Origin of the sequence: Pseudoalteromonas sp. '520P1 No. 423' (genome assembly GCF_001269985.1) — a bacterium.
Lineage (GTDB): Bacteria > Pseudomonadota > Gammaproteobacteria > Enterobacterales > Alteromonadaceae > Pseudoalteromonas.
Genome location: NZ_BBZB01000002.1, coordinates 1038085 through 1095755, shown reverse-complemented (window position 1 = coordinate 1095755; position 57671 = coordinate 1038085). Strand labels below are relative to the sequence as shown.

Below are 57671 nucleotides of genomic sequence, written 5' to 3'. Positions count from 1 at the left end.
CGATTTGAGAGCGATCAAAAGCAGACGCCCATATACATACATCATCCTCTAAAACAACATCATGCTTAGATCCTGTATTTCGTTTTCGAGCAAGCTCAAGTGTCCATATACCTTTATCCCAAGTACCTTTGGCTCTAATATCAGCTCGATCTCCTTCGAATCTATTTGAGCGATATAGCACTGAGGGCAACACAGAGCCATTTTTATAATTATCATCCTTGAGCTCATATGGTTTGCTTTCAAACCATGAAAGAATACTGGGTTTTAATGCGTGTGTGTTTTGGTTTATATATGATGGTGCAATCGGTAATCTTTTTGGTGTAATTGAATCACGTTGATACCATTGCCAGTTCATAACATATGCGCCACTTTCTTTACCATCGGGTGTATAACCCGCTGTATATCTACGCTCTCCCGTCCTCGCTGTTTTTGCTTGGCCAATGTAATTATCATCCATCAGGATCATTTTATTGGTTCTAACTGCTTTCCAATGCCATAAATCTCTTACTGTATGATCTGGACTAACGTGATAACCTTTTTTATGGAAGTTTTTTGGTTTCCCTTTTATCGGAGCAGGTCCAAGTTTTGCTGTGCCATCCGCGCCAAAATTACACGTTTTAGAAACCAGCACTGCAAATTTATCTTCATAGAATGTCTTTTCATCAAATTCATAAAAACCATCTTGTTTAATTGTCCATTTATTATTCTCTTTAACTAAGGGCAGATGCGATAAACTTTGAGTGGGGTCTTGCCATTTAAATAAAAAATAAATTTCTTGGGGGTTAGCGACTGATTTAATTGTTACTTCGGTACTACCATTTATAAAATTAGCCCCTCCTGAGGTAAATACCTTTACTGCTTTGGCTTTTGTCCAAAATGTTTCTTGCTCTTTGCCATCAATATCAATTAAATCTTGATAATCAATCGCGTTCACTGTCATTTGTTGATGTTTATTTTTATCTAAACCAATAAAAAGTATAAAAACCACAGCAATTACACTTGAAATAGCAGCTGTCAGCCTAATATTTTTAAATAAATCAATGGGGGCAATCGCTGAAATTATTTTAATACCAAATTGAATTATGTACACATAGCTATGTAACAAGATAAAACAAACGATTAATAAACATGCAGTAAAATGCGCATTGAAAATATACGTTTGGCTAGTCTGAAAATATTGTAACCAGCCAGAAATCACAGCAAAAATAATCACAATATAGCCAAATCGATTAACCCAAAGATGGTATCTACTTTGCTGCTTATTTGTGCCTTTCTTTTTTATAAAAATATAAACTATGCAGATACTCGTTATGATAATACCACTTATGAAATGCACATCATGAATATTCCCTTGAGGTAGTAAAGGAGATAACCAGCGTAATGTATCATCTGATAGTAATCTGATCCTTAGACCTGTTGCTAAGCTTACAAAAATTGTAACAATTACAGTTAAGTGAAAAATAAAAAAGTTATTTTTCGCTACTGTTAAGTTCATATTTCCCATATATTTCAGTTTCTTAATTTAGAGTTACTTTATTTTTATAACATCGAATATATATCTAATTCGTGTCAATTTAATTACAATTTTCAGGTACAAAAATATAAGGGGATTATGTTTTCACTACAATAACAAGGTTAACTAATTGTAAAAAATAGAGCTAAATAGATTTAAAAAAGAGACAAATAGAGTTTAGTTATTGGAACAGGTAAGTTGGAGTTATTTGAGGAACATATGAAACAATTAAATTTTTAATTTCACAATATATTTCACCTTTTTTTCACATTAAATAACTTATATTGAGGTTAATTAAGTTATTTTGGGATCTCAGTTATGTCAAACGCTATATCTTTATCCAATGTAGGCCACCACTTTAAAATGAATAAACAAAAAATTAGTTTATTCGATAATTTATCTATGAAGATAAGTGACAAACACTCATATGCGATTGTAGGACCTTCAGGTGTGGGAAAATCGAGTTTATTACTAATATTAGCAGGATTAGAAACTCCCACTTCAGGCTCTGTATCATTTGAATATAACGATAAGATTTTATCTAATTTAGAATTAAGACAAAAATCTGGATTTATATTTCAGCAATTTCATTTATTACCTGAGCTTGATGCACTTAATAATATTGCATTACCGCTAAAGCTAAAGGGCGATAAACTGGCTCTAGATAAAGCCTTGTTTTGGTTAAAGCAAGTTGGTCTTGAATATAGATCTAAACATAAACCCAATGAACTCAGTGGTGGCGAGCAACAAAGAGTCGCAATCGCAAGAGCATTTGTGACAGAACCTAGCTTTGTATTTGCTGACGAGCCAACGGGTAATTTAGATGAGCAAACTGCCATTGAAATAACAGAGTTAATGTTTTCATGCTGTAAGGTAAATAACACAGGCTTAATTGTTGTAACCCATAGCCAAGAGCTATCAAGCCGTGCAGATTATTGTTATCAAATGTCAAAAGGAAAAGTAGACCTTGTAAACAATAAATTTGATTCAGTGACAGGAGTTGCTGTATGAATGTCGCAATATTAAAGCTTGGCTGGGATCAGTTTTGCCAACATTATCATACTAGTGATAGCAGATTATTAAGATGGACACAGTTTTGTTTACTGTTTTTTTTATTAACTTTAAGCATGACAAGTTCATCTATTCGTCATTATTTAGATAATAACCTAAAGCAATTATTAGGTGCCGATCTTGTAATCACACAATATGAACCATTAACCACTGAACAAAACCAGTATCTAAAAAGTAATTCAAAACAAATATCTGCGAATCAGCAACTTATAATAACATTAACCAATAATGAACTTTGGCAAGAAGTACAACTTAAAGTAGTCGATGATAACTATCCCATTCAAGGAAAACTCAAAGTCTCGGATGTATTATCAGTAGAGTCTTATTCAGCTGAGCAAGGACCAATGCCAGGTCATATATGGGTTGGTTCTCGATTATTTACAACACTTAACCTTAAAATCAATCAAGAATTACTTGTAGGTGGGTCGCATTTAATCGTTAAAAAAATTCTTCATCACGAACCTGATAGGTTACTTGAAGGGCATAGTGTCGCGATGCGTGCAATGATCAACCATGGTGATTTATTAAGTCTAAAAAATAATAGTCATAACACTAATGACCGCACTAAATATCGTTATTTATTAAGTGCAAATAAGGCAAATGTTGATCAGTTATTAACTTGGGCAAAAGAAACCATTCCGGGAGCACAGTTGTTACATAAAAGTGGAAAACACCCATTAGCATTGTTTTGGCAAAGAGTTGAAAACTTTATTGGTTTAGGATCTGTATTACTATTTTTGATGTCGACAATTGCAATTGATCAAGCAGGTAGACGACAAATTATAAATCAAAAGCGCTTTATTGCCCTATGCATGAGTATGGGGTTAAGCCGCTGGGGTTGTATTACTATTAGCTTTGTTCAATGGCTTATCAGTTTTACAACATTATTATTACCTGCTTTTGTTATTGCTTATTTAGCACAAGTTTTGGCTATATCTCAAATGCAGACGCTTTTTATTGGCATGGAAGTGAACTGGGATTTTTTAACTGTTTTAAAAACAAGCTTCATTTTACTTTTACTTTTATTAACTTTCCAAATTCCACAATGGATTGAAATTTTTCAAGTATCAATTTCGCAATTATTTAAACCATCAAAAAATAATAAAAATGTCATTTATCGCGTGTTTTTTTCATTATTAAGTATTTCAATTCTCACTGTATATTACTCAGATAATGCTTTATTAACTGGTATGATTTTAGGCAGTTTAGCTGCCACAATCTTTTTATTAATGGCATTAACTTGGTTTGTTCTGACCTTAGCTGAAAAATTAACCAAAGGTAATATGGGTTTGATCCCCTTTAGTTTTTATATGATGAAACAAAGACTATTAAGTAAAACAATGCAGATTTTAGGTGTAGGTCTTTGTGCTACTTTATTACTGTTCACGTTAAGTTTATTAAAAGACTTTAGTTCGACTATGAATAATTATATGCGTCAACATGATGGCAACTTAATAATATCTAAAGCGCAAAAGCATCATATAGACGCTTTAACAATTTGGTCTGAGGAAACAGATAGTAAAATAAAACAACTTAAACCTTTCATGTTTAGTCAGTTAGTTAAAATAAATGGCAAAACATTAGCTGAACATTCAGATACACCAAGTGAAAGCATGGCAACGTTATTAAAGCCTGTACGAATGCACTGGACGCAAGATATACCAGATAACAATATGCTTGTTACTGGAAAATGGTGGAATAAAAGTGATAAAGATTGGAATAAGATATCTGTAGAAAGTGAAATCATGACGGATATGGGATTAAACCTCGGTGACAAACTAGTTTTTAATATTCAAACACAACAATATGAATTTACCTTAACTAGCAGCCATGAGTTTAAATCAGGTAATGGTTCTATGACATTTTGGTTTCAAGTACCTCCTAGTGCACGAGAGAATATTATAGCTACGAGTTTGTATATGGGTAGTATGGAATTACCAGAAAAAGCTTGGTCTAGTTTATCTAAACTGTGGTTACAACATCCCGCATTAAGGCTGACTTCTGTTAAAGAGATCGCAGATAGTTTTGATAAAACTTTAGGTGTTATTATTAAACTTGTCTCGATTTTTAGCTTTATGATTATTTTAATCGCATTACTTGTAATTTGCGCATGTGTTCAAGGATATGAAGCGGATGAAAAAATTAAAAATGGTTTACTATTAAGTTTTGGTCAAACAAAAAGTGCATGTTTAAAGCTCAGTATTTTTGAATGGCTAGTAACAGCACTCATTGCCAGCGGCGGTGCAATATTTGGAACTTGGATTGCAGGAAGTTTAATCTACAAATCTCAGTTTTCTTTAAATTATATACCAGACCCAGTTTGGATTATATCGACTTTATTTATTTCAATTTTGGTAGTATGTTTAGTCGGAATATTGAGTAATAAAAAGAACTTAAACGTTTCTATCAAAAATTTATTAGTATAAAAACCCGTTTAAGCTAAATAGGAAAAAGTATGAAAGCAAAGGGCTTAACAATTTTGCTAGTTGAAGATCAAACTGAACTGGCAAAAAATATCATCCAATATCTAGAATCAAGAGGCCATGTTGTTGATTACGCCAGTGATGGCAAGCAAGGTGTTGACTTAGCTTTATCACAACCGTTTGATGTGATTGTTTTAGATATTATGATGCCTAAAATGGATGGGTTACAGGTATGCGAACTTTTACGTAATGAATCTGTAAAACATTTACCCATTTTAATGCTAACAGCCAGAGATACTTTAGATGATAAAGTAAAAGGCTTTAGCGTCGGTGCAGATGATTATTTAACTAAACCCTTTGCTTTAGAAGAGCTAGAGATCCGTTGTATTGCTTTGTCTCGTAGGCACCTTTTGCAAACAGATAACAAAATCAATATAGGCTCTTTGATCATAGATAGACAAACTAAACAAGTTGAACGTGATGGTCAGACGGTTAATTTAAATGCTATGAACTTTAATATCTTACTGTTTTTAGCACAAGCTTATCCGCAAGTCGTAAGTCGTTCTGAGTTATGCCAGCACCTGTGGGGTGATGACCCTACAGAGTCTGATTCATTACGATCACATATATATCAATTACGACAAGCGATTGATAAACCTTTCTCAGAACCTGTGATTAAAACGGTTCATGGCGTTGGTTTTACTTTATTAGAACACCAAAAGAGCATTTAAATGAAAAAACCTTACACTTTAGCAAGACGGATCATCATTCAGTTTTGCATCTTTTCTATTATGCTTTCTCTTGTATTTAGCTTATATAATTTTATTTTTTTATATACCCTTGAAGACAGCTTTATTGGGAAGGGGATTAGAATTGAGGCAGAACAATTAAAGGATAATTTTGAAGTAACAGGTAAATGGGGGATACCCCAAAAAGAAAATTTAACGATTCATCATTCAATTGACACTTTTCCAAATTCGATAAAAGAAAAGTTTAGCAGGGAACCAAATTCACGTGAATTTTATGGTGATAATGGCTTGCATTATCATATGACACGTCTTGCGAAAGAGCCTGATGTTTATTTGATTGCAGAAGTAAGTAAAGATCTAGTCGTTAGACCAATTCGTGTATATATTATCAATTTTTTACTTATATCAACTGTAATAATGGCATTGATAGCATGCTTTATTGGTTATCGCTTATCCAAAAAGTTAATTCACCCTTTAACTAAATTAGTAGATTTAGTGCATGGTGTTTCACCACAAGACTTACCTAAAAGCTTTGCTAAAGATTTTCCAAATAATGAAATCGGCATACTTGCTTCAAATCTAGAAACGTCAATGGAAACAATTAACGACTATGTTAATAGGGAATTACATTTTACAAGAGATGCAAGCCATGAACTGCGTACGCCTATTGCAATTATCAAAAATGCCAGTGAATTATTGGCTGATGATAAATTAACTGAAGAAGAATCAACAACATTAGTTCAAAGAATCAATCGCGCAACATTACAAATGGAGCAGTCTGTAAATACTTTATTATCGTTAGCGAGAGAAGAAAATGCATCTTCAAAAGCACAGATGGTAAAACTGCTGCCTATTGTTGAAAAAGCAGTAATACAACACGCCTATATATTAACTAATAAACCTGTAGAAGTAGATGTTGAGATCGGTATGAATGACCAATTACTGAGCCAGCCTGGTATTTTGCAAATTTTGATTGCAAATTTAGTAAGTAACGCCTTTCAATATACGACTCATGGCACTGTGAAAATTAGCTTTTCAGATAATAAACTCAGTGTATTTAATACAAGTGAAGGGATTGAAGAAAAGATCAAAGACTCTGTTTTAGAGCCTTTAATAAAAGGGGAAAACAGCCAAGGGTATGGATTAGGTCTCTCGATTGTAAAACGCTTATGCGAACACCATAAACTTGGTTTGAATATAGAAAGCAAAACTGATGGTATTTGCATTGTTATAGGTTTTTAAGCTAGATAAAGAGTCATCTTCTAAATTATAGAAATAGGATACGATATTGAATATAGATAAGATTTTGCGTTGGGGAATTATAGGTTGTGGTGCCGTTACTGAAGTAAAAAGTGGTCCTGCATATCAAAAAACAGATGGTTTTGAATTAACTGCTGTAATGAGAAGAGATCAAACCCTTGGGCAAGATTATGCTAAAAGACATAATATTGACAAATATTATGCAGATGCAAAAGACCTCATTAATGATGATAATATCGATGCTGTTTATATCGCTACTCCGCCAGATACGCACAAATTGTTTGGCTTGCAAGTCGCTAAAGCAGGTAAGATATGCTGTATAGAAAAACCTTTAGCGCCAAGTTTTGAAGATTGTTTAGCGATCTCTGACGCATTCGATAAAGTAAACCTGCCACTATTTGTTGCATACTATCGTCGTTCGCTGCCACGGTTTTTAAAAGTAAAAGCACTCTTAGAACAAGGGCGAATTGGTAAAGTTAGGCACATTACTTGGCACTTAAGTAAAGCTGCCAACGAAATAGACTTATCGGGCAAATATAATTGGCGTACAGATAAAAATATTGCTGTTGGCGGATATTTTGATGATTTAGCCAGTCATGGATTAGATCTATTTTCTCATCTATTAGGCGAATATGAAGATGTGAAGGGCATAGGGGTTAATCAACAAAAACTTTACTCTTCCTTTGATTCCGTATCTGCATGTTGGTTACATAAAAATGGCATCACAGGGACGGGGAGTTGGAATTTTGGTGGTAGCGCAAGACAAGATAAAGTTGTTATTTATGGCAGTGAATGTGAAATGACATTCTCTGTTTTTGACGAATCACCAATTCAAATTGATTCGAACAATAACACGGAAACACTATTCATCGAAAACCCTGAAAATATCCAGCTTTTTCATGTGCAAAATATGAAAAACCAGCTTTTTTCTGGCACAAAACACCCATCCACTGGTGCCACGGCAACACATACAAGTTGGGTGATGGATCAAATTTTAAAAGCGGGTGTTCAGATTTAAAAAGATAAAGTATAAAAACCTAAAAAAAATTCAAAGTCAAAAATTAAATAACAAAAATTAAATGATTTGTTAGCATTTGATGTTACACACTCAAAAGTAAGATTTTACTTAATCTGACAGATTTAAATTCTGTCAGATTCTTAGGAAAAGGCAGCTCTTGAGATATTGCCGGTGTGATATTAAATTGTTCCCGAGGTCCTATAAATAACTGCGTTTAACTGCCTCATATAACGTCATATAAAGTCATTTCAAAATTACTAAGTAATGCATCTCTCTAATGTAACTTGCTATAAAGTGATTCATTAATTTACTGATATTGTGATAGCTATAATTGATATAAAAGGCTTTTATTTGCACCATGTTTAGAAATGAGTCAAAACATATATGTTTTGTTCTGTTTTAAGCGATAAAACACAGTTTATTAAAGGAAAGAATGCGGCCTACAGAGCCGACTTTTTAGGTACATGAATCAAAACATAGACGGTTTTGCATCACTTTGGGGTATTTTGTACGGTTCACTTTTATCACTTTGGAGACATTAGCCCGGATTATTAAATGGCGCGTATGGATTAGAATTTTTATTAAAAATTAACCATAGTCTCTTGTTAGCCTTACTTACTGTAAACAATGAATATTTCCTTACCTATATTAGCAATTGCTTTATTACGTAAGGCAAAAGAGGCATCGGTCTGAGTTAAATAAATACTTATAATTAGAGGTGAACGTTTATCAGACCAAACAACAGCAGTAATCCCCCTTGAACCATAACCTCCAGCTCCAGAACGGTCAGCAATAGACCAACCTTCAGGAAGTACTGAACGAAATAAACTGCCAGTCACTTTATTATCTATCATCCATTGTTTTAGTTGAACTTTTGAATCTTGGGATAATATGTCCCCAAATAATAAAGTATGTAAGCTTTTCACCATTGCAGTTGGTGTAGTTGTGTCTCTTTTATCACCATCAAGTGCTTCATTTAAATAAGGTTCAACTCTATCCAACCGAGTGACATCATCACCAATAGAACGCATAAAACGTGTCAGTTCCTTTGGTCCTTTAATACTAGCTAGAACAATGTTTGTAGCAGTATTATCACTCATAATCATAGCGGCGGAGCATGCCTGTTTTAAAGTGAACAGTTCACCAACATGCTTTTTAGTTACCGGTGACCATTTAACAAGCGAACTTTTAGTAATAACACTAGAGGTATTAAAAGATTGAAGCCCTTTTTCTACATCAACAAGTAATTTTGCACATGCTAACGTTTTAAAAGTGCTCATTAAAGGAAAGCGAGTGTCCCCGTTATAATCCCATAATTTATTGTCTGTGACATCATAAATAGATACACCAATACGAGCATCTAGCTGGCTTTCTATTTCTTCAATTTTTTTAGATATAGTATTAGCATGTACGCTAGAAACGAAAGAAAGGTTAGCCACTAAAACTAAAATCAGTGAGCTGTACTTAAAAAGGTAAGTTTTAAAATTAAACTTCATAACACATATCATTTCCATTTTTTAATTAGATTAGCAGCATCATAGTTAAACATGTAAGGCAACGGTTTGCTAAGCGGCAATAAAATAGCTGGCTAAAATTAGCGACGAAGGAGCAAAAGCCAGCTGTTTTTTTTGTCCGTTTAAGCAACTTGAGTACGCCTGGCATGGGCATTTACTAATGAGGTGAAAGTCTTCTGTAGGAAGATCACCGTTTACTAACATTCTGTTATTAAACGCTAACTACTAGCGAATGGCAAGGGCTAAATCGTGAGAGATAGTCCGGAGGAAGCCGCTAGCAAATCTGCGAGCTGATGAACAAAAATATCATATGAGGCGTAGGCTGGAGGCGAGTTGGCACAAGACAACGAAGCCAAGTGTTCTAATGGCTACCGTAAATGATGCAGCAGTGCAGAGAAAGTGAATGCAATTATCCGGGGAGATCTGTTTAACATGCAATTGATAAAGTAACCAGTGAGGCAACTGGTCGATCAAGCCTTGGCAATCAGTTTAGTTATCGAATTGGTTGAGCGAATATAAGATAACAAATCAATCGCGCTTATCTGAGTAATCTTATAAGTGATTAAACAGAAGTCAGCAGACGGCGTAGTAGCCAAATGCTCATCGTAATGGATGAGACACGGTGAAGGCCTGAACATCTTAACTCAAGGAGATACCATAATTGAACTTGAAACAACATAGATCACCGTGTTGTGATAGTGAAGACCAGCGTTCGACTGTGAATAATACCTTAAATGAATTTAACCAGAACCAACAAACATTAATGACACAGATGCTTAGCGACCTGAACATTGGCACAGCATGGCAACATGTAAAATCCAATAAAGGCGCACCGGGCATTGATAACATGAAAATCGATGAGTTTAACGCGTTTGCTGTGCAACACTGGCAAGGGATTAAATCTAAGATCCTAGATGAGACTTACCAACCTCTTCCGGTTAAACGGGTACGTATTCTCAAATCGGATGGTGGTGAGCGATTACTTGGGATCCCCTCTGTTATCGACAGAATGATCCAACAAGCCATTTCTCAAGTAATAACTCCGTACTTTGAACCACTATTTTCATCTCATAGTTATGGGTATCGCCCAGGTAAAAGAGCAAGTCAGGCAGTAAGTTATGTTCAATCTTGTGTTAAACAAGGTTTTAAGACTGCGGTTGATATTGATTTATCGAAGTTTTTCGATGAAGTAAATCATGACATGTTAATGAACCGCATTGGTCGTAAAATCAAAGATAAATCACTCATGCGACTGCTCGGTAAATATTTACGCGCAGGCATAGCAGAAGTTGAAACCGGTCTTTGGTTTGCATCGGATAAAGGCGTACCGCAAGGTGGGCCACTGTCTCCATTACTATCTAACATTTTATTAGATGAATTGGACAAGAAGCTATCTAATGAGCAACTCAAGTTTGCGCGTTATGCCGATGATATTATCATTTTAGTGAAAACTAAAAGTAAGGGTACTCAAGTCAAAAAGGATATCAGTCATTACATTACCAAACGTTTGAAATTGATTGTAAATGAATTTAAAAGTCGAGTAGGCCCAGTGTCAGGCTCGAAGTTTCTAGGTTTTACCTTTCGTTACGCACAGGTGAAAATACATGACAATGCTTTAAAGTTATTTAAAGAGAAAGTCAGGAAGCTCACCAATCGTAATTGGGGTATATCTATGACACTACAAATTCATAAACTCACACAATTTTTACGTGGTTGGGGGTATTACTTTTTGATAGCCAATGTTTATCAACTCGCGGTTGATCTTGATGCTTGGATACGACGTCGATTGCGTATGTGTTATTGGCGTCAATGGCGAAAGCCACGAACAAAGGTGAGAAGTTTAATTAAACTAGGAGTGAGTGAATATTTAGCTATTTCATGTGGCATCACAAGTACCAAAAGTAGGCGCTTTAGGCGAAGGACCTTGTAGAAGCTAAAAAACCAAAGGGATCAATATAGCGATCAACAATGATTTTTTGGCTAAACAAGGGCTAGTATCATTAAGAGATGTTTGGATAAAGATTCATTACGGGAGATGAACCGCCCATTACGGACCCGCATGATGGGTGGTGTGGGGGCTGGAGGTTAGAGACCTCCGGCTACCCGATTATGTTTATAGATACACAAAACCAAAAGTTCTTTCAAATGATAGTTTATGCATTTTTACCACAGCATTTTTTATATTTACGACCATTCCCACAAATACAAGGATCATTTCGACCAATTTTAGGTGTAGCTCTAGTTAATGGGCTTTGTGGAGGAGGACAACAACTTGTGTTAGTACAACTTGAACCCTCTGACTCCAATGATGTTTCCGATAAATTATTACTTCTTTCACTCATGTTAATTAAAAAACCCTAATTAAATTAAAACACAAAATTCGATTATAAACATAGACACAATGACTCCCCACAAGGTGCTAGCCTATGAATATGGGGTAGTTTTACAAACCAGAGCCATACTATATGCGTGAACAATAGATAACAGAGGCTAACATAACATACTTTTCATCGGTTTAGATACACATAAATCATTTACTGAAGTGGCGTATATTGAAGATCATCGTGGTGCTAAACCTATTCATTTAGGTAAAATCCTTACTAATAAAGCCGCCTTTAAAAAACTCGCTAGACAATTACAATCAAAATACCCTGACGCTACCCTCCATTTTGTCTATGAAGCTGGCCCTGTGGTTATTGGATTTACCGCTTACTGACCAGTCTTAATCATTGCTGTTATGTCATCGCTCCTTCTCTTATTCCCACAAAACCAAGTGATAAAGTTAAAACCGATAAACGTGATGCACTCAAACTTGCTAAATTACTCAAGTCCGAAGATTTAACACCTATATACGTCCCTGAGCCAAAAGATGAAGCCGTGCGAGATTTATCCCGTGACAAAAAAATTAGAGACAAAAAAATTAGACAGACAAAAAAATTAGACAGACAAAAAAATTAGACAGGCAAAAATATCTCATTGATATTAAAACCCCACTGAGAAATTAAAAGCTTACGCTGGTTACTATAAATATATTTAATTTGAGAGTTTGATGTTTTATTTCACGAAATACAATACAAATTATTGAGGTTTGATTAATTACGCACACAATCAATTAAATTGCTAGATAGCAACAATTGTTAAACTTAAATAAGGTTGAGCAACTACGCAGAACCTTTATACCAACTATGATTGTGACTATGTGCACACTTCATTAAAGAAGATTTTGAACCTGCGAAGTTAGCATAATGCCGCCTGAAGTGTTGAATGGTATTGAGCCATGAATCAACTTCAATATTTAAAACAGCTAAAATTTTTGGAGTCGTTTTTAAAACCGAACCTCGTTTATTTGGCACGATTAAACGACTACTAAAATCAGCTAACTCTAAATAATCAAAAAGCGTAAAAGGAATGGTATTTTTATCCATTGAGCAGCCAAATTCTAATAGTAATTTTGGTTGCTGTAAGACTGTAAATTCAGGTTTCTTATTAGATTTACTATTTTTAGATCTGTCTTGTTTTTTAAAAGATTGGTATTGCTTGATTCGTTCTTGAATTGAGGTGAAATCACTGCCTATAAGTGAGTCAACCATTTTTGCTCTAATAGGATTTAAATCAACATACATCATGCAACTTAAAATTGCAGATTCATCTAGCAAAGCCTGTGATTTGAAACGTCCTTCCCAAAATTTACCCGTGCAATTATCTTCTTTATTCGCTTTACGCGCTATAAACTCATTTAGGCTGCGCATAAACCAACTAATATCATATAGCCTTATGCGCCATTCATTAACTATTTCATTAATTCTAAACATGTATGCAGCATTGAGTTTTTCACCCGACCTATAACGGTCGACCAAAATACAACCATGATATAACTGATACCAACGCGCGATGACTTCATCATTTGATAGGTTTAAAGCGTCGTCTCTATTAACTTTTAAAACAAGATGATAGTGATTAGACATAATCGCATAAGCTGCAATATCAATTGAAAAAACAGTAGCAAGGAATTTTATTCTATCGACCAACCAAGTTCTTCTGTGGTCAAAGTTATTACCTGAATATTTATCATCGCCACATAAGTAACTTCTTCGGATACAGCGATTTATACAATGATAATAAGGGGTTGCATCTAAATCGATTAACGACTCTCTCGCCCTAGCCATAATAACCACCAATAACATTTCATCAGTGGTTAAAGTTTAGTCTAAAAAATGAGTTTTAGACTAGTTTTCAATAAGAAAAGTATGGCTGTCTTATTTTAAGGTATTATAATAACCACCAATAACATTTCATCAGTGGTTAAAGTTTAGTCTAAAAAATGAGTTTTAGACTAGTTTTCAATAAGAAAAGTATGGCTGTCTTATTTTAAGGTATTAGACTAGTTTTCAATAAGAAAAGTATGGCTGTCTTATTTTAAGGTATTTTTATTGAGGCACCTCTTAAATCACTTAACCTAGCTGGACTAAATTTATTTTAAGCGAAAATACCATAGGTTTATATTGCACTATTGGATCACAGGCATAAAAATCAAGCTCATCTTGTTGCCAAAAAATAGGCGCGACCGCATCATAGTTATGTGAAATAACAAGATGCTTTCCTCTTGCAAGACTTGGGAATTCAGATTTTACTTAATAACCTAATTTAAATAAAATAGCTTGTACAATATCAAGGTCTATACCGTGGTGCTCACCTCTTATCATATGTGGTGGACCTTCACTAGATGCAATAGCAAGTATTATATTTTTAGCAAAACAGGTATTTAAGTGTATGATAAGTAATAAGAGTATTACAAATTAATGCATGTTTGGTTTGTTTTAATTCAATCCTTTACATTAACAATAGACTAAGTGTTTTTTCTTTGAATTTTAAATAATTTTAATTTTTTACATATAATGAAAGTGGACATTACAATTTTGCTTTGTTTAAATGTAACTCACTTTAAATACATTTTTGTGATTAAATAGGTCATTGCTTGATTAATATAAATGCTAAAAAGCAAAATTTGCTAAAGCAGCTAACATTAATTTTTATGTTAATCATATTTGCCTGCCAACTAACTTCATCAACAAATAATAACGCAATACAATATCCTAGTGATAAACACCCAATGGGCATTGAAGTCAGCCATCATCACAGCCACGGGCATGAACATCATAAAAATAATAACAAACAGTTAACTCACAATATAGAATCAGATTTACAGCATCATGAACATGCAAACCATTCACATACAGTCTATTTTCCGCCAAGCAATCTCGCTTTAACCACAGCTTATTACCAATCTTTAAGTGTGATTGGCTTTAGTAAAGAATATAAAAATCTCATATACGCACCACCAATACCACCTCCAACTGTTTAATTTTACTTCCTTAAAATAATAATTAATCAAAGTTATGCCTTATCTATATCTTGGTAGTGGTGTCTTTGTAATTTCCTATAAAAAAATAGAAGTAACTATGAAAGAAATATTAATAAAACATAGGTGTGATATATGACTATCTCATCTAAAAATATAATGCATTTTATAATCATCCTGACAGCAGTATTGGCTTCATTTTCAATATTTTCCCATGGTGTAGATGAAAACACAAAACAGTTTTTGACAAGTAATCAAGGGGTTTCAATTATTCCTTTTATCTATATTGGTGCTAAACATATGGTGACAGGCTACGATCACCTTTTGTTTTTAGTTGGAGTTATATTCTTTTTATTTAAAACAAAAGATGTGGTGATATATGTCAGCTTATTTACAGTAGGGCATAGTATTACTTTACTATTGGGTGTTTTAAATAATGTTCAAATAAATGCTTATTTAATTGATGCTATTATCGGTTTATCAATCGTTTATAAAGGGTTTGATAATTTAGGTGGCTTTAAAAGGCTCTTTAACTATCAGCCCAATACCCAAGCAGCAGTGATGATTTTTGGTTTATTTCATGGATTTGGATTAGCAACTAAAATTCAAGAGTTCCAGTTACCACAAGATGGGCTTATAACAAATATTATTTCATTTAATATCGGCGTAGAAATTGGTCAATTTTTAGCTTTAGGTTTAGTACTCATATTGATGAACTTTTGGCGACAACACACCAGCTTTATGCAGTTTTCAACTGCAGCAAACACCCTATTAATGAGCGGTGGTTTGATGCTAGTAGGTTTTCAGTTAACAGGTTATTTCGTAAATATTTAAAGGATAAAGAAATATGAATACAATTAATGTACCAATCCATTCTACAAAAACCTTAATAAAGGCAAGTTTACTCGCTTCAGTTATTGCTAGTATGTTACTTATAACGTGTATTTTACCATCAGAGTATAATATTGACCCAACAGGGGTAGGTGAAGCTTTAGGCTTAACCAAATTATCTCAAACAGCTGGTATTCCTGAACCTTTAAGTACACCAAAAAGTAACATTGGAGTTGGTGTTAAACCTAAAAGTGATATAGTACAAATCGAGATCCCAGCAAATAAAGGTCTTGAGTACAAATTATTAATGGATAAACATGCGCACCTTGAATATAAATGGCAAACAGATGGCGCAGAGTTATTTTTTGATTTTCATGGAGAGCCCAAAGGTGATACAACGGGTTACTTTGAGAGTTTTTCTATTACAACCTCAAAAGACATGAAGGGTACCTTAACAACTCCGTTTGCAGGCTCTCATGGCTGGTATTGGAAAAATCCATCTGATGAGCCTGTTGTTGTGACATTATCTATTAAAGGGGTCTATACGATAAAAGGTTAATCTATGCTTAACCAGCCCTAAATATTTAGGGCTGTTTTTATGTATTAACTTTTATTATTTGCTAATTGTTCAGATAAAGTGGCGATTTGAGCCTGTAACGCTTTGATCTGACCTTTGCTAGCAGGCTTTGTATCTTCGTCTTGATGCTCAGCCGCAAAATCTGCACTTTCTTTGGTCATTACTTCAAGTACCACGCCAACCATCATATTTAAAAAGATAAAAGCTGTTAAGAAGATAAAGCTCAGATAATAAATCCAACTTAAAGGGTAAATTTCCATTGTTTCATACATAACATCAGTCCAATCCTCAAAGGTTGCAATTCTAAATAATGTTAGCATGGCAATCGATAAGTCTCGCCATAACGTTTCATTTATATTCGTAAAAAGCATACTGCCAATCGCTGCATAAATATAAAAAATAACAAACATGAGTAAAGCAATATAACCCATCCTTGGGATCGCTTTAAGTAAAGCATTAACCAACATTCGAAGCTCTGGGATAATAGATACTAAACGCAGCACTCTAAATACACGTAATAAACGTGCGATAAATATAGTGGAGCCAGCAACAGGAACTAAACTACCCACTACGATTATTACATCGAATATATTCCAGCCTTTAGAGAAGAACTTTTTAAAATCATTCAGTGCGATATACCTGATAATAATTTCAACTAAAAAGAAAACGGTAATACCTGTGTCTAAAATTATTAGCGCACGATCAAACCATGGAGGTAATTCATATGTATGTGCTCCAACACTTAATGCGGATACTACGATGACAAAAATAATGATTGATTGAAATAGCTTACTATTATCAAGACGTTCAAATAGTAATTTTAATGAAGATAACATGTTTGTTTCCATGAAAAAATAAGTAAATAACAAGAAGGAAATTAAGTGATATATGATTAACTTATTAAAAAATGACTCCTATTAAAATATTTTCGGTGAGTTTAAATAGTTCTTATATTCAAATCAAATATCAATTGTTACTAAGTTTGAAATATTCAAAATGGTAAATATATGCTTTTGTTTTTTAATTCAATTCCATTTAACTATTAACAATTAATAAATTACTCATATTACTATTTTTCTTCTCTAGCAGTTTATTTGCAGAAGTCATTCAAAAAGATAAACATGGTTTTAAAATCATAATTAAAAAAGCTGTAAATGTTAGCTCTAGTGCCACTTACAAACAGTTTTTAAATATTAGTCAGTGGTGGAATAAAGACCATACTTGGTTTGGTAAATAATAAAACCAACTACCAAATCTAACTTAGACACCATTTGATTCCTTTCTTATATTATTTAATATTTCAACAGTCCCTATTAGATAACATAGCCCGACAAAAAACCATACAATTGCAGCAATAAATTCCCACATATCAAAGCCAAACTGTATTATGTATGGAATGACAAACGCCCCCCTGATCAAACACATACTACTTATCACAACCAGCGCTGTTTTAAGTAAAGGCAGCTGCCTAATAATGTGAATAGCAGATAGTGCATATAAACTACAAATAAACATTAAAGTAGCAACAAATATAGTTCCTATTGGTGCAAGCCAAGTTCCTTGTTTTGCAGAATCTATAATTTCTTTTGGTGCTCTGGCAAATTCAAACCAAGATGGTCCACCGATAATACATAATAAATGCCAAATCGCTTTACAAAAGGCGATTGAAGCGCCTAAAAGTAATAATTTTGATTGCATGGCTAATTTCAAAAAAATATCTCCTCAAATTCAGTTTATTGTACCTTTAACGATTATATTTCAACAATACTATGTTATGCTCAGGTTTACTTTATGTAACAAGATGTTTAATACATATAACTAATTTACTTATTTAAAAGGAATTAAAATGAAAAAATATAAGAACTTATTACTCGCAGGTGCGACTTTTGCTCTATGTACCGGTTTTTTTGGTGGTGATGACTATAATTTTAAAAGCTCTAAATCAGAAGGGATAGGCTCTTTTAAGGTTAACTTACCATACGTAAAATATGAAAAATACTTTGGTTATGTTGATACTAATATAAAGCCAGATGGTGAATATAAAAATAAAGATGCATATTATTTATATTTATGGGTACCTGCTGCAATAGATGAGCTAGGTGTTTCTATGGTTTCTCCAGCGAAAGATAAACCTGGAAAAAAAGATTTTGTTCATTCAATATTCAAAAAAAGTATGAAAAAAGATAAAAAGGCATATTTTGATACTTACTTAGTTTTGGACAAACTAGACATATCGGATCCTAAAAAAATTAAAAATGGTGGTAAAGTTGTCAAAACACTAAAAACAAATGACGATAGTAGTGAACTACCAAAAAACCCTGGTGGCAATAAATATAACTCTATATTACGACATGAATCTAAAATCAGTAGCCCAACAGAGTCATTAGTGCGTGGTGTATACCGTGTTTCTTTTACTTCTTTCAGAGGGAAAGTAAATGGTTCATACATGGCCACTATTGGTAGTAACATTCCGGGTGTAAAAGTAGCCAGCTCACTTGAAAAGTTAAATAAATTAGTTAATGACTAATATTCAAATCTAATTACTAAAATAAATAGGCCGCTACAATTTATAGCGGCCTTTCTTTTTTCTATATTATTACCAATTTTAAGTTTAAAATTCATATGTGTAATACCAATTACAATAAATATGTGATCAGTCTAAATATACAATAGCTGCGTTGCCTTAATGGATGCAGATACTTAGGTTTAGTCTGGAGCTATAAACGTAAGCGCTAATTTAACACCAGGTGTTCTGCGCAACTAAATCAGGACACTTTTCTTAAAGAATTTTCATAACTAATTTCATATTCAATTGGCGACATATCCTTGTTTGCCGTATGAAGCCTTTTTACGTTGTAATATCGCATGTATTCAGTTACATCATTTTTCATATGCTCTCTGGTTAGCTGGGGTACTTTAAATAACCAATCATGTTTTAAGCTTCCAAAGAATCGTTCTACTACAGCATTATCCCAACAGGCACCAACATCGCCCATACTAGCTCGAACACTATAACTTGTTAGCAACTTACGATAACTTTTACTGGTATATTGTGAACCTCTGTCACTGTGGAACACCAGACCTTTGGGCGGCTGCCGTAGGTTATACGCTTTAATCATAGCCTTGCTTACCAAATCTGTAGTCATTCGCTTATCAATATGCCAACCAACAATGCGACGAGAATACAAATCCATAACAATGGCTAGATACATCCAACCTTCAGTAGTTTTTAGATAGATAACGTCACCTGCCCAAACTTTATTTGGTGCCATAGGGTTGAAGTTTTGGTTAAGTAAATTATCTGCAACAGCATCACTATGCTTACGCTTGGTTGTTACTTTATAAGCAATACGCTGCGTTACAACCAAATTAAGCTGAGTCATTAGTTTTTTTACGCTATATTCGCTAATTTGAAAGCCCTCCTTGCATAATCGCTTTCGTAACTCTCTATAACCTAAGCTGTTACGGCTCTCTTTAAAGATAACCTTAGCGCTTCGATATAAATTTAATTGCTCTGCCGTTATTATTTTTGCTGGACGATTGAGCCAAGCATAATAAGCTGAACGGCTGATCTTCATCATTTTACAAAGTTTAGCTATAGGAAATATCGAAGAAAGCTGCTTTATGGTTTGAAATGTTACTTTACTTAGAAGGAGGGCACTGGCTTTTTTTAGGATCTCTTTTTCCATCCTTAGCTCTTTGACTTCTTGACGAAGTTTTAATAAATCAGTTTTTTCATCAACATTTAAGCTAACTCCTGATTGTTCTACTTCAAACTTAGCTTTCCAGTTATAAAGTAGCTTATCTGTTATTCCTAACGATTCTGCGGCTTTAGATACGCTATAGCCTTGCTCAGTAACTAATGCTACAGCTTCTTTTTTAAATTCAACTGTATAGCTTTTAATTTTTATTTTTTTGTCATTTTACACCTCAATAATTGGATTATATTCCATTATTAAAGTGTCCGGTTTAATTAAAGCAGAACACTACAATGTGAATCCTACACAGTGGACATTTGAAGATCGTACCGTTGAATATGAAAAACTCAGACCTTAATGTCAAAAAATACTAGATGTGAATTTTACACATCTAGTTTTCACTTTTAGATAAACAAATCAACTTCAAAATTTCTCTCATATTTATCAAACACTGTCGAGAAAACCCAGTGATCTTTAGTCGCGGGGTAGTTCATGATCTTTACTTATTGACACTAAGTAAAGATACGCTATTCTTTACTATATATTAAATAGTAAAGAGGCTGTTATGGCTAAAGTTAGCGCAAAAAGACAAATTACCTTACCGATTGAACAATGCGTTGTCGCGCATATTAACGCTGGTGATGATATTGAAAGCTTTGTTGATAGACAAGGTGTGATCTCTATCGTGAAGAAGCAATCAGGTGCAGCGAAAGGCTTATTAAAGGGTATTGCTACAAACTCAACAATTAGTGAGCAAGAATCTTTAGAGAGTGCCTTAAATAAATGATCGCTATTGATACTAATGTATTGCTTCGTTACTTGTTACAAGATGATGAAAAGCAAGCTAACAAGGCTACTAAGTTAATCCTTGGTACTGAATCAGTGCTTATCACTGATGTTGTATTGACGGAAACAATTTGGACATTAAAGGGTAAACGCTACAGCCTAAGTAAAGAACAAATTATTGATGTAATTCATGCATTGTTTGCAGAGCCTAATTTGACGTTTGAAGATGGTCAGTCGGTGTGGGGCGCATTAAAAGACTTTACTAATGCCAAGCCAATTAAATCAAGCGGTAAAACCAAGCAAGCAGACTTTCCAGATGCGTTAATTGTTAATAAATCAAAGCGTCATGGTCAGTTAAATAAAGATGAAATATCCACTATTTACACGTTTGATAAAGCAGCGTTAGAAATAGATGGAACTAAGCAACCTTAGGGGGAAAATCTCCCTTAACTGAATATGGATTCACAATGAATAAAAAAGACGTTGCCAACAAATTAAAAGAGCTTAAAGATGATTTTTTAACCTGATTAATAGGTGTTGTAGAGTAATTCAGTATGTATATCTTTATTACTCTCCTACAAAAGTCATCTCGAAAAATCAAATTTCACTTATGTTTAATTTTGTTAATTTCTTTGAAAAACCGTTCAATTATGTAGATCAACTCTATACATGTCTCGGTCAACTAAAATGACTTCTATCTCATCGGGCGTCTCTGTCTGAGTCAGCGTTTTACCCGTTCGGCCTTTTTGTCCACCCGCTGGCTTATCTGATTTATTTTTGGTTTGTTTTTCTCGGTTAATATTTTTGATGGCGCAATACGACTATTTTTACTGTTAAGTCCCAATTTACTGACAAGCATAACAACGATAACAAGAATAAGCTCGATAGACAGCTTCAACGCAGGCGTGAGCGTCTTCTCTTCTTGTAACTGAGTTTAGTTTGCTCAACTATTTCAGTGATGTTGATGCTGTTTAAATTCATTGAAGCTTGGGCGATTAAGTCATTGCACTGGCTTGGCATACTGGCAGGATCGGTCAATAGCTAAAAAGGCTCATTATAAAATAATTTTCCCCTAGTGAATAGTTACAGAATTACAGACATTATTAGGTGATTACTTTCACCAATCTGATGATAATAAATATGAAATGGAAGAATTGATTTGGGCAAAATATGGTGTAAGTGGTTATATATTAATAATGGATATGTCGGGGTTTTCTTTAGTAACGCAAAGATATGGCATCGTTTATTATTTAGCTATGATAGAAAAAATGAGATGTACAGTAAAACCACTGATATCAAAAAACTCAGGTACTTTACTCAAGTTTGTAGCAGATAATGAATTTGTTTCATTTCAAAGCGCCGAAGATGCGATAAAAACAGCAATTGATATCAATAATCAACTTGATGAAATTAATCAGGCATCTTCAAAACAATGGGATACTTGTATCCCAAAAAGCATTTGATAATATCAGTAATACCGATGCATTTACCGCAGAACATGTTCGATTTAAAATTTCAGGGATTTCATTAGAAGCTTATTCAATTAAAGCTAAATAATTAAATTTCAGTTGCTGTTTTATTTTTCTAGATTTAGTCTAAAATAATAGGTTCATTTAACTTATCAAGTGATCTTATGACAAAAGAAATAGACAAGTTATTATCCAAACATAAACAGTTAATCCATAGTGAGAATCAAAAAGTACTGTCGCATGTGCAACGAGAAACACCAGAATGGGTTCATAATACGGTTATGGTGCAAGGGTGTGATGTACCTTTCAAATATAATAGAAAACAGAAGTATAAAAGTTTAAAAGGTGCAGTCGTTAATATTACTTATTATCCTGCAACAGAAGTGATTGCTGGTTTTGAAATGGAAATAATGAAAACAACACGAATTAAGATCTCTTAATTGGAAATGATGCAATTTAATTTTTTTGATCACTATAATTTTATAAAGATAATTTGTAAACTTCAGTATCATATTTCCACGTGAATAAATTCAAATTATGCTGTTTTCATTATTAGATTTTTTAGCCTTATGCTGCTTTGTTTTTTGCTGGTCTGGTTATACTTATTTTGCACGTAAAAAAGCAAAAACAACTGATTGTATCGCAAGAAGTTTGCATCAACACCGTATTCATTGGATGAAAGAGCTCATGAATCGTGACATTCGAGTGGGTGATGCCGCGCTTTTGGCCAATCTAGAGCGAAACATTGCTTTTTTTGCTTCCACAACTTTGATTATCATAGCCGGTGTACTTACACTTTTTGCACAAATTGAAAGACTTGAATTAATTATTGCTTCATTACCATTTGCTCTTAATGCCAATCATTTTACAATTCAAATTAAATTGAGTTTATTAGCTTTTATATTTGTATTGGCATTTTTTCAATTCACTTGGTCTATGAGGCAGTATGGTTTTGTCAATGTGATGATAGGCGCTGCGCCAATAGATTTGACAGCTCATAAAAAGCACTTACAAAAATATGCCGTTGAAATGGCTGTAGTGCAAGATCAAGCTGCGCATTCTTATAATTATGGACTGCGATCTTATTATTTTTCTTTAGCAGCGATTTGTTGGTTCTTTCATCCTGTTTTATTCATTTTAGCAAGTATGTTTGTTTCTTATACTTTATATAGACGTGAATTTAAATCAAAAGCCGTCAGAGCAATGACAAGAGCTAAAGAGTACCTTAAGCAAGAACTCAATGAAAAGTAATATGTTTTGTTATATAGTTTCAATTACATAGCACTTTTAATAACTTATAAATACATTGAGAAATGAAATTTTATATGTTATTTTTTCTTGGATTTAATTCATTGTTTGGGTATATATTTTTTAGATGTTAAAAAATAGGTTATTATTTTTATTAGTGATGTTATTAATGTGCCAGCCTTTGCTGGATTTCATTGATGTGCAACACCATAATGAAAAGATTAACCAAACCTCCCAACTTTTAGTTCTACAAGCAGAGTTAGATTCTCATTGCATTGAAAATGGAGATCACAAACTTCATAATGTTGAACACCAGTCTATTTCCCAAGAACTTGATGAACAAAAAGATTGTTCTCATTGTTATAGCTGCCATACTGGGATATTTTTACCTCTTGTTTTAAACACTACGGATATTGTACTTAATCCTCTCTCAGTACAAAATTTAAGAGTATTATTTAGCTCTGAACACATAGCACCAGAACATCGCCCTCCGATAGCTTAATCATTTTTATCTCATAAATTTTAAACAAACCATAACTTTCAAAGTTACTTGTATATATTAACCATACATAAAATTTAGGTTTCTTTCATAAAAGATCCCGAACATTTATGTTGGAAATGCTTAAGAGAATTAAAATGCTTAAAACACTATTAACAACCAGCACGATTTTAATATTAACTATGACGTCGATGTACACATATTCATCACCAAGCCACGAACACAACAAAGACGAAGAAAAGGAAACCGCAACACAGTTCACTTTAGCGCAAATGCAAATTAGTAATATTGAAGTAGCAGCTTTAACACCTCAAAATGTAACTTTTTCACTTTATGCGCCAGGTGAACTAATGGCAAATGGATATACCAGCTACTCAGTCTCCCCAAGAGTTGATTCAATCGTACTCAAACGTCATGCTATTTTAGGTCAACATATCGAAAAAGGTGCAGCGTTAGTGACTTTATTTAGCGTTGATGTCGCAAAAGCACAAGCCTCATATAGACTGAGCTTAGCCCAATGGGCCAGAGTAAAAAAACTAGGTAAAGCAACTGTTACTGAAAAACGATATTTAGAAGCTAAAGCAGAACATGAAGTTGCTTATAGCACTTTAAAAGCTTACGGCTTATCTGAAGACGCAATTAAAAAATCAACATTATCTAAAATAGATAACCTTGGACAATATACTTTATACGCACAAACACCCGGTGCTGTGTTAGCCGATGCATTTTTACAAGGTAAAAGAGTATTAGCAGGTGACGAAATTATGTTGTTAGCAGATGAACACCAGCTTTGGGTAGAAGCGCAGTTACCGCCTAATAGCTTGATTACTATTCAAGAAGGCACAAAAGCGAATATTGTAATTGATAACCAAGAGTTTATCGCTGAAGTTATTCAAGAAGGCCATACCATAGACCAACAATCCCGCTCGAGAACAATTCGTTTATCCTTGAAGAATGAACAACATAAGTTACACCCAGGAATGTTTACTGACGTAAATTTTCTATTTAATGAAGACAAACCTGTCATGACAGTGCCTGAAACTGCTTTAATGCGTAGTGCTGATGGAGACTGGGTTGTATATGTAGAAGATCAGCCAGGGGAGTTTGAACCCGTAGAAGTGTCACTTGGTCGTCGATTTGTACAAGGCCGTGAAATTTTAGGTATTAAGTCAGGCACTAAAATTGTTATAAAGGGCGCATTTTTTGTTGCTTCACAAATTGCTAAGGGTGGATTTGATCCACATAACCATTAATGAAAACGATTGTAACTTGTGAATTTAACAAAGGTGGGATAATTCCCATAGCCATTATAGCTTAAGGCAAATTATGTTTAATAAAATAATAGAGTCAGCCATCAATAATCGTTTAATAATCATATTAAGCCTTGTTGCTTTAGTGATCACTTCATTTATTGTGATCCCAAAATTAAATTTAGACGCATTTCCTGATGTAACAAATGTTCAAGTATCAGTTAATACTGAAGCCCCCGGTTTAGCTTCCGAGGAAGTTGAACAGCTTATTACATACCCGATTGAAGCTGTAATGTACGCATTACCAGATGTTGAGCAAGTGCGCTCAATCTCAAAAACGGGTCTTTCTGGTGTTACGGTAGTATTCAAAGAGGGCACTGATATTTACTTTGCTCGGCAATTGGTATTTGAAAGGCTGCAATCAGCTAAAGAACTCATTTCGCAAGGTGTTGCCATGCCAGAAATTGGTCCAAATACCTCAGGGCTTGGCCAAATATTTCAATACTTATTGATTGCGGATGAAAACTCTGGTCTAGATGCTATGGCATTACGAAGTTTAAACGATTGGGTCATTAAACTACTCATTTTACCAGTTGATGGCGTGACTGATGTATTATCTTACGGTGGCGATGTAAAACAGTACCAAGTAAACGTTAATCCTAATAAATTATTAGCATATAACTTAACCCAAGATGATGTTGTAACTGCTCTTGAAGGTAACAACGAAAATGTTGGTGGCTGGTATATGAACCGTGGCCAAGAGCAACTGGTCATTAGAGGCATGGGCTGGTTTAATAGCGGAATAAAAGGTATCGCAGAAATTAGTCAAACGCCAGTTAAAACCATTAATGGAAGAGTGGTTACCGTTTCTGACATCGCAAAAATAGAATTAGGTGGTGAAATCAGACAAGGTGCAGTTACTATGACGCGTCGTGCTCAAGGTGACACAATCGAAACCTTAGGCGAAGTCGTATCTGGAGTTGTTTTAAAACGCATGGGAGCAAATACAAAAGCGACAATCGATGGTATTAATCAAAGAATGGAGTTAATTCAACAGGCATTGCCTGATGGCGTTACGTTGGAAATTTTCTATGATCAAGCTGATTTAATTTCAAAAGCCGTATCAACAGTTGTTAATGCGTTACTGTTAGCTTTTGTTTTTATTGTCATTATTTTAGCGCTATTTTTAATGGATTTAAGAGCCACGTCATTAGTACTCATATCTATTCCTATCGCTATCGCTATCGCCTTAATGATTATGTCATGGTTAGGGTTATCAGCTAATTTAATGTCTTTAGGCGGCATAGCAGTTGCAATAGGAATGCTTGTTGATGGCTCGGTTGTCATGGTAGAAAATATTTATAAACATTTAATCGACCACAATAATTCTAAATCAACCAAAGACCGCGTATTAATCGCTGCAAAAGAAGTCGCTCGTCCTATTTTTTTTGCAGCTTTGATTATACTCGTAGTTTTTTTACCTTTATTTAGCTTTCAAGGCGTGGAAGCTAAATTATTTCAACCTATGGCTATCAGTATCATGCTTGCCATTATAGCCGCTGTTTTTGTTGCGCTCATCTGTGTACCTGCATTAGCGATATTTCTATTTAAGAATGGCATAAAACCAAAAGAAAGTTTTTTATTAAAACCCATAGATACTTTGTATCATCGAGGGCTGAATTTGGCGATGAGAAGTGTAAACTTAGTAATTGGCATCGCTTTATCTTTAGTTTTATTTACTATTGTATTAATTCCTCAGCTTGGCACTGAATTTGTCCCAGAATTAGAAGAAGGTACACTTAATTTAAGAGTTACTTTAGCACCTTCATCTAGCTTAGATACAAGTTTAACAGTTGCACCAAAGATTGAAGCTTTATTACTTGAGTTTCCAGAAGTTGAATATGCACTTAGTCGAATTGGTCGCCCAGAACTTGGCGGTGATCCGGAACCTGTGAACAACATCGAAATATATATCGGGTTAAAACCTGTCACACAATGGACTAGTGCTACTAACCGTTTTACGCTGCAAAATCTAATGGAAGAAAAATTAGAAGTTTTCCCTGGATTACTTTATAACTTCTCTCAGCCTATCACGAGTCGTGTTGATGAACTGCTCTCAGGTGTTAAAGCACAATTAGCGATAAAATTATTTGGACCAGATTTAGATGTATTAGTATCTAAAGGACAAGAAATTGAAGCCGCTGTAAAGCGAGTACAAGGGGCAAAAGATGTTGCAATGGAACAAATATCAGGTGAAGCGCAACTTGTTATAAAACCAAACCGTCGCCAATTATCTCGATATGGATTATCTGTCGGTGATGTTATGGCAATTGTCAGAGATGGTTTAGGTGGCACTAATGCTGGCCAAATTATAAATGGCAATGAAAGGTCTGATATCTATGTGCGTTTGGAAGAGAGATTTCGAAAGGACCCACAAGTGATTTCGCAATTAAGAGTCAAATCTCCTAGTGGTGCTATTGTTCGATTAGAAGATGTTGCAACTGTTTCAATTTCTTCAGGACCCCCACAAGTTAGGCGTGACGATATTCAGCGTAGAGTAGTAATACAAGCCAATGTTCAAGGCAGAGATATGGGTAGTGTGGTTGCAGAAATTCAATCAACAATTGCTAAAAATATCGATTTACCCACGGGTTACTCAACTGCAATTGGCGGTCAATATAAAAACCAGCAAAGGGCACAACAAAGACTATCAATATTAGTGCCTATATCATTACTGATGATCGCACTTTTATTGTATTTTGCATTTGGCACATTCGGACAAGCCATGTTAATTTTAGTGAACGTACCTTTAGCAGTGATTGGTGGGGTTGTTGCTTTGTATGTATCAGGGCAATATTTATCGGTTCCCAGCTCAGTTGGTTTTATCACATTATTTGGTGTCGCTGTACTAAATGGCGTGGTAATGGTTGAAAGTATTAATCAAAGAATTACAGCTGGTGAAGATGCCTCCATAGCAGCATTTAATGGAGCAATTGCTAGGTTAAGACCTGTTTTAATGACAGCTTTGACTTCAGCTTTAGGTTTGATCCCTATGTTATTATCTAATGGCATAGGTGCTGAAATTCAAAAGCCTTTAGCAACTGTGATAGTAGGGGGTTTAATCACAGCAACATTATTAACTTTGTTTGTAGTGCCTGTCTTATTTACGAAATTCTCAAAAGCAAAAATCGCACAGCTATCTTAAGATATAATAGACAAGCAGCATTAAATGTCGCTTGTCTACTTACACATTTAACACAGCACCTTCAATAAAAAACACTGCTTAACATCTATCGGCTACACTTTAAGTTTATCACGTCATTTTTAGGTTTTTACAATTGAAAATTTATCTGATGTTATTGTGTATTCTAACTATCTTTAATTTAGCTTTTGCTAATACACAAACAAATTTATTATTTTGCTATGAAGAAAAGAGTCGATGCCGCTTTATCTTTATGTCAAATAGATAAGTATGCAATGAAAAGACATAATGAACTTGAATCTCAATTTACACTTATATAGCCACCATTGTATGTTAAAAATGATTATTTAATCGTATCCCACGAGTACTACCAAACTAATGAACCATTGGTACAAAAAATTTGGAATTATCTTATAAATTTAGATAAAAATGCGATTTATAGCGAATATTTTAAATAATTTCTAATAGGTATATTAGCTGTTACCCACTTTCAATTAAATAACAATTAACGTAGCATCCGTTATTCTATTTTTTTACCGAGAGTAATATGGCTCAATTGTACTTTTATTATTCAGCAATGAACGCAGGCAAGTCAACGACTATGCTTCAGTCATCTTTTAATTACCAAGAACGTGGCATGAACCCAGTAATATTCACTGCAAAAATTGATAATAGATTTGGTGAAGGTAAGGTTAGTTCAAGAATTGGATTAGAAGCTGATGCTGAATTGTTTACAGTTGAAACACAGATATTTGATCATATTACTACATTAAATGAAAAGCAAAAAGTACATTGTGTTTTAATTGATGAAAGTCAGTTTTTAACAAAAGAGCAAGTACATCAAATTTCTGATGTTGTTGATACCTTAAAAATTCCAGTTTTATGTTATGGCCTAAGAACTGACTTTAGGGGGGAGTTATTTACTGGAGCCCAATATTTATTAGCATGGGCAGATAAATTAATTGAATTAAAAACTGTTTGTCATTGTGGCCGAAAAGCCAATATGGTGCTTAGAACAGATGAAAATGGTGTTGCAATGGCTGATGGCGATCAAGTTGAAATCGGCGGAAATGAGCGTTACGTCTCAGTGTGTAGAAAGCATTATAAAGACGCATTAAAATAACAAATTATAAAAAAGCAGGTTCACTACCTGCTTCCTCAATTTAATATCAAGGCTATTTGATATTAATACTTTCGTCTTTCAAGACCTGTTTCAGCCAATATTTTAGCCGATATTTCCTCAACAGAATGCTGTGTAGAATTCAAATATGGAATACGGTTCGTTTTATATAACATCTCAACTTCTCGTACTTCAATTCTGCATTGCCTGATAGAGGCGTATTTACTGTTTGCGAGTCTTTCGTTTCTAATAGCAGCTAAGCGTTCAGGTTTTATTGTTAAACCAAATATTTTCTTTTTATGCGGCAATAATGAAGGAGGGATTTTAAGATCATCCATATCATCGTCAGTAAAAGGATAGTTAGCCGCTTTTATGCCATATTGTAATGCCAGATATAAACTTGTTGGGGTTTTACCACTTCGACTGACCCCAACTAAAATGATGTCAGCTTCTTCATAATTTTTTAAATTAGCTCCATCATCATTTGCTAAGGCATAGTTCACAGCGTCAATTCTAAAATCATAGCTTTTTTCATGCATACTATGCGTTCTATGGGTACGAGGCACAGGTTCTACTTTGATTTCTTCTTCTATTTGATCACTAAAAAAGGTTAAAAAATCATAGCACACGCCTTGAGATGAGTTAATAATATCTGTTAATTCATGATCAACAAAAGTGTAAAAAACCAAAGGTTTTTCACCTTTAGAACTGATTGCTTTATCTATTTGGTTTTTAACTTCTAATGCTTTTTCCTTGGTTTCTACAAATGGGATTGTAATGTTTTTAAAATCCACAGGAAATAATGAGAGTGTTGCATGGCCAAAAACTTCGGCTGTAATTGCCGTACCATCAGAAATATAAAATGCTGTTCTCAACTGTTTAACCTCAAGTTTTTAAATATCTTGTTTTGTTAAGAATAATATACACTATAATTTGAATATATATCTAAACTGTAAATATATATATCAAAATCACATATTTGTGTATTTACCTAACCCCATTTAGCGGTGTAGAATTAAATTGACCTATTTGGAGGGTCATATTCGTTAATATTTGATAGTTGATACTATGTTGTGAGTTTTTATTGGAACGCAGTTCAACTAAAACAGGGTAAATAGCACTTAGTATCAATCATATAATCTGCTTTTGGAGATAGTTCCGTGCAAGAATCCGTTCTCTGGTATCAAGAACTTGGTATGCAAGATGTTCCTCGTGTTGGTGGTAAAAATGCCTCACTTGGTGAAATGATTTCTAACCTAGCAAATGCTGGTGTTCAAGTCCCTGGTGGATTTGCAACAACATCAGATGCTTTTAACGAGTTCCTTGAGCAATCGGGATTAAATGCTCGCATCTATAATGTACTAGATGACTTAGATGTTGATGATGTGATTAAGTTAGCGCAGGTTGGCGCAGATATACGTCAATGGATCATTGATACACCTTTTCACGAATCTTTCAATTCCGCTATAAAGCAAGCCTATACAGAGCTATGTGATGGTGCTGAAGAAAATGCTTCATTTGCTGTACGATCTTCAGCAACAGCTGAAGATATGCCTGATGCTTCATTCGCAGGACAACAAGAAACCTTCTTAAATGTCCGGGGCATTGATGCTGTAATGGTTGCTATCAAGCATGTTTTTGCTTCTTTATTTAATGATCGTGCTATTTCATATCGTGTTCATCAAGGTTATGACCATCGTGGTGTCGCATTATCTGCTGGAATACAGCGCATGGTAAGATCAGATAAAGCATCATCAGGTGTGATGTTTAGTATAGATACTGAATCTGGTTTTGAAGACGTTGTATTTATTACCTCAAGCTATGGCTTAGGTGAAATGGTTGTACAAGGTGCTGTTAACCCAGACGAATTCTACGTTCATAAACCAACTTTAGCTGCTGGACGACCAAGTGTTGTTCGCAGAAATTTAGGCTCAAAAGCGATTGAAATGGTTTATTCTGACGATGAAGGCCATGGCAAGCAAGTTGAAATTATCGACGTACAACAAAGTTTAAGCGATCAATTTTCAATTACTGATGACGAAGTACAAGAGCTTGCAAAGCAAGCTGTTATCATCGAAAAACATTATGGCCGAGCGATGGATATCGAATGGGCTAAAGATGGAAACGACGGTAAACTTTATATTGTACAAGCCCGCCCTGAGACAGTTCGCTCTAATGAAGATGCGAATGTTATGGAGCGCTATAAACTGAATGAATCATCAAAAGTAATTGCTGAAGGTCGTGCCATAGGGAATAAAATTGGTAGCGGCACAGTAAGAGTACTTGAATCAATTGCACAAATGGATCAAGTACAAGTAGGTGATGTTTTAGTAACAGATATGACAGATCCAGATTGGGAACCTATCATGAAACGTGCATCTGCGATTGTTACAAATCGTGGTGGTCGAACATGTCACGCCGCAATTATCGCGCGTGAATTAGGTATTCCTGCGGTAGTAGGATGTGGTAATGCAACTGATTTAATTAAAGAAAATGATGAAGTTACGGTTTCATGTGCTGAAGGTGATACAGGTTTTATTTATCAAGGTAGATTAAAATTTGATGTGATTACTTCTCGTGTAGATGAAATGCCTGATTTGCCAATGAAAGTAATGATGAATGTTGGTAATCCAGATCGCGCATTTGATTTTGCGCGTCTGCCTCATTCTGGTATAGGATTAGCTAGATTAGAGTTTATTATTAACCGCATGATAGGTGTGCACCCAAAAGCACTGATCAACTTTGCCAAACAAGATGAATCTGTCAAAGATGAAATCAAAGAAATGATGGCCGGTTATGACTCACCAGTTGAGTTTTATGTAAACAAACTTGTTGAAGGTATCGCTACTTTAGGTTGTGCATTTTCCCCTGAAAAAGTAATTGTTCGTATGTCTGATTTTAAATCAAACGAATATGCTAACTTAGTAGGCGGGCAACAATACGAACCTGAAGAAGAGAATCCCATGATAGGATTCCGAGGTGCTTCTAGATATATTTCTGAAGATTTCCGCGATTGTTTTGCACTAGAGTGTGAAGCAATTAAACGTGTTCGTAACGATATGGGTCTTACTAATATTGAGATCATGATCCCCTTTGTAAGAACCGTTGGTGAAGCAAAACGTGTTATTGAATTACTTGAAGAGCATGGCCTAAAACGTGGAGAAAATGGTTTACGCATTATTATGATGTGTGAATTACCTTCAAATGCGTTATTAGCTGAAGAATTTTTAGAGCATTTTGATGGTTTTTCAATTGGTTCTAACGATTTAACTCAGCTGACGTTAGGTTTAGATCGAGATTCAGGTCTTATTGCACATTTATTTGATGAGCGTGATTTAGCCATTAAAAAACTTTTATCTATGGCAATTCAAACTGCAAAATCCAAAGGTAAATATGTGGGTATTTGTGGTCAAGGACCTTCCGATCATGAAGACTTTGCAGCTTGGTTAGTAGAGCAGGGCATTGATTCTGTATCTTTAAATCCTGATACGGTTTTAAAAACTTGGTTATATTTAGCCGAACAACACGGTAAATAAATAATAATCAGATAAAAAGGAGCTATTAAGCTCCTTTTTTTATACTTGTTTGTTAACAATATGAATAATTATAATAACTGCCAATTAGATGATCCGTGTTTTAACTCCACCATGATATAATTGCCATATCAATTATGTTTTAAATATTGAAGCTAAATACAATGATAAAAAAACTATTGCAAACGGACACAGTTTCGGATTTAACAAATCAATTTGTTGAGCAACTTAAGCACACTGCATTTTCTGGTGAAATTGATATATCGTTTGCAACTCGAGTTGTAACGTCAACTGATAACAGTATTTATCAAGAAACGCCTCAAGCAGTTATCTTCCCAAAAAATGCCAATGATATTCAAATTGCATGTGCGCTTACGAATAAAGATATCTTTAAAACTTTATCTTTTGGTCCACGAGGCGGCGGCACAGGCACAAATGGTCAATCTTTAACTCCTGGGATCATGCTCGATTTATCTCGACATATGAGAAAAATAATTGAAATAAATGTTGAAGAGTCATGGGTTAAGGTTGAAGCGGGTGTTATTAAAGATCAATTAAATGATTTTTTAAAGCCTTTTGGCTACTTTTTTGCTCCAGATTTATCTACAAGTAATCGCGCAACTGTTGGTGGTATGATCAATACCGATGCCTCGGGTCAAGGGTCTTTAGTGTATGGTAAAACCAGTGATCATGTCTTAGCTATGGATGCTGTATTAATAGATGGCACTGAGTTTTCAACTAATAAAATGCCAGTAGAGCAAGCAAAAGCGCTTGCCAAAGAAAATACTAGTGTAGGCAATCTATACAATACCGTTTTAAATATAGGTTTAGATAATAGGGCACTCATACTAGAGAAATTCCCAAGACTAAACCGTTTTTTAACTGGGTATGACCTTGAAAATATCTTTAATAAAGATTTAAACGAATTTGATCTTGGCCGAGTACTGACAGGCTCGGAAGGTTCATTAGCAGTTATTACCCATGCTAAATTAAATATCACGCCAATTGCTAACTTCAAAACTTTAATTAATATTAAATATGATAGCTTTGATTCTGCATTAAGAAATTCACCATTTTTAGTTGAAGCTCGCGCAACATCAGTAGAGACAGTTGATAGTAAAGTGCTCAATCTTGCTAGAGAAGATATCATTTGGCATTCAGTTTCAGACTTAATTACAGATGTGCCAGGCAAAGATATGCAAGGACTCAATATGGTTGAGTTCAATGGTGAAACACAAGCAGAAATTGATGATAAAGTTAAAACTTTATGTGCAAGACTAGATGAACTCATTACTGGACAACAAGCTGGTTTAATTGGATATCAATTATTAACTGATAGAGATGACATATTAAAAATATATGCCATGCGTAAAAAATCAGTTGGTTTACTTGGTAAAACTGCTAGTAGTAAAAAACCGTTAGCATTTGCAGAAGATACCGCTGTACCACCAGAACATCTTGCCGATTACATTCAAGAATTTAGAGACTTATTAGATTCTCATAATTTAGATTATGGTATGTTTGGTCATGTTGATGCGGGGGTTCTTCATGTTAGACCCGCATTAGATATGGCAGATCAGAAACAAGAAAAACTGTTAAGGTTAATATCTGATGAAGTCGTAAAACTCACAGCCAAATATGGTGGTTTAATGTGGGGTGAACACGGTAAAGGATATCGCAGTGAGTACGGCCCTGATTTTTTTGGTGATGAACTATTTTCTAAATTAAGAGAAATAAAAACAGCATTTGATCCAAACAATAAATTAAATCCAGGAAAGATTTGTACACCTATAACAAGTGACTCTGAATTAGTGAGTGTTGACTCACAAAAAAGAGCTTGGTTTGATAAGGCAATTCCAACTAATATAAAAAGTAGTTTTGACAATGCTATGAATTGTAATGGTAACGGTTTGTGCTTTAACTATGATGAAAAGTCACCTATGTGTCCTTCATATAAAGTCACTAAAGATAGACGATATTCTCCTAAAGGTCGTGCTTCTTTAATGCGTGAGTGGTTAAGATTACAAAGTAATAAAGGTGTTGATTTATTACAAACTGAAAATGATATAAATAAACCAAGCAGTACATTTACAGACATAAGAGCTTGGTTTGAAAAACTAAAAAACTCTAAAGCAAAACAACAAGGAGAATACGATTTCTCTCATGAAGTTAAAGAGTCTATGGATGAATGTTTAGCATGTAAAGCATGTACTACTGCTTGTCCAATTAATGTTGATGTCCCTACATTTAGATCTCGTTTCTTAAATTATTATCACGATGTTTATGCGCGTCCGTTAAAAGATTATTTCGTTGCAAATATAGAACAAACAGCGCCAATCATGTCTAAGTTTTCAAAAGTGATAAATCCAATTTTGAAAATGAATCTGACAAAAAAAGTTATCCAAAAACAAATTGGTTATGTAGATACACCTCTATTAAGTGAGCCTTCACTTGCTTCACAAGTGAAATCTAAATACGATTTTAATTTTGATAATCTAAAAACACTCAGCGACGATGAAAAATCAAAAACCGTTTTAATTGTTCAAGACCCTTTTACCAGTTTTTATGAAGCGGAATTAGTGGTTAGCTTAATTACCTTAGTTAAAAAATTAAATCTGCGTCCAGTACTATTACCATTTAAACCCAATGGTAAACCGCAACATGTAAAAGGATTTCTAAAAGATTTTACAAAAACGGCAAAAACATCCGCAGAGTTTTTAAATCAAGTGAGTGAACTCAATATAAAGATGATTGGTTTAGATGCATCTTTAGTAATGTGTTATCGCGATGAATATAAAACAATTTTAAATTCACAAAGAGGAGACTTTGAAGTTTTACTTGCGCATGAATGGTTACAAGATCAAAAATTCCATCCTGCAAAAAATACCAATGATAAAAACTTTGTGTTGATAAATCATTGTACAGAAACAACAGCATTACCTAATACTGTTAATGTTTGGAAAAATATTTTTGAACAATCAAACTTAATTTTAAATTCTGTCAGCACTGGTTGCTGTGGTATGGCGGGCACTTATGGACACGAAGCTAAAAATTTAGATAACTCTCGTGCACTTTATGATATGAGTTGGAAACCAGTTATCGAAAAAAATCAGAGGCATGTAATTTTAGCCACCGGTTTTTCTTGTAGAAGCCAAGTGAAAAGATTTGAAAACTTTAAACCTAGGCACCCAATAGAACTATTAGCTGAAATATTATAAATAAAAAAAATGCGAACTTTGAGTTTGCATTTTTTATGACTGAACTATAGTTTTCTTTTTAAACCAGACTTAGCTCGTTCTTTAACATTTGTTTGAATGTAAATTTGATCTGTTGTTGCTATTTTTGAATGACCTAAATCTTCTGACAAATGTTTTAGTGGACGGGTTTGTGCATCATGTGTTGCACCTGTATGTCTTAACCAATGAGCCGTTGCTGCTTTTAATTGTTCAGCATCTTCAGTAAATCCATCTTTAAATAATGACGCTTCTGCTAAGTCAAAACTTTGCTGAACTAATCTTCGTAATTGTCGAACAGTCATGCCACCTTGACCCCGCAATTTATGAATTATCGGTTCGGGATCATCAGGACGAGGTAGGGGAGTTAACCCCCTAAAAATACGATATCGTTTTAAATAATCTAAGAAATCATCAGATAAGGTTACATCTCGTAATTTATTACCTTTACCCATGATCCTCAAAAACCAAAACTTATCATTATCTTGCCAAAAATCAGACATAACAGCAGACCATTGAGGGCGTTCTGATAATTCCGAAATTCGTAAATATAATCCTTTGAGACAGGCTAATATAAATAAATTTCTTTCTAAACTTGGATCATCAATACATCTATCTTTGGTTATTCCTAAAACATATTCCCACTGAATATCACTTAATGTATCAGGCATATTAATTTGAGACTGAACAACTAAGTAAGGACTATTTTTTTTAACCACAGGCACAAAATTGGCAAATGTTTTTTCTTCTAATATTGCAAACTTGTAGAATACGTTAAGAGCTGTGAATAGAGATGAGAAACTTTGTTGACTAAGCCCTTGTTCTTTAAATATAAAAGGGCGCCATTTTTCATTTTGAATACGTAAACCTTTATTATTTTTATAACGCCATTGAACGGAATTAGCAATCCAATCTGAGCTAGGGTTTACTACAAATTCTATATATTCTTCTAAATCTACACGCTTTAAATCAAATACTGATAATGCTTTTATGTTCCATGACCAAAGATAAAATCGTTCTAATTCACCTCTAAATCGATTAAATGTACCTTCTGATTTCCTACCGTATACAAATAAGAACTGATATAAAAAACTTAAATCGCTATAAATGTTATCAATTAAATTACTTTTATTTGCGATAAAATCAGATAATTGGGGGTATTCTTGCTGTAAGGTATTATCTTCTAGATGAGAAATTTGAAGACGTAGCTGCTTTAATGTATCAACCAATGCAATTAGCATATATTTTTAAACTGTAAATTAAATTTTGTGTTATTTTATAGGTGTACTGTATAAATGTCCAGTTAATGAAGCTATGTCCGGTACCTGTTAGTACTGGACATAGTAGTTCACCACAACAATAATTGTATATAAATCAGTCTACTAATGGCTGTTTAATTTATATATACAGGATTGTACTGTAACAAAGATGGATAAATAAATTATTTAACATAATATAATTTATAGGCTGTAGTATGTGCGGGTTTAATCATCTTCGAACTTAGACAATAAATATGCCTATGTTTTTGAGACTTCTTATAATGCTCAGTTCGTTTCGCTACTGAATTAATCGGGAAAAATAATCCTGACATTCATCGAAAAAAAATTGAACCGTTTGGAATATCTTACGTCCACCTTGTTGGATCTGTAAAATAACTCCAGTGATAATTTAACATTTTAAGTGACTCAACTATCACCGTTTTAGATTCTTGAAAGTTTTCATCTAATGCTTTTAAGTTTGCTTTTGGGTAACACTTTCGACACCAAATAACAAAAAGGTAAATTACGGCAGCTTCACTATAAAACTATATTCAGGCGCTAACCAAGGAACGTTTTTAATTTCTACTATTTGTGAACTTGCTTAATAATAGAAATATAATTTTTCTCATTTGGTGTTCCTTGTATTTTTGGAAAGAACGAGCCATAAAAGAACCGCTGAAAACTGTTACAGAAATCTAAATCTAACAAGTTATCATTTCATTTACAACTTTTACAACACTACTCTTTAAGTCTTATTTAATTTAAATTGTGTTTATTATTTATTACTGTATAATACGCATCTCTCCGACAGGTGCTAGAGATTTTGAAATAATCCAACTTAAACATATTTTAAGTTCAGCCAAGTTCGGTAAGTCATCTAACAGTTCGTAAAACGACAAGATGAGTACATAAACTGAGGTTGAAAGCATCTGTAAAATTTATTTTTTCAAATAAATTTACTTCACACTAAGACTGAGATCATGCATTTGAATAAAAACACAACTGTTTTTATCGCATTTTTCTGGATCAAGGGGATGTCTTCTAAGCTTTTGCCTCATTCTTTAAAAGAATAGATAAGAGACATACATGACTGATAGCGCAAACATCACTTTTGATTCATTAAACTTAAACCCTTCTGTATTACAAGCTATTACAGAAATGGGTTATACATCTCCTACGCCAATTCAAAAACAATCTATACCGGTATTATTAGAAGGTGGCGATGTATTAGGTGAAGCACAAACCGGTACTGGTAAAACAGCTGCATTTGGTTTACCAACGATTTCTAGATTAGATCCAAATTTACGTGCACCACAAATGTTAGTTGTGTGCCCTACCCGAGAACTTGCCATTCAGGTAGCTGAAGCTTTAGCGGATTTCTGTAAACATATGCGTGGCATGTTTGTTACTACAGTTTACGGTGGCCAATCTTATACCCCGCAATTACGTGATTTAAAACGTGGCCCACAAATTGTTGTTGGTACACCAGGCCGTATGATGGATCACATCAAAAAAGGTCGTTTGAATTTAGATAATTTAAAAGCATGTGTACTAGATGAAGCTGATGAAATGCTTAACATGGGCTTTTTAGAAGATATCGAGTGGATTTTAGAGCACGTACCTAATGAAACTCAAATGGCATTTTTCTCTGCAACTATGCCTGCACCAATTAAAAAAATCACGCGTAAATTCTTAACTGAACCGACACATATAAAAATAGAATCAGTTAAAGAAAATAAAGCAAAAATCACTCAAAAAGCATGGCGTGTTGGCCGTATTGGTAAAAATACTGGTTTAGAACGCATTGCTGAAGTAGTTGATTATGATGCTATGATTGTTTTTGTTAGAACCAGAAATGATACTATCGTTTTAGCCGAACACCTAAATAGTAAAGGTTTTGCAGCATCAGCATTGAATGGTGATTTACAACAACAAGATCGTGAACGCATTGTAGACCAGTTAAAAACGGGTAAAATTGATATTTTAATTGCAACAGATGTTGTAGCACGTGGTCTAGATGTTCCTCGTATTTCTCATGTTATAAACTACGATTTACCACATGATCCTGAATCATATGTTCACCGTATTGGTCGTACAGGTCGTGCTGGTCGTGAAGGCGAAGCAATATTATTTGCGACTGGTCGTGAAATGCGTAGCCTACACCGTTTAGAAAGAGTAACTGATGGTCAAATAGGTACTTTTGACATGCCAACGTCTGAGCAACTTGGTAAAAAACGTGTAGCTAAAACTCAGGAAAAACTACAAAAAATTATTGAAAGCAATGATTTAGCACAATTCACTGAAATTATTGAAACTGTTGCAAAAGATACTGAACTTTCACCGCTAGAGCTCGCTTCTGCATTATTGTTTGAAAGACAGGTGAAAATGCCATTTTTCCCGAAAGCAGACCCAGTAGAGCGTGCTTCGGATAGGAATGAACGTGGTTCTCGAAACGATCGCAATGATAGAAACGCTAGAAATGATCGTGGTGGCCGTAACAATGACAGAGCTGATCGTGGTGAACGTAGACTTCGTCGTGATAATGGTGAATTTAATACATACCGTTTCAATGTAGGTCGTGCTCAAGGTGTTCGCCCTGGTGATATCGTTGGCGCTGTTGCAAATGAGATTTCAATTAGTGCAAGTGACATCGGACAAATCCGTTTATATGGTGAGTTCACACATGTTGATTTACCAAAAGATATGGACAAGCAAGCTTTTGATAAATTACAAGATGTTCAAATTCGCAGACAAGATATTTCACCAAGTCTAGCAACTGCTGAACAGATTCAAGAAGCAAAGTCTGCAGATCAAAATTCTCAAGAACGTCGTGGCAATGGTAACGATCGTGGAAACAGAAATGATTCTCGTCGCGATCAATCTCGTGGTCGTCGAAATGACTCTAGAGGTCGTAGCGATTCGCGTAGCCGTGATGATGTTTGGTCTAAAAAACCACGTGCAAATAGTGGTAATGATTCAGGCAGAATCATTCGTCAATTTTCATAATTGATATATAAATAAAAAAGGGTAGCTTAGCTACCCTTTTTTATTTGTCTTAGTTAAAATGCATTTAGATTAAATATTACAGGAAAAATCAATGGATAAGCAAACACAAACAGAACTAGAAGCAGCAGCTTTTAGAAAGTTATTGTCTCATTTAGATGAAAACAAAGATGTGCAAAATATAGATTTAATGATCACAGGCAACTTTTGTCGTAATTGTTTAAGTAAGTGGTTAGTTTCAGAAGCTAAAGAACGTGATGTTTCACTTGATATGGATGATGCAAAAGAGTGGGTTTATAAAATGCCTTACAGTGAATGGAAAGAAAATCATCAACTTCCTGCTACTGATGAACAAATGGCTGCATTTAACAAACGTCAAAAATAATATTATTCTCCTTATAAAGTGCACAATTAACATTGATACCACTTAGATAAATAGGCGCATAAAAAAAGCTAGCAAATGCTAGCCTTTATTAATTTAGAACTTTAGAACTTTAGAACTTTAGAACTTTAGTTATTTGTTCGTTTTATTCCAAGGAGAATCTTCGGCAGCAACAGATTTTTTCTCAGATGGTCTAAATTTTTCACATAACCCGATTAAAAAGTTTCTTAATAACTGATCTCCGCAAGGCTTGAAGTTACGTGTACCACGCTTCCTAAATAGCGCAGTCAGTTCAGTTTTAGAAAATCTAAATCCTGCTTTTTTCATCACATCAAGCATATCATCATCTTTAAATTCGAACGCAATTCGTAATTTTTTCATAATAATATTGTTATTAAGTCTCACTACTTCAGCTTCATTTTTAACTGGTTGTGCTTTATTATCTTCTCTAACACCGCGATTTTTTATGATTAAACCGTCCAGAAACATTTCTAATACAACATCAGTACATTCAACAAACGCTTCATCTTCATCTTTTTTTAGAAGACAGCTAATTGAGAATTTTGTTATTTTATGTCCTGATAATGCGAAAATATCCGCCATAGATTCTTCACGCAAATTTAAAGCATAACGTAAACGGCGTAGTACTAGGTTATTAATCATAAAAACTCCAAAATAAGGCCGGCTAAAATACCATGAATCCTTAGAATAGTCATGTTACATTAATTAAATTATAAAATAATTGATATTAGTCTATCGCTAATAGCTCTACTTCAAAAATTAATGTTGATCCTGCTGTGATTTTACCAGCATTTCGGTTGCCATAGGCTAAATGACTCGGGATCACAAAGCGCATTTTATCACCCTCAACCATAAGTTGAACACCTTCAGTCCAACCTGATATCACTTGATTTAAACCAAATGAGATAGGTTGGCCTCGATCTACTGAACTATCAAATACTGTTCCGTCTATTAATGTACCATGGTAATGTACTTTAACTTTACTTGTCTTTGTAGGATGATTTTCTCCCTGTCCCTTTGTTATTAATTGATATTGTAATCCGGAGTCGGTTTCTAACACCCCTTCTTGTGTTTTATTAAATGCTAAATACTCTTTACCTAATTTAATATTCTCTAGAGATATTTTTTTAACATTTGCTTTATTATAAAAATAAAAAACAACTAAAATAATAGCGCCAATCGCTAAAATCATTTTCATTGGATACCCTTAACTTAAACCATTTATATCAAAAGCAGCATAATACCTGATTACTTTTTTAAATCTGCAATTTTTGACATAAAAAAACCCGAATTAATCGGGTTTCTTTATTATTGTTCAGTTATTATACGTAACATGCGTCGAAGCGGTTCTGCAGCACCCCATAACAACTGATCACCTACTGTAAAGGCACTTATATATTCAGGGCCCATAGCGAGTTTACGGATACGCCCAACTGGAATACTTAATGTACCAGTTACATTAACAGGTGTTAAGTCAGTTGATGTTAACTCTCTGTCATTAGGGATCACTTTTACCCAAGGGTTATGCTGCGCCAATATAGATTCAATTTTTTCTACTGAAATATCTTCTTTTAATTTGATTGTCATTGCTTGAGAATGACAACGCATTGCACCTACTCTGACACATAAGCCATCAATTGGAATAGGCTGCTGTGATGACCCCAAGATCTTATTGGCTTCAACTTGTGCTTTCCATTCTTCTTTACTTTGTCCTGAAGGCATTGGCACATCAATCCAAGGGATCAAGCTACCAGCTAAAGGCACACCAAATTGTGTTGTACTGAGTGATTCAGATTGTATTTTTTCACTTACTATTCGATCAATTTCTAAAATTGCAGATTGTGGATCGTCTAACTTATCAGCAACACTTTGATGAACTTCACCCATTTGCTTAATAAGTTCTTTCATATGCCTAGCGCCAGAACCAGATGCAGCTTGATAAGTCTGTGGGCTTACCCATTCAATAAGATCTTGCTCGAACAGGCCACCTAATGCGAGTAACATTAATGAAACAGTGCAATTTCCGCCAACAAAGGTTTTAACGCCTTGTTCTAAGCCTTGAAGGATCACATCTTTATTAACAGGATCAAGTACGATAATGCTATCATCTTTCATACGTAAACTAGATGCAGCATCAATCCAATAACCATTCCAACCGGTTTCTTTTAGGTGAGGATAAACCGCGTTAGTATAATCTCCACCTTGACAGGTTAAAATAATATCCATTTCAGCTAAGGCATCTAAATCCTTTGCATTTAATAACGGCTTAATGGTACCTGCAAAGTCAGGTCCCATCTGTCCAGCTTGAGATGTGGTGAAAAATGTCACATCTAAATTATCAAAATCATTTTCTGTTTGCATTCGGTCCATCAATACTGAACCAACCATGCCGCGCCAACCTACTAGCCCTACTTTTTTCATAGTTAAAAACCCTAAAATTTTTTCATTAAAAACCAATTACAAATTGCGTGAGTTTTTTAGATAAATTGGTATATTTGATTGCTGAATTTAGCATTGAAAAGCAGATAAAACTAGCACGAAATTAACAAAATTAATTTTTTTCAATCAAGAAGATTTATTGTTGGATAACAATTGTATTTCTATTATTTTTAGCCTCATACAATGCAATATCTGCTTTGCTATAAAAATCTTCAAAAGCATCATTTTCAGCCGGTACGCTGCTATATATTCCAGCTGAAATAGTTAATAATTCTGATACTTTAGATTTTTCGTGTTTCAGGCCTGCTTTTAATATTTCATCTTGAAGCTCGAGCAATTTCAACTCTTGAATCTCTGAATCTGTATTTACGATTAAAATAGCAAATTCTTCACCCTCTATTCTATAGCAAGAATCTCCTGTACGCTTAAAGGTCTGCTTTATTAATTTAGATATTTGTTTTAAACATTTATCACCTCTGGGATGTCCATAAGAATCGTTAAACTCTTTAAAATAGTCAATATCTATAATTGCCAAACTGAGTGATATTTTTTGTCTGGCATTTCTTTTGATTTCTGCATTTAAATTTTGTTTAAATTGCCCATGATTTAACAAACCAGTTAATGAATCTCGCGTTGATAATTTCTTTGCTTTTTCTACATAAAGTTTAAGTTCCCCTAAGGCATCTTCCATATCTCCTAACTCATCATTTTTATGTACTCAATTTGTATTTATATATCACCTTAAATATAGAGTTTTTTTCCGAGTATATGTAGCCAGATCGTAACTATCCACTAGGGGAAAATTATTTTCTAATGATCCTTTTTAGCTATTGACCGATCCTGCCAGTATGCCAAGCTAGGGCTATGACTTAATCGCCCTAGCTTCAATTAATTTAAACAGCATCAACATCACTGAAATAGTTGAGCAAACTAAAGCTCAGTTACAAGAAGATAAAAGTCTCACGCCTGCGTTGAAGCTGTCTATCGAGCTTATTCTTGTTATCGTTGTTATGCTTGCCAGTAAATTGGGACTTAACAGTAAAAATAGTCGTATTGCGCCATCAAAAGATATTAACCGAGAAAAACAAACCAAAGATAAATCAGATAAGCCAGCGTGTGGACAGAAAGGCCGAACGGTTACAAATAAGTTAATTTTTATTTCTTTTATTATTTTTTCTTAAAGCGATAATATTAGCTAAGCTCAGTGGTAATAATACAAGAAAAATAACGCTAAAAGCTTCTTTTTCATTTGTAATTATTAAAGCGCTAGCGATCATCGCTGAGGCCCACAATATCGATTGCGAAAGTATGCTTGATTTAGTTTTGTTTGGATTGGTATTTTGGCCTACAGTACCATATTCAAACGCACATAACTTTTGTAAAAAAGATCGGTTTTTTTCGTATTCACCAGCTAGCATATCTATTTCTCCCATTTTTTCTATCGCCGCTTTAAACGCTTGCTCTTCACTTTTACCATTTTTAATAAATTGTTCAACTTCACAATAAAGATGATCAATAAGCTCATCTATATTTTTACTTTTGATACTGTCATTACTCAGTACCAACTCACACCATTGCTGTATTGCTTGGTTTAAATTAAACATCATCATCTCCTGCTAACTGATCCAACATTTTATCGAGTTGTTTCCAATTACTTCGTTGCGCAATAAGTTCGGCCTCACCTGCACCGGTAAGTTGGTAATACTTTCTTTTTCGCCCGGTATCACTGACTCCCCATATAGCAAGTATAAATTCTTTTTTCTGAAGTCTATGTAATATTGGGTACAACATACCATCAGCCCATCGCATTTTTCCATCAGACAATTCATTTACTTTTTGAATAATGGCATAGCCATAGCTTTGACCATTTTTCAATATTGCTAAGATCAATGGTGTTGTGGATGCTGCTACAAAATCTTTTGAATAATTCATTTTTACACCTTGCCTAGAACTTCTATGTATATTTATACATAGAAGTTCTAGGTAAGTAAAGTATATTTGTTTATCAGACAATAAATTTGATGTTAATTTATACTGATATCTGACATAAAAGATTACCAAAAACTATCGATATCAGAATGGTTATCGTTTCTTATAATTGATAGTTTAGTTAATCAGTTTTTCAAATAATAAAAAAATTGCTCTGAACTTAAAACGTTAAGGAAATATCAATGGACATATTAGCTACACCTGTTGCTTAAATTTTACAAATAGCCGAGCCGATTTGGGATAACATTGTTTAAGGAGTAAAGAATAAAAACTGGTAACTTGTTTTCAAACTATATGCTTGAAGATAGGTAAGCGCTCAACCTGAAAAAGAGGACGAACAGCAATAGCAACAATAACCCATTCTCACTTCACTAAATAATTCAAAAGAATTTGTTGGTATTTTAAAAAGAAAAAGTGCCGTCACTGTTTTATGGAAGCATTCAAGTACAGCAGACGGAGGTGAGCATCTGGGCATATTAAATTTACAAACTATCAACTATGAAGTGAATTCTGTTGGTATGTTTGTTACTTAGTCATTCAAAAATTGAAAATGGACCATAAATAAAGCACAATCTAATATTCAATCATTTGAATATTAGATTGTTTCGTTATAAATGACCCATTGAGGGTATTTGATAACCAAGTTTTATAAAAGTGATATAGCCGTTAATAATTTGTCGATTAATTCTGGGTTAGTTAATTGACCTGTTTCTACATCAAAATTGTCGTAAAAGCTTGGGATGGAAATACTGGATTTTACATCCGCTGCAAAATAAGGCGCTGAACCTGACGCTGCTGCTAATACACTGGCTGCCCCGCCAGGACCTGGTGAAGTTGCTAACATAAGCATAGGTTTATTTTGAAAAACTTTCATATCGATCCGAGAAGTCCAATCAAATAAGTTTTTATATGCCGCTGTATATGACCCATTATGTTCTGCAAAAGAAACTATAATCGTATCAGCTTCTCCTAGCTTTTTATAAAATGCTTGCGCTTGTGCTGGATGACCTAGCTCTTTTTCACGATCTTCACTGAAAATTGGCATTTCATAGTCGTTTATATCTAAGATTTCTACTTCTGAATTTTCAACTAAGTTTGCTGTATATGTTGCTAACTGCTTGTTGATTGAATTTTTGCTGTTGCTCGCTGCGAATGCTAATACTTTCATGATATACCCTCATTTTGTATCTGATTTTATATAACTTATAAGTCATTTTAAAAATATGATGACTTATCTGCGTTTCGATGTGTAAACTATACATTCATTCCAAATAAAGATTAATAACCTAAATGTAAAAGGATTATTTCCAAATGGCAGTTAATACAAAGTTGTTTGATGGTATTGTGATCTTTAATCAGGTTGTAACGACAGGTGGCTTCTCGGCTGCGGCGTTTGCTACTGGTCACTCTACTTCGTATATCAGTAAAGAAATCAATAAACTTGAAGCAAGGTTAGGGATCAGATTATTAAACAGAACAACACGCTCTATCAGTTTAACGCCTGAGGGAAAAGCGTTTAATAATCAATGCCAGCAAATCATATTTGATGCCGAGCAAGCGCAAGGAATTTTAGATCAAAGTAATATATCGCCTAAAGGTACATTGAAAATAAGCTGTCCACTGGGTTTTGGGTCTATTTACCTAAAGCCAATTTTAGTTGAGTATTTAACCAAATATCCCGAAGTGAGTTTAGATATAGATTTTAGTGACCGTCAGGTTGATGTTATACAAGATGGTTTTGACTTAGTTATTCGAGCAACAACTGCGCTTGAAGATTCTAGTCTGATATGTAAAAAGCTTAAATCATTTTTAGGGTACACAGTTGCATCAACTGATTATGTTAAAAAGCATGGCAAACCCAAAACACCAGAGGAACTCATAAACCATCAATGTATGTGTTATTCCAATCTTAAAAACCCAACGCGTTGGATGTATACCACGAGAAAAGGTGAAGCTATTTATGTAGATGTACCACAAAAGGTATTATCTAATAATGCCGAAATGCAACTGGCTATGGTTTTAGCTGGTCATGGTATATGCAGATTACCTGAATTTTATCTGGCAAATGAATTAAAATCAGACAAATTAGAAATCCTATTTGATGACTATCAATCACAAACGATAGATGTATTTGCTTTATATCCAAGTAGAAAACATTTATCTCCAAAAGTAAGGTGTTTTATAGAACTGTTAACTCAAAACATCTCTTAATAATAAGTGATTTTGAGATAATTATAAATTTATTAAAATTTTATGAACTTATTTTAATTCCATGACTCTTATATTACGAGTTAGATGATTTCCCTAGAGTAATATTCGCGCGTTTTTAAACGCGTTTTTTTTTGCCTAAAATTCACCAGTTCACCTAAAGCCCATAACCAAAAGTTATACACTCGCAAAGCTTTAACATTGTTCTTTTTTTCACTGCTAACTTATCTTGGATTTATCAAATAAGTGAGACAATAGTTTCTTAAGATAATAAATTTCTAGTTATAGGCCTTTTTTATTGTCATTCACTTATCAAGTTTTCACTTGTATTAAAATATGGTGAAACGTTGACAGCGATTATCAAAATTTAAATAGATGATCACATTTTAAGTCACAGAATTTAGAGATAACCCATGACAAGAAAGCAAAAAATAATTCAAAAAGCCATCAACGAAAATATAATCGATAATAACTTAACCGCTATTGGGATCATGGACTTCGAACGATTAGATAAAACAGTTGATGATGTATATGCTTCTTTTCCTAAAAATTTCACCCATACTTTTGCAGTTAAAGCGAATGCATTAGTAGAAGTATTAAAGTCACTTAGAAAATCTGGCATGGGCGCTGAGGTTGCAAGCCCAGGAGAATTATTAATCGCTTTAAAAGCGGGTTACGAAGTAGAGAATATCATTTTTGATTCGCCAGCTAAAACAATAGACGACTTAACAACCTGTCTTAAAAATGGTATATCTTTAAATATTGATAACCTACAAGAACTTGCTCGTATAGATGCACTAATGCTGCAATATCCTAATACAAAATCAATTATTGGTTTTCGAGTAAACCCACAAATTGGCAGCGGAAAAATCAGCTCAACAAGTACAGCTACAGCTACATCAAAGTTTGGTTATGCATTAAATGATAACGATAATAGAAATGAGTTAATCGAAATATATAAACAACGTCCTTGGCTGAAAAGCATTCATACTCATACGGGTTCTCAAGGGTGTGAGCTTGAACTCATGGCGCAAGGTATTGCTGTTATCACTGAGTTAGCAGAAGAAATAAATGAAACAATTGGCTCGCAACAAATAGTTAGATTAGATATTGGTGGTGGATTGCCTGTAAATTTTGCATCAGAAGAAATCTCACCGACATTTAAACAATATGCAGATATTTTGCAAAAAACTGTACCATTACTATTTACTGATAAATACCAAGTTAAAACTGAGTTTGGTCGTGCTATTGCAGCTAAAAACGGTGTAATAGTAACACGAGTTGAATACACTAAAAATTCTGGTAACCGCCATATCGCAACAACACATGCTGGTGCTCAAATTCTTACCCGTACTGCTTTTCTACCTAATTCATGGCCTCTAAGAGTCACTGGATTTTTACCAACAGGTGAGGAACGAACTGAAGAAATTTCTCCATTAGTGACAACAGACGTTGCTGGCCCATGTTGTTTTGCAGGTGATTTAATTTGTAAAAACCAACAATTGCCTAATTTAGAACAAAATGATTATGTAATGGTACATGATACCGGAGGCTATTATTTTAGTAACCACTTTGACTACAACAGTCTACCTAGAGTGGCAGTATTTGCCATAACTGGTAAAGATGATGATTTAACAATCAAATGCATCCGTAAATCAGATTCTCTTGAAAATGTTCTCAATAAAATGTAACGGAATGCCGAGAAAAATTGCGGTCTGCGAGTATTTTTCACGATAGATCGTAACATAATTCCGATTGACCAATCATATAAACAAGAAGAGGAAAAATTCTCCAATGGATATCGAAGTTGGCATAATAGAAACAGTATTAGTCGCACTGGTGATTCTGTTTACAGGTTATTTTTGTAACAGTAAAGTCGCCTTTTTAAGAAACAACAATATACCAGAGCCTGTAGTTGGTGGCATCATATTTTCATTTCTTGCAGCAATTGCACATAGCTTATTTAATTTTCATGTGCAGTTTGATATGAGCTTTAAAGCACCGTTGATGACAATATTCTTTACAACGGTTGGATTAGGTGCAAGTTTTAAACTTTTATTAAAAGGTGGTCCTAAAGTTGTTTTATTTTTAGGTGTTGCAACCTTGTACTTATTGATTCAAAACGCCCTTGGCGTATCTTTAGCTATGGCTTCAGGTATTGAGCCACTAATGGGTTTAATTGGTGGTTCTGTTACTTTATCTGGTGGTCATGGTAATGGCGCAACTTATGCTGATTTATTTATTACAGAATATGGTATGCCCTCAAGCTTCTTTGAATTAGCAATGGCGGCAGCGACTTTAGGTTTAGTGTTAGGTGGCTTAGTTGGTGGGCCAGTAAGCAAACGTCTAATTACTAAATACAATTTAAAAGCTGACGAATATCATGAAGAACTCGATGACACGGTTACTTTTAATCCTGAAGATCACGATTTAGTAACCCCTAAATCTATGATGGAAACACTTTTCATTATTTTATTATGTATGACATTAGGCCACTTAGGTTATGTTGGTTTAAAAGAAGCAGGCGTTGTATTGCCTTCATTCTTAATACCCTTGTTATTTGGTGTGATAGCAACTAATTTATGTGAATTATCTAAGGTATATAGTATCAGCCGTGCATGTATCGATTTATGGGGTACCATGGCGTTATCACTATTTTTAGCTATGGCATTAATGTCACTAAAAGTTTGGGAGCTGGTTAATCTTGCTGGCCCTATGGTATTTATCATATTCGCCCAAACTATCGTATTAATGTTGTTTGCTTATTTTGTCACTTTTAGAATTATGGGGAAAAACTATAATGCTGCAATTATGGCAGGCGGCCATTGTGGTTTTGGTTTAGGTGCAACTCCTACAGCCGTTGCTAATATGGAAGCGTTAGTTGCACGCCATGGCCCCTCTCCACAGGCTTTTTTAGTTGTGCCATTGGTTGGTGCGTTCTTTATAGATATAACCAATGCGTTAGTTATTCAGTTTTATTTAAGTCTGCCTTTTGTAACTCCCTAAGTGCTTATTTAAAATACAATTTTAAACCAAGGCGATAATATGTCTTGGTTTTTTATTAGAATCCTCTTCTTTTATAATTTTGAACTATTTAATTACTTACTTTTATTATGACCTCAATTTTTACGTTTGTTGTATTTTTCCTGTTTCCTTTATGTTCTGTGATTTATGTTTATAGATTTCGAGGCCAAGCTAGGTTCAACTCTTTTGCAGAATATCTACGAAAAGGTTAGCCAATCTTTGCGCCTTTAAATGTTTTTCTTTATATGTACAAAACGCTTTGCACAAAAAGCATTTGTTAAAACTGAGAAGTTTAATAAATTAAATATCGTTGAAGAGAGCTGGCAAAAAATCGCACAAGAAGCACAAGGACTGCATGATAAAGGCTTTTTTGAACAAAACGATTTCAAAAGAAAATAGCAGTTTTTATGATGTCGGTTTTCGTACATTCTACAAATATTGCTGGAGTTAATTCTACTGTACTTGATACGTCACTAGCCTCAACTCTGCTACATTGTCCAAAAACTGTTGAATTATTGAATCAAATACCTTCGGTCAATGGTGCTATGTTCACATTACTACTTACAAAGTCAAAATTAACCCGTCACTTAGATCCTGTTGCCTGTTCTTTTAGGTACTATTTAGGGTTAAATACACCTAATAATGAATGCTGTTTTATTAATGTTGATGGTACTAAACAATCTTGGAAAGATGGTGAAGCCTTTATTTATTATGACACGTGTCTGCATTATGTAGAAAACAACAGCCAAGATATACGTTTAATCCTAATGTGTGACATCGAGCGTCCAATTAATATTTTTGGGAAGCTATTTAACAAAATTTATACGTTTTTAATTAGTAAGGTGTTGGTGCCTAATTTACCCGATGATCAAGCCGGTATCGTTAATAAATTATTTGCTAAAGTGACACCTTTTCTAACAGCCTTTAAAAAGCAAAACCCAAAGTTATATTATCCATTTAAGTGGTGTTTTAATCTCATTTTATTATGTGTTTTTTTAGGTATATTAATTTTATTAAGTAACGTGTTATTTTCAATGATATTAATAGATTAAATAATTGGTCATCTCAAATCGTAGTTTCATACATCTTAGGCGAGATTTACATAAGCCAAGGTCTATAGGTTGAATATGTCACTTACCCAAGCACGGGCTAATGGTATATTTTAAAACATAATATTGCGCATATTCAGGTCTAAGTATTGCAAAGCACTATGGCTGAAAAACAGACCCAATTGACTACCCAAGGAAAGTTAATTGATGCAGAGGCTTATGATGTCATATCACAGCGCAGCTAAACTTTGGCTATCTGAAAATAATAGCAAGATGAAAAATTGGATACCGCAGAAATGTCTTTATATTAAATAGCATTTTTCTGACTTATCAATTACCTGGCATATGTATCGTTCAATATATTTAAGCAATATATAAACACAAACTTACAAATCAATTTACATATATTTATAGGTTTTTGATATTATCATCTCAATTGTGCTTTCAAGGTGAATAAAATGAATCAAAAATGGATAAAAGGCCTATTACCTGTTGTTGTTTTAGCGTCATGTATTGGTAGTTCTGTAACAATTAATGCGATTGCCAAAAATACTGAAGAAAAAAAAGCAGTTGATAGTCGCCCAACTGTTAAAGTGGAAAATATAACAGCAAGTGATCATCAAATTGTAATTACTAGTTATGGAGAAGTTGCACCTTTAGAAAGTACGCAACTAGCAGCGCAAGTTCAAGGTGAAGTCATTCAATGGCATCCAAGCTTTATTCCTGGTGGCTTGGTTCATCGTGGTGATATTTTATTCACTATTGAAAAAGATAACTATGAAGCAGACTTATTACAAGCTCAAGCTCAGTTGGTTAGTGCTAAAGCGGCATTGATAGAAGAGAATGCAAAACAAGAAGTCGCTATTGATGAAGCGAAACGTTTTCCTACTAAAAAGTTCACAGATTTATATCTTAGAAAACCTCAAGTATTAAGTGCACAAGCTGCAGTAAAATCTGCTCAAGCAGCTCTAAAGCGTGCACAACGTAATCTAGCAAAATGTGAAGTTAAGGCTCCCTTTGATGCCCTAGTTATTTCAAAAAATATCGGCCTTGGTCAATTTGTTAACACCGGCTCTACTGTTGCAGTACTAAATAACATAGAGTCAGCTGAAGTGTTGATACCAATCGCTGGCTTTGATAGTGCGTTTTTACCAAATAATTTAAATGGCTTACATGCGACAGTTAGTAAAAAAGGGCTAAATGCTTTTAAACGTGATGCAATTATCTCTCGTGATTTAGGCGTAGTAGATAGTGATACGCGTATGAGTAACTTAGTTGTTAGAATTCAGGACCCTTACGGTTTGGATTCTGATTTGCCCGTGATTAAATTCGGCAGCTATGTTGAAGTTAATTTTGCAGGACAAACACTGCAAAAAATTTATAAATTACCACAAGAACTTGTTAATAACCGTACAGTTTGGGTTGTAGATTCACAAGACAAGTTAGAAGCCAAGCAAGTGCAAGTAATTAGAGAGGAAGGAGAGTTCTTTTTAGTTAATCAAGGTTTAAACAATCAAGATAAATTAGTTGTTACCTTACCTGAATATCCTCAAAAAGGGATGCAGGTAAATATCGCTGATTCTGATGTTTTAACGACTGAAAAATTGTAGTAAAAGGAATTTATAAATATGACACAGCAAAAACAAACAGGGATCATAGCTTATTTTGCTAATAACCCCGTTGCCGCTAACTTGATGATGGGATTTATCATCATTATGGGTATATTGAGTTATTTAACAATCCAAAGGCAAATGTTTCCAAATATTGAAATCAATTACATCAATATCAATGCATCTTACCCAGGTGCATCACCCCAAGAAATTGAAGAAAGCATCTTAATAAAAATTGAAGAATCAATTAAAGATGTAACAGAGATAAAAAAAGGTGTATCCCGGTCATTTCGTAATAGTGGCCGTATTTCTTTAGAAATCGATCCAAATAAAAATTTATCGGATGTATTGGATAAAATTAAATTAAGAGTTGATGGCATAGCCACCTTCCCTGCTGGGATGGAACCTGTCACTATTTATCAAGCGGAGTTTCAGCAAGATGTTATAGAGATGTCTCTAGTCGGTGATTTACCTTTAACACAGCTAAAACCCATCGCCCAACAAATAGAAGACGAATTATTGCAACTTCAAAACGTATCTTTAGTTAATTTAAATGTACCAGAAGATGAAATTGCAATTGAAATACAGCCTGAAAACTTACGTAAATATAATTTATCTTTAAGTGATGTAAGTAATGCGATAAGCCGACATTCAGCTAATTTTTCTGCAGGTCAGTTACGTACTGATACTGGTTTTATTTCTGTTAGAATCGAAAACCAATATTATAATGGTGATGAATTCCGCCAAATACCAATAAAAATAGGTGAAAATGGCGCAAAAGTGTTATTGCAAGATATTGCTGTTATTAAAGATGGTTTCACTGAAGGTGAACGCTATTTTAAATATTCTGGTAGTAACGCGATGTTTATGTCAGTTAAAGCGACTAAAGATCAAAATATGATCCCTGTCGCAGAGTCTGTTAAAGCCTTTATTGAACAAAGAAATAAAACATTACCTCCTGGTTTAGAGCTAAAAACCATAGTTGATATGACTTATTATCTCAACGCACGCCTAGATATGATGCTGAAAAACCTCATTCAAGGTTCAATCATGGTAGCACTGATGCTCACGCTTTTTTTACGCTTTAAGTTAGCAATTTGGGTGATGATAGGCTTACCTGTGTGTTTTTTAGGTGCTGTATTGATGATGCCAATTTTAGGTGTAAGCGTTAATATAATTTCCCTATTTGCTTTTATTATGGTTTTGGGGATTGTAGTTGATGATGCAATTGTAATAGGTGAAAGTGCCTATAGTGAAATCGAAAAGTCAGGAGGTGGTGTTGAAAATGTTGTCAAAGGAGCTAAAAAAGTAGCTACTCCTGCAACTTTTGGTGTACTAACAACTATGGCTGTATTTGCGCCATTCACCCTATCAAGCGGTCCTGAAAGTGCTTTCTTTTACGGTATCGCAGTTGTTGTTATTCTATGTTTAGCATTTAGCTTAATTGAATCTAAACTCATATTACCTGCACATTTAGCTCACTCTACCTTTACCCCTATTCCTGAAAACAGTTGGAGAGCGAAGTTTAATAAACGTTTTATGGGATTTGTAAATGGACCTTATAGACGTGCAATAACAAGAGCGGTTGAGTGGCGTTGGTTAGTCTTATCTGCGTTTATTGGATTACTGATCATTAGCTTTGCTTTGATCTCTTCTAATTTAGTACGTACGGTTCCAAATCCAAAAGTGCCACATGATTTCCCAAGCATTGAAATTGAAATGAACGATAATATTTCAGATCAGCAAACAATTTCTGCTTTAAAAACAATTGAAGCGGTTGTTTGGCGAGTTGAAGAGCAAACCAAGTCTGAATTTGATCAAGGCATGGTAAGAGACTTACTTGCATTTAATCAAAGCAGAACTGAAGCAAGGATCTTAGTACCTTTAGTTGATGAAGATTTGAGACCATTTAGTACATTTGAGTTATCTCGACGCTGGCGTGAGTTATTGCCAAAAATACCAGGATTAAAATCAATCACTATACAAGATGATGTGAATGGCTCAGGTTCAGACGGTGAGTTTGGCTACCTGCTATATGGCCCAGACGTTGAAACTTTGAATAAAGCCGGACTACAATTTATTGCGATGTTACAACAAGAAAAAGGTCTGTTTGATATTAGTTCAACCATTGATCCTGCCAGTAAAGAAGTGCAATTAACTTTATTACCCGTCGCTTATGATTTAGGACTCGATCTGGTAACAATCGCAAATCAAGTTGGTGCGAGTTTTTATGGCGGTGAAGCACAACGTGTAATACGAAACGGTGAAGAAGTTCGTGTCATGGTACGTTACCCTAAACTCACCCGTGAAGCTTTTGCCTCACTTAAATATACTGTTATCTCAACTAAAAACGGCAAAGAAGTCATGCTGGGAGATGTGGTCGCTTTGTCTGAAAAACCTGGCATAAGCTATATACGCCGTGAAGGTGGTTATCGTACAGTTTATATATATGGTGCCATTGATGAAGAAACTGTTGAACCTAATGAAGTAGTTAAAAGCATAGATGACACGCTTTTACCTGAACTTAAAAAGTTATTTCCAACGGTGAAAACAGAACTTGGAGGCTCTATAGAAGAGCAACAAGCGCAACAAAATGAGCAAATATTGTTTTTTGTTGCTGGGATGATCATTGTTTATATATTACTTGCTGTGCCACTTCAAAGTTATACGCAACCTCTTATTATTATGTCAGTTATTCCATTTAGTTTAACGGGGGCAATTTGGGGCCATTTCTTCTTTGGTTTAGATTTAAGCATGATGTCATTCTTTGGCATCATAGCTGCCGCGGGTGTTGTGATCAATGATAGTTTGGTAATGACAGATTATATTAACCAAGCTCGTAAAGCTGGCGCATCTATACGTGATGCTGTATTAGAGGCTGGTTGTGCAAGATTCAGAGCAATCACATTAACCTCTATTACGACATTTGTTGGTGTATTACCGATTATGTTCGAAACCAGCTTACAAGCAAGGTTTGTTATACCTATGGCTGTTTCGCTTGGTTTTGCTGTGATGTTTGCGACTGTGATCACACTGGTATTAGTGCCCTGTTTATACATTATAGGTCAAGATGTTCGTACCCCAATACGTGCATTAAAACGTAAATTTTCAGCGCGTAAGAATAAAACGGACACTGCTGAAGCTTAAATTTAACACCTAAAACAAAAATGTCGTCATGCAATATGACGGCATTTTTATTTATTAAAACCAGTAATAAATGAACATACAAATTTATTACAATTACCTAATTTAAAACAAAATATAAGTAAATAATTTCCACAATTTAAATAGAACAAAAAATATGAAATCACATTTGATAAATTTCTTTGTCATTGTTTTCCTTTGCATTATAAATGCTAAAGCGTTTGTTATTTCTCCTGTAAATGAATTGGAAGCTGTTATTGTTACCTCTTTCTCTTATGCAAATGATCACAATATTGCCGATAAACTGACGCCAATAGCAAAAAATTGGGTGAATGCAATGCGTACACAATTAAAATCCATTAGTATTGGAACTGGTGTGCCCCTTACTTAAAATGATGAAGATATCCTCACTAAGATATTCTAAATTTTTCAGAAACAACAATGATAGTCCTGAACAAAATAGGTTTATCTCAGCCGCCTTTTTTATATTTATACAGAATATATTTCATAAATTAAATCATGAGTAATCTCATACTTACCTAACATATAATTGATATAAGGGAGTCACAGGTATGGTTTACTTGATTTACAGTATAAATACATGATATTTTGCATACAATATCCATGAAATGTGAGTGAATTATGAAAACAACTACAAACAGAACAAGAATCATTTTTTTAGCGGTTTTAGCCTGCTTGATCTCAATCATTTATGTATTTTCACAAAATAATAATACCGAACTAACATCGAGTGAAACTAACGCCATACTTTCAAGTCATGTCAGTAATACAACAACAGATAATTTAACCTCTGATGAACAGCGTCAAAAAAGTAACGAACAATTTTCTGAAATAAACCATGATGTAATGAGTAATAATATCTTAGATGATGATAAATCAACTAAAGTTAATCAAACTACAATACTTAAAAAAAGCGTGAATTCTAAGCTTGCTTTAGATGCGCTACCACCACAACCACTTCCGGAAGGTCAGGAAATAAAACCCTCAAGACAACATCAACATATGCCACCTCCGGCACCAGATAGTAAATATGCAGTAGATCATCAACATTCAAATAGACCAGATATTGGGACTGTAGAAAAACACTAAATTCAATGTTAGGTATTCGTCAAACAGTTTATATCACTGTGATAGCAGGTGCAGTTTATTGACGCCTAATGAAAAAGCCA

At 34.3% G+C, this 57671-nt stretch carries 48 protein-coding genes and 1 pseudogene (1 of these 49 running past the window's edge); 33 read left to right on the top strand and 16 right to left on the bottom strand.

All coding sequences use genetic code 11. The features are described 5' to 3' along the window. Positions 1 to 1495, bottom strand: the 5' portion of a protein-coding gene (locus tag PSA_RS23225) for an ethylbenzene dehydrogenase-related protein (protein WP_042149252.1). 50 nt of this gene lie to the left of the window's left edge; the window shows 1495 of its 1545 coding nt (coding positions 1-1495); the start codon lies at positions 1493 to 1495; the stop codon falls past the left edge of the window. 336 nt (positions 1496 to 1831) lie between these two features. Here PSA_RS23225 and PSA_RS23220 point away from each other — a divergent pair, with 336 nt between their 5' ends. The 5 genes from PSA_RS23220 to PSA_RS23200 are packed head-to-tail and all read left to right on the top strand — an operon-like array spanning position 1832 to position 8034. Further along, positions 1832 to 2524, top strand: a complete 693-nt coding sequence (locus PSA_RS23220; protein ID WP_042149156.1) for an ABC transporter ATP-binding protein — start codon at positions 1832 to 1834, stop codon at positions 2522 to 2524. Further along, positions 2521 to 5010: an ABC transporter permease gene (locus PSA_RS23215; protein ID WP_042149153.1), complete on the top strand. Its 2490-nt coding sequence runs from the start codon at positions 2521 to 2523 to the stop codon at positions 5008 to 5010. Before PSA_RS23220 ends, PSA_RS23215 begins: the two co-directional genes overlap by 4 nt. 29 nt (positions 5011 to 5039) lie before the next feature. Then, a complete protein-coding gene (locus tag PSA_RS23210; RefSeq protein WP_042149150.1) occupies positions 5040 to 5738 on the top strand; it encodes a response regulator transcription factor in 699 nt (232 codons plus the stop codon). Further along, complete coding sequence (locus PSA_RS23205; protein WP_042149147.1) at positions 5739 to 6998, top strand: HAMP domain-containing sensor histidine kinase; 1260 nt, start codon at positions 5739 to 5741, stop codon at positions 6996 to 6998. 46 nt (positions 6999 to 7044) lie between these two features. Continuing rightward, positions 7045 to 8034 (top strand): Gfo/Idh/MocA family protein, encoded by a 990-nt coding sequence (locus PSA_RS23200; RefSeq protein WP_127924184.1) that lies wholly within the window; start codon positions 7045 to 7047, stop codon positions 8032 to 8034. Between the two features lie 611 nt (positions 8035 to 8645). On the opposite strand, the gene bla is transcribed toward PSA_RS23200, so the two are convergent. Further along, entirely contained in the window at positions 8646 to 9530 is an 885-nt protein-coding gene (gene bla / locus PSA_RS23195) for a class A beta-lactamase (RefSeq protein ID WP_042149140.1), read from the bottom strand. A 679-nt stretch (positions 9531 to 10209) separates the two neighbouring features. On the opposite strand from bla, the gene ltrA reads away from it, so the two are divergent. Beyond that, complete coding sequence (gene ltrA, locus PSA_RS23190) at positions 10210 to 11478, top strand: group II intron reverse transcriptase/maturase (protein WP_231665496.1); 1269 nt, start codon at positions 10210 to 10212, stop codon at positions 11476 to 11478. Between the two features lie 223 nt (positions 11479 to 11701). On the opposite strand, the gene PSA_RS24960 is transcribed toward ltrA, so the two are convergent. Then, positions 11702 to 11890, bottom strand: a complete 189-nt coding sequence (locus PSA_RS24960) for an SEC-C metal-binding domain-containing protein (protein WP_082305885.1) — start codon at positions 11888 to 11890, stop codon at positions 11702 to 11704. A gap of 158 nt (positions 11891 to 12048) precedes the next feature. Between PSA_RS24960 and PSA_RS23180 the strand changes: the two are divergent. Beyond that, positions 12049 to 12482, top strand: a pseudogene (locus PSA_RS23180) (transposase); the annotation flags it as partial. Positions 12483 to 12709: 227 nt separating this feature from the next. Here the strand turns inward: PSA_RS23180 and PSA_RS23175 are convergent. After that, on the bottom strand, positions 12710 to 13714 hold the full coding sequence (locus PSA_RS23175; protein ID WP_059365061.1) for a transposase: 1005 nt from the start codon (positions 13712 to 13714) through the stop codon (positions 12710 to 12712). An 809-nt stretch (positions 13715 to 14523) separates the two neighbouring features. Between PSA_RS23175 and PSA_RS23170 the strand changes: the two genes are divergently transcribed. The 3 genes from PSA_RS23170 (at position 14524) to PSA_RS23160 (ending at position 16297) form a co-directional block, all read left to right on the top strand. Then, entirely contained in the window at positions 14524 to 14910 is a 387-nt protein-coding gene (locus tag PSA_RS23170; protein ID WP_042151224.1) for a hypothetical protein, read from the top strand. 156 nt (positions 14911 to 15066) lie between these two features. Then, the gene (locus tag PSA_RS23165) at positions 15067 to 15741 is read left to right on the top strand and encodes a HupE/UreJ family protein (RefSeq protein ID WP_042151230.1); all 675 of its coding nucleotides are present in this window, start codon (positions 15067 to 15069) and stop codon (positions 15739 to 15741) included. Positions 15742 to 15754: 13 nt separating this feature from the next. After that, positions 15755 to 16297, top strand: a complete 543-nt coding sequence (locus PSA_RS23160) for a hypothetical protein (RefSeq protein WP_042151222.1) — start codon at positions 15755 to 15757, stop codon at positions 16295 to 16297. Between the two features lie 44 nt (positions 16298 to 16341). On the opposite strand, the gene PSA_RS23155 is transcribed toward PSA_RS23160, so the two are convergent. Together PSA_RS23155 and PSA_RS23150 are read right to left on the bottom strand one after the other, a co-directional pair. Then, the gene (locus tag PSA_RS23155; RefSeq protein ID WP_042151219.1) at positions 16342 to 17151 is read right to left on the bottom strand and encodes an ion transporter; all 810 of its coding nucleotides are present in this window, start codon (positions 17149 to 17151) and stop codon (positions 16342 to 16344) included. Between the two features lie 424 nt (positions 17152 to 17575). Then, on the bottom strand, positions 17576 to 18025 hold the full coding sequence (locus tag PSA_RS23150; protein WP_042151215.1) for a hypothetical protein: 450 nt from the start codon (positions 18023 to 18025) through the stop codon (positions 17576 to 17578). A gap of 136 nt (positions 18026 to 18161) precedes the next feature. Here PSA_RS23150 and PSA_RS23145 point away from each other — a divergent pair, with 136 nt between their 5' ends. Next, positions 18162 to 18842 carry a LipL32 family surface lipoprotein gene (locus PSA_RS23145; RefSeq protein WP_052380215.1) on the top strand — a complete coding sequence of 227 codons (681 nt, stop codon included), beginning with the start codon at positions 18162 to 18164 and terminating at the stop codon, positions 18840 to 18842. Positions 18843 to 19080: 238 nt separating this feature from the next. Here the strand turns inward: PSA_RS23145 and PSA_RS23140 are convergent, their stop codons facing one another. Beyond that, entirely contained in the window at positions 19081 to 20226 is a 1146-nt protein-coding gene (locus PSA_RS23140; protein ID WP_059365059.1) for an IS3 family transposase, read from the bottom strand. Positions 20227 to 20578: 352 nt separating this feature from the next. Between PSA_RS23140 and PSA_RS23135 the strand changes: the two genes are divergently transcribed. From PSA_RS23135 to PSA_RS23095, 9 genes are all read left to right on the top strand, one after another. Further along, positions 20579 to 20800 (top strand): AbrB/MazE/SpoVT family DNA-binding domain-containing protein, encoded by a 222-nt coding sequence (locus PSA_RS23135; protein ID WP_042151186.1) that lies wholly within the window; start codon positions 20579 to 20581, stop codon positions 20798 to 20800. Then, a complete protein-coding gene (locus tag PSA_RS23130) occupies positions 20797 to 21231 on the top strand; it encodes a PIN domain-containing protein (protein ID WP_042151183.1) in 435 nt (144 codons plus the stop codon). Before PSA_RS23135 ends, PSA_RS23130 begins: the two co-directional genes overlap by 4 nt. 713 nt (positions 21232 to 21944) lie before the next feature. Next, positions 21945 to 22262, top strand: a complete 318-nt coding sequence (locus PSA_RS23125; RefSeq protein WP_052380214.1) for a hypothetical protein — start codon at positions 21945 to 21947, stop codon at positions 22260 to 22262. A gap of 170 nt (positions 22263 to 22432) precedes the next feature. Continuing rightward, positions 22433 to 22708 carry a hypothetical protein gene (locus tag PSA_RS23120; protein WP_042151180.1) on the top strand — a complete coding sequence of 92 codons (276 nt, stop codon included), beginning with the start codon at positions 22433 to 22435 and terminating at the stop codon, positions 22706 to 22708. A gap of 97 nt (positions 22709 to 22805) precedes the next feature. Further along, complete coding sequence (locus PSA_RS23115; protein WP_042151177.1) at positions 22806 to 23519, top strand: DUF599 domain-containing protein; 714 nt, start codon at positions 22806 to 22808, stop codon at positions 23517 to 23519. A 124-nt stretch (positions 23520 to 23643) separates the two neighbouring features. Beyond that, a complete protein-coding gene (locus tag PSA_RS23110; protein ID WP_042151174.1) occupies positions 23644 to 24018 on the top strand; it encodes a hypothetical protein in 375 nt (124 codons plus the stop codon). A 134-nt stretch (positions 24019 to 24152) separates the two neighbouring features. Next, the gene (locus PSA_RS23105) at positions 24153 to 25268 is read left to right on the top strand and encodes an efflux RND transporter periplasmic adaptor subunit (RefSeq protein ID WP_052380213.1); all 1116 of its coding nucleotides are present in this window, start codon (positions 24153 to 24155) and stop codon (positions 25266 to 25268) included. A gap of 73 nt (positions 25269 to 25341) precedes the next feature. After that, entirely contained in the window at positions 25342 to 28470 is a 3129-nt protein-coding gene (locus PSA_RS23100; protein ID WP_042151171.1) for an efflux RND transporter permease subunit, read from the top strand. A 544-nt stretch (positions 28471 to 29014) separates the two neighbouring features. Then, positions 29015 to 29590, top strand: a complete 576-nt coding sequence (locus tag PSA_RS23095) for a thymidine kinase (RefSeq protein WP_042151167.1) — start codon at positions 29015 to 29017, stop codon at positions 29588 to 29590. Positions 29591 to 29652: 62 nt separating this feature from the next. Here PSA_RS23095 and PSA_RS23090 read toward each other — a convergent pair whose 3' ends face one another. Beyond that, positions 29653 to 30462, bottom strand: coding sequence for a pyruvate, water dikinase regulatory protein (locus PSA_RS23090; RefSeq protein ID WP_042151163.1), 810 nt, complete (start codon positions 30460 to 30462; stop codon positions 29653 to 29655). A 285-nt stretch (positions 30463 to 30747) separates the two neighbouring features. Here PSA_RS23090 and ppsA point away from each other — a divergent pair, with 285 nt between their 5' ends. Both ppsA and PSA_RS23080 read left to right on the top strand, forming a co-directional pair. Further along, positions 30748 to 33123, top strand: a complete 2376-nt coding sequence (ppsA, locus tag PSA_RS23085; protein WP_042151161.1) for a phosphoenolpyruvate synthase — start codon at positions 30748 to 30750, stop codon at positions 33121 to 33123. Positions 33124 to 33284: 161 nt separating this feature from the next. Then, entirely contained in the window at positions 33285 to 36338 is a 3054-nt protein-coding gene (locus PSA_RS23080) for an FAD-binding and (Fe-S)-binding domain-containing protein (protein ID WP_042151158.1), read from the top strand. Between the two features lie 44 nt (positions 36339 to 36382). Here PSA_RS23080 and PSA_RS23075 read toward each other — a convergent pair whose 3' ends face one another. Next, positions 36383 to 37594 carry a site-specific integrase gene (locus PSA_RS23075; protein ID WP_042151156.1) on the bottom strand — a complete coding sequence of 404 codons (1212 nt, stop codon included), beginning with the start codon at positions 37592 to 37594 and terminating at the stop codon, positions 36383 to 36385. A 1104-nt stretch (positions 37595 to 38698) separates the two neighbouring features. On the opposite strand from PSA_RS23075, the gene PSA_RS23070 reads away from it, so the two are divergent. Together PSA_RS23070 and PSA_RS23065 are read left to right on the top strand one after the other, a co-directional pair. Continuing rightward, complete coding sequence (locus tag PSA_RS23070) at positions 38699 to 40618, top strand: DEAD/DEAH box helicase (protein ID WP_082305881.1); 1920 nt, start codon at positions 38699 to 38701, stop codon at positions 40616 to 40618. A 91-nt stretch (positions 40619 to 40709) separates the two neighbouring features. Further along, positions 40710 to 41000: a DUF1244 domain-containing protein gene (locus PSA_RS23065; protein WP_042151152.1), complete on the top strand. Its 291-nt coding sequence runs from the start codon at positions 40710 to 40712 to the stop codon at positions 40998 to 41000. Positions 41001 to 41129: 129 nt separating this feature from the next. On the opposite strand, the gene PSA_RS23060 is transcribed toward PSA_RS23065, so the two are convergent. The 7 genes from PSA_RS23060 to PSA_RS23030 all read right to left on the bottom strand — a co-directional run bounded on the left by PSA_RS23060 (position 41130) and on the right by PSA_RS23030 (position 46614). Next, complete coding sequence (locus PSA_RS23060; RefSeq protein ID WP_042151150.1) at positions 41130 to 41660, bottom strand: DUF1456 family protein; 531 nt, start codon at positions 41658 to 41660, stop codon at positions 41130 to 41132. An 85-nt stretch (positions 41661 to 41745) separates the two neighbouring features. After that, positions 41746 to 42216: an FKBP-type peptidyl-prolyl cis-trans isomerase gene (locus tag PSA_RS23055; protein ID WP_042151147.1), complete on the bottom strand. Its 471-nt coding sequence runs from the start codon at positions 42214 to 42216 to the stop codon at positions 41746 to 41748. A gap of 110 nt (positions 42217 to 42326) precedes the next feature. After that, on the bottom strand, positions 42327 to 43439 hold the full coding sequence (gene asd, locus PSA_RS23050) for an aspartate-semialdehyde dehydrogenase (RefSeq protein ID WP_042151143.1): 1113 nt from the start codon (positions 43437 to 43439) through the stop codon (positions 42327 to 42329). 154 nt (positions 43440 to 43593) lie between these two features. Continuing rightward, on the bottom strand, positions 43594 to 44148 hold the full coding sequence (locus PSA_RS23045; protein ID WP_052380212.1) for a GGDEF domain-containing protein: 555 nt from the start codon (positions 44146 to 44148) through the stop codon (positions 43594 to 43596). A 457-nt stretch (positions 44149 to 44605) separates the two neighbouring features. After that, complete coding sequence (locus PSA_RS23040; RefSeq protein WP_042151128.1) at positions 44606 to 45061, bottom strand: permease prefix domain 1-containing protein; 456 nt, start codon at positions 45059 to 45061, stop codon at positions 44606 to 44608. After that, positions 45054 to 45389 carry a PadR family transcriptional regulator gene (locus PSA_RS23035; protein ID WP_042151125.1) on the bottom strand — a complete coding sequence of 112 codons (336 nt, stop codon included), beginning with the start codon at positions 45387 to 45389 and terminating at the stop codon, positions 45054 to 45056. Before PSA_RS23035 ends, PSA_RS23040 begins: the two co-directional genes overlap by 8 nt. A 703-nt stretch (positions 45390 to 46092) precedes the next feature. Beyond that, positions 46093 to 46614 carry an NADPH-dependent FMN reductase gene (locus PSA_RS23030; protein WP_042151123.1) on the bottom strand — a complete coding sequence of 174 codons (522 nt, stop codon included), beginning with the start codon at positions 46612 to 46614 and terminating at the stop codon, positions 46093 to 46095. A gap of 143 nt (positions 46615 to 46757) precedes the next feature. Here PSA_RS23030 and PSA_RS23025 point away from each other — a divergent pair, with 143 nt between their 5' ends. The 9 genes from PSA_RS23025 to PSA_RS22990 all read left to right on the top strand — a co-directional run bounded on the left by PSA_RS23025 (position 46758) and on the right by PSA_RS22990 (position 57591). Beyond that, positions 46758 to 47657, top strand: a complete 900-nt coding sequence (locus PSA_RS23025) for a LysR family transcriptional regulator (protein WP_042151121.1) — start codon at positions 46758 to 46760, stop codon at positions 47655 to 47657. A 410-nt stretch (positions 47658 to 48067) separates the two neighbouring features. Then, positions 48068 to 49345, top strand: a complete 1278-nt coding sequence (locus PSA_RS23020) for a diaminopimelate decarboxylase (RefSeq protein WP_042151118.1) — start codon at positions 48068 to 48070, stop codon at positions 49343 to 49345. Between the two features lie 103 nt (positions 49346 to 49448). After that, positions 49449 to 50660: a sodium/glutamate symporter gene (gltS, locus tag PSA_RS23015; protein WP_059365057.1), complete on the top strand. Its 1212-nt coding sequence runs from the start codon at positions 49449 to 49451 to the stop codon at positions 50658 to 50660. Between the two features lie 249 nt (positions 50661 to 50909). Continuing rightward, positions 50910 to 51077: a hypothetical protein gene (locus PSA_RS25640; RefSeq protein ID WP_157575828.1), complete on the top strand. Its 168-nt coding sequence runs from the start codon at positions 50910 to 50912 to the stop codon at positions 51075 to 51077. Between the two features lie 8 nt (positions 51078 to 51085). Beyond that, the gene (locus PSA_RS23010) at positions 51086 to 51730 is read left to right on the top strand and encodes an aspartyl/asparaginyl beta-hydroxylase domain-containing protein (RefSeq protein ID WP_052380210.1); all 645 of its coding nucleotides are present in this window, start codon (positions 51086 to 51088) and stop codon (positions 51728 to 51730) included. Between the two features lie 455 nt (positions 51731 to 52185). Next, positions 52186 to 53337 (top strand): efflux RND transporter periplasmic adaptor subunit, encoded by a 1152-nt coding sequence (locus PSA_RS23005; RefSeq protein WP_042151114.1) that lies wholly within the window; start codon positions 52186 to 52188, stop codon positions 53335 to 53337. Positions 53338 to 53355: 18 nt separating this feature from the next. Continuing rightward, complete coding sequence (locus PSA_RS23000) at positions 53356 to 56484, top strand: efflux RND transporter permease subunit (RefSeq protein WP_127924221.1); 3129 nt, start codon at positions 53356 to 53358, stop codon at positions 56482 to 56484. A 154-nt stretch (positions 56485 to 56638) separates the two neighbouring features. Then, positions 56639 to 56872, top strand: coding sequence for a hypothetical protein (locus tag PSA_RS22995; RefSeq protein ID WP_042151110.1), 234 nt, complete (start codon positions 56639 to 56641; stop codon positions 56870 to 56872). A 251-nt stretch (positions 56873 to 57123) separates the two neighbouring features. After that, on the top strand, positions 57124 to 57591 hold the full coding sequence (locus PSA_RS22990) for a hypothetical protein (protein ID WP_042151106.1): 468 nt from the start codon (positions 57124 to 57126) through the stop codon (positions 57589 to 57591). Positions 57592 to 57671: the final 80 nt, after the last annotated feature.

Bases quoted from the DNA above. Each gene is read 5' to 3' on its own strand.
- PSA_RS23220 (WP_042149156.1), top strand. From the start codon at position 1,832: ATGTCAAACGCTATATCTTTATCCAATGTAGGCCACCACTTTAAAATG.
- PSA_RS23215 (WP_042149153.1), top strand. From the start codon at position 2,521: ATGAATGTCGCAATATTAAAGCTTGGCTGGGATCAGTTTTGCCAACAT.
- PSA_RS23210 (WP_042149150.1), top strand. From the start codon at position 5,040: ATGAAAGCAAAGGGCTTAACAATTTTGCTAGTTGAAGATCAAACTGAA.
- PSA_RS23205 (WP_042149147.1), top strand. From the start codon at position 5,739: ATGAAAAAACCTTACACTTTAGCAAGACGGATCATCATTCAGTTTTGC.
- bla (WP_042149140.1), bottom strand. From the start codon at position 9,530: ATGAAGTTTAATTTTAAAACTTACCTTTTTAAGTACAGCTCACTGATT.
- PSA_RS24960 (WP_082305885.1), bottom strand. From the start codon at position 11,890: ATGAGTGAAAGAAGTAATAATTTATCGGAAACATCATTGGAGTCAGAG.
- PSA_RS23175 (WP_059365061.1), bottom strand. From the start codon at position 13,714: ATGGCTAGGGCGAGAGAGTCGTTAATCGATTTAGATGCAACCCCTTAT.
- PSA_RS23165 (WP_042151230.1), top strand. From the start codon at position 15,067: ATGCATTTTATAATCATCCTGACAGCAGTATTGGCTTCATTTTCAATA.
- PSA_RS23160 (WP_042151222.1), top strand. From the start codon at position 15,755: ATGAATACAATTAATGTACCAATCCATTCTACAAAAACCTTAATAAAG.
- PSA_RS23155 (WP_042151219.1), bottom strand. From the start codon at position 17,151: ATGTTATCTTCATTAAAATTACTATTTGAACGTCTTGATAATAGTAAG.
- PSA_RS23145 (WP_052380215.1), top strand. From the start codon at position 18,162: ATGAAAAAATATAAGAACTTATTACTCGCAGGTGCGACTTTTGCTCTA.
- PSA_RS23135 (WP_042151186.1), top strand. From the start codon at position 20,579: ATGGCTAAAGTTAGCGCAAAAAGACAAATTACCTTACCGATTGAACAA.
- PSA_RS23130 (WP_042151183.1), top strand. From the start codon at position 20,797: ATGATCGCTATTGATACTAATGTATTGCTTCGTTACTTGTTACAAGAT.
- PSA_RS23125 (WP_052380214.1), top strand. From the start codon at position 21,945: ATGGAAGAATTGATTTGGGCAAAATATGGTGTAAGTGGTTATATATTA.
- PSA_RS23120 (WP_042151180.1), top strand. From the start codon at position 22,433: ATGACAAAAGAAATAGACAAGTTATTATCCAAACATAAACAGTTAATC.
- PSA_RS23115 (WP_042151177.1), top strand. From the start codon at position 22,806: ATGCTGTTTTCATTATTAGATTTTTTAGCCTTATGCTGCTTTGTTTTT.
- PSA_RS23110 (WP_042151174.1), top strand. From the start codon at position 23,644: ATGTTAAAAAATAGGTTATTATTTTTATTAGTGATGTTATTAATGTGC.
- PSA_RS23105 (WP_052380213.1), top strand. From the start codon at position 24,153: ATGCTTAAAACACTATTAACAACCAGCACGATTTTAATATTAACTATG.
- PSA_RS23100 (WP_042151171.1), top strand. From the start codon at position 25,342: ATGTTTAATAAAATAATAGAGTCAGCCATCAATAATCGTTTAATAATC.
- PSA_RS23095 (WP_042151167.1), top strand. From the start codon at position 29,015: ATGGCTCAATTGTACTTTTATTATTCAGCAATGAACGCAGGCAAGTCA.
- PSA_RS23080 (WP_042151158.1), top strand. From the start codon at position 33,285: ATGATAAAAAAACTATTGCAAACGGACACAGTTTCGGATTTAACAAAT.
- PSA_RS23075 (WP_042151156.1), bottom strand. From the start codon at position 37,594: ATGCTAATTGCATTGGTTGATACATTAAAGCAGCTACGTCTTCAAATT.
- PSA_RS23070 (WP_082305881.1), top strand. From the start codon at position 38,699: ATGACTGATAGCGCAAACATCACTTTTGATTCATTAAACTTAAACCCT.
- PSA_RS23065 (WP_042151152.1), top strand. From the start codon at position 40,710: ATGGATAAGCAAACACAAACAGAACTAGAAGCAGCAGCTTTTAGAAAG.
- PSA_RS23060 (WP_042151150.1), bottom strand. From the start codon at position 41,660: ATGATTAATAACCTAGTACTACGCCGTTTACGTTATGCTTTAAATTTG.
- PSA_RS23055 (WP_042151147.1), bottom strand. From the start codon at position 42,216: ATGAAAATGATTTTAGCGATTGGCGCTATTATTTTAGTTGTTTTTTAT.
- asd (WP_042151143.1), bottom strand. From the start codon at position 43,439: ATGAAAAAAGTAGGGCTAGTAGGTTGGCGCGGCATGGTTGGTTCAGTA.
- PSA_RS23045 (WP_052380212.1), bottom strand. From the start codon at position 44,148: ATGGAAGATGCCTTAGGGGAACTTAAACTTTATGTAGAAAAAGCAAAG.
- PSA_RS23040 (WP_042151128.1), bottom strand. From the start codon at position 45,061: ATGTTTAATTTAAACCAAGCAATACAGCAATGGTGTGAGTTGGTACTG.
- PSA_RS23035 (WP_042151125.1), bottom strand. From the start codon at position 45,389: ATGAATTATTCAAAAGATTTTGTAGCAGCATCCACAACACCATTGATC.
- PSA_RS23030 (WP_042151123.1), bottom strand. From the start codon at position 46,614: ATGAAAGTATTAGCATTCGCAGCGAGCAACAGCAAAAATTCAATCAAC.
- PSA_RS23025 (WP_042151121.1), top strand. From the start codon at position 46,758: ATGGCAGTTAATACAAAGTTGTTTGATGGTATTGTGATCTTTAATCAG.
- PSA_RS23020 (WP_042151118.1), top strand. From the start codon at position 48,068: ATGACAAGAAAGCAAAAAATAATTCAAAAAGCCATCAACGAAAATATA.
- gltS (WP_059365057.1), top strand. From the start codon at position 49,449: ATGGATATCGAAGTTGGCATAATAGAAACAGTATTAGTCGCACTGGTG.
- PSA_RS25640 (WP_157575828.1), top strand. From the start codon at position 50,910: ATGTTTTTCTTTATATGTACAAAACGCTTTGCACAAAAAGCATTTGTT.
- PSA_RS23010 (WP_052380210.1), top strand. From the start codon at position 51,086: ATGATGTCGGTTTTCGTACATTCTACAAATATTGCTGGAGTTAATTCT.
- PSA_RS23005 (WP_042151114.1), top strand. From the start codon at position 52,186: ATGAATCAAAAATGGATAAAAGGCCTATTACCTGTTGTTGTTTTAGCG.
- PSA_RS23000 (WP_127924221.1), top strand. From the start codon at position 53,356: ATGACACAGCAAAAACAAACAGGGATCATAGCTTATTTTGCTAATAAC.
- PSA_RS22995 (WP_042151110.1), top strand. From the start codon at position 56,639: ATGAAATCACATTTGATAAATTTCTTTGTCATTGTTTTCCTTTGCATT.
- PSA_RS22990 (WP_042151106.1), top strand. From the start codon at position 57,124: ATGAAAACAACTACAAACAGAACAAGAATCATTTTTTTAGCGGTTTTA.